Source organism: Streptomyces sp. NPDC005374, from assembly GCF_042872225.1.
Lineage (GTDB): Bacteria > Actinomycetota > Actinomycetes > Streptomycetales > Streptomycetaceae > Streptomyces.
Genome location: NZ_JBIAKA010000010.1, coordinates 279,968 through 336,402 on the forward strand (window position 1 = coordinate 279,968; position 56,435 = coordinate 336,402).

The 56,435-nt window shown below is 70.9% G+C and carries 53 protein-coding genes and 1 pseudogene (2 of these 54 running past the window's edge); 25 read left to right on the forward strand and 29 right to left on the reverse strand.

Annotated features, from left to right (window positions below):
* Positions 1–396 carry the 5' portion of a hypothetical protein gene (locus ACFYRX_RS26455; protein ID WP_389104377.1) on the reverse strand. The gene continues 324 nt to the left of window position 1, outside the view, so 396 of the gene's 720 nt are visible here — the first part of the coding sequence; the start codon lies at positions 394–396; its stop codon lies beyond the left edge, outside the window.
* Between the two features lie 1,070 nt (positions 397–1,466).
* Here ACFYRX_RS26455 and ACFYRX_RS26460 point away from each other — a divergent pair.
* Complete coding sequence (locus ACFYRX_RS26460; RefSeq protein WP_389104380.1) at positions 1,467–1,745, forward strand: type II toxin-antitoxin system Phd/YefM family antitoxin; 279 nt, start codon at positions 1,467–1,469, stop codon at positions 1,743–1,745.
* 50 nt (positions 1,746–1,795) lie between these two features.
* Here the strand turns inward: ACFYRX_RS26460 and ACFYRX_RS26465 are convergent, their stop codons facing one another.
* Positions 1,796–2,782: an ABC transporter permease gene (locus ACFYRX_RS26465; RefSeq protein WP_389104383.1), complete on the reverse strand. Its 987-nt coding sequence runs from the start codon at positions 2,780–2,782 to the stop codon at positions 1,796–1,798.
* 99 nt (positions 2,783–2,881) lie between these two features.
* On the opposite strand from ACFYRX_RS26465, the gene ACFYRX_RS26470 reads away from it, so the two are divergent.
* From ACFYRX_RS26470 to ACFYRX_RS26505, 8 genes are all read left to right on the forward strand, one after another.
* The gene (locus ACFYRX_RS26470) at positions 2,882–3,532 is read left to right on the forward strand and encodes a TetR/AcrR family transcriptional regulator (RefSeq protein ID WP_389104386.1); all 651 of its coding nucleotides are present in this window, start codon (positions 2,882–2,884) and stop codon (positions 3,530–3,532) included.
* 88 nt (positions 3,533–3,620) lie between these two features.
* Positions 3,621–3,923, forward strand: coding sequence for an urease subunit gamma (locus ACFYRX_RS26475; protein ID WP_389104389.1), 303 nt, complete (start codon positions 3,621–3,623; stop codon positions 3,921–3,923).
* A gap of 11 nt (positions 3,924–3,934) precedes the next feature.
* A complete protein-coding gene (locus tag ACFYRX_RS26480; protein ID WP_389104392.1) occupies positions 3,935–4,246 on the forward strand; it encodes an urease subunit beta in 312 nt (103 codons plus the stop codon).
* On the forward strand, positions 4,239–5,960 hold the full coding sequence (locus ACFYRX_RS26485) for an urease subunit alpha (protein WP_389104395.1): 1,722 nt from the start codon (positions 4,239–4,241) through the stop codon (positions 5,958–5,960). The genes ACFYRX_RS26480 and ACFYRX_RS26485 overlap by 8 nt, the downstream gene beginning before the upstream one ends.
* On the forward strand, positions 5,960–6,637 hold the full coding sequence (locus tag ACFYRX_RS26490) for an urease accessory protein UreF (RefSeq protein ID WP_389104397.1): 678 nt from the start codon (positions 5,960–5,962) through the stop codon (positions 6,635–6,637). The genes ACFYRX_RS26485 and ACFYRX_RS26490 overlap by 1 nt, the downstream gene beginning before the upstream one ends.
* 286 nt (positions 6,638–6,923) lie before the next feature.
* Positions 6,924–7,601 (forward strand): urease accessory protein UreG, encoded by a 678-nt coding sequence (gene ureG / locus ACFYRX_RS26495; protein ID WP_389104399.1) that lies wholly within the window; start codon positions 6,924–6,926, stop codon positions 7,599–7,601.
* Positions 7,589–8,365 carry an urease accessory protein UreD gene (locus ACFYRX_RS26500; protein ID WP_389104402.1) on the forward strand — a complete coding sequence of 259 codons (777 nt, stop codon included), beginning with the start codon at positions 7,589–7,591 and terminating at the stop codon, positions 8,363–8,365. Before ureG ends, ACFYRX_RS26500 begins: the two co-directional genes overlap by 13 nt.
* A gap of 127 nt (positions 8,366–8,492) precedes the next feature.
* The gene (locus tag ACFYRX_RS26505) at positions 8,493–10,106 is read left to right on the forward strand and encodes an alpha/beta hydrolase (protein WP_389104405.1); all 1,614 of its coding nucleotides are present in this window, start codon (positions 8,493–8,495) and stop codon (positions 10,104–10,106) included.
* Positions 10,107–10,169: 63 nt separating this feature from the next.
* On the opposite strand, the gene ACFYRX_RS26510 is transcribed toward ACFYRX_RS26505, so the two are convergent.
* From ACFYRX_RS26510 to ACFYRX_RS26540, 7 genes are all read right to left on the reverse strand, one after another.
* A complete protein-coding gene (locus ACFYRX_RS26510) occupies positions 10,170–11,195 on the reverse strand; it encodes an NAD-dependent epimerase/dehydratase family protein (protein WP_389104408.1) in 1,026 nt (341 codons plus the stop codon).
* 69 nt (positions 11,196–11,264) lie between these two features.
* On the reverse strand, positions 11,265–11,999 hold the full coding sequence (locus tag ACFYRX_RS26515; protein WP_389104410.1) for a lysophospholipid acyltransferase family protein: 735 nt from the start codon (positions 11,997–11,999) through the stop codon (positions 11,265–11,267).
* 173 nt (positions 12,000–12,172) lie between these two features.
* The gene (locus ACFYRX_RS26520) at positions 12,173–13,405 is read right to left on the reverse strand and encodes a PP2C family protein-serine/threonine phosphatase (RefSeq protein WP_389104413.1); all 1,233 of its coding nucleotides are present in this window, start codon (positions 13,403–13,405) and stop codon (positions 12,173–12,175) included.
* A gap of 91 nt (positions 13,406–13,496) precedes the next feature.
* Positions 13,497–15,929 carry a SpoIIE family protein phosphatase gene (locus ACFYRX_RS26525; RefSeq protein WP_389104415.1) on the reverse strand — a complete coding sequence of 811 codons (2,433 nt, stop codon included), beginning with the start codon at positions 15,927–15,929 and terminating at the stop codon, positions 13,497–13,499.
* A 156-nt stretch (positions 15,930–16,085) separates the two neighbouring features.
* Positions 16,086–17,306, reverse strand: coding sequence for an ornithine--oxo-acid transaminase (gene rocD, locus ACFYRX_RS26530; protein WP_389104417.1), 1,221 nt, complete (start codon positions 17,304–17,306; stop codon positions 16,086–16,088).
* Positions 17,303–18,127 carry a dimethylargininase gene (gene ddaH / locus ACFYRX_RS26535; RefSeq protein WP_389104420.1) on the reverse strand — a complete coding sequence of 275 codons (825 nt, stop codon included), beginning with the start codon at positions 18,125–18,127 and terminating at the stop codon, positions 17,303–17,305. The genes rocD and ddaH overlap by 4 nt, the downstream gene beginning before the upstream one ends.
* 151 nt (positions 18,128–18,278) lie before the next feature.
* Positions 18,279–18,767 (reverse strand): Lrp/AsnC family transcriptional regulator, encoded by a 489-nt coding sequence (locus ACFYRX_RS26540; RefSeq protein ID WP_389104422.1) that lies wholly within the window; start codon positions 18,765–18,767, stop codon positions 18,279–18,281.
* A gap of 78 nt (positions 18,768–18,845) precedes the next feature.
* Here ACFYRX_RS26540 and ACFYRX_RS26545 point away from each other — a divergent pair, with 78 nt between their 5' ends.
* From ACFYRX_RS26545 to ACFYRX_RS26560, 4 genes are read left to right on the forward strand one after another with little or no spacing between them, the layout of a single operon-like run.
* Positions 18,846–19,595, forward strand: coding sequence for a LytR/AlgR family response regulator transcription factor (locus tag ACFYRX_RS26545; RefSeq protein ID WP_389104424.1), 750 nt, complete (start codon positions 18,846–18,848; stop codon positions 19,593–19,595).
* Between the two features lie 2 nt (positions 19,596–19,597).
* On the forward strand, positions 19,598–19,960 hold the full coding sequence (locus tag ACFYRX_RS26550) for a hypothetical protein (protein ID WP_389104426.1): 363 nt from the start codon (positions 19,598–19,600) through the stop codon (positions 19,958–19,960).
* Positions 19,961–19,973: 13 nt separating this feature from the next.
* Entirely contained in the window at positions 19,974–21,686 is a 1,713-nt protein-coding gene (locus ACFYRX_RS26555; protein WP_389104429.1) for a cation acetate symporter, read from the forward strand.
* Entirely contained in the window at positions 21,683–22,888 is a 1,206-nt protein-coding gene (locus ACFYRX_RS26560) for a sensor histidine kinase (RefSeq protein WP_389104431.1), read from the forward strand. Before ACFYRX_RS26555 ends, ACFYRX_RS26560 begins: the two co-directional genes overlap by 4 nt.
* Before the next feature lie 32 nt (positions 22,889–22,920).
* Here the strand turns inward: ACFYRX_RS26560 and ACFYRX_RS26565 are convergent, their stop codons facing one another.
* The 7 genes from ACFYRX_RS26565 to ACFYRX_RS26595 form a co-directional block, all read right to left on the reverse strand.
* The gene (locus ACFYRX_RS26565) at positions 22,921–23,097 is read right to left on the reverse strand and encodes a hypothetical protein (protein WP_389104434.1); all 177 of its coding nucleotides are present in this window, start codon (positions 23,095–23,097) and stop codon (positions 22,921–22,923) included.
* Positions 23,098–23,110: 13 nt separating this feature from the next.
* Positions 23,111–24,979, reverse strand: coding sequence for a protein kinase (locus ACFYRX_RS26570; RefSeq protein WP_389104437.1), 1,869 nt, complete (start codon positions 24,977–24,979; stop codon positions 23,111–23,113).
* A 27-nt stretch (positions 24,980–25,006) separates the two neighbouring features.
* Positions 25,007–26,401, reverse strand: a complete 1,395-nt coding sequence (locus ACFYRX_RS26575; protein WP_389104440.1) for a DUF6777 domain-containing protein — start codon at positions 26,399–26,401, stop codon at positions 25,007–25,009.
* A gap of 86 nt (positions 26,402–26,487) precedes the next feature.
* Positions 26,488–27,438 (reverse strand): cytochrome c oxidase assembly protein, encoded by a 951-nt coding sequence (locus ACFYRX_RS26580; protein ID WP_389104442.1) that lies wholly within the window; start codon positions 27,436–27,438, stop codon positions 26,488–26,490.
* 127 nt (positions 27,439–27,565) lie between these two features.
* Complete coding sequence (locus ACFYRX_RS26585; RefSeq protein WP_389104445.1) at positions 27,566–28,591, reverse strand: 6-phosphofructokinase; 1,026 nt, start codon at positions 28,589–28,591, stop codon at positions 27,566–27,568.
* 197 nt (positions 28,592–28,788) lie between these two features.
* Entirely contained in the window at positions 28,789–29,517 is a 729-nt protein-coding gene (locus ACFYRX_RS26590; RefSeq protein WP_389104448.1) for a type 1 glutamine amidotransferase, read from the reverse strand.
* 16 nt (positions 29,518–29,533) lie between these two features.
* Positions 29,534–30,772, reverse strand: a complete 1,239-nt coding sequence (locus ACFYRX_RS26595) for a MurT ligase domain-containing protein (protein WP_389104450.1) — start codon at positions 30,770–30,772, stop codon at positions 29,534–29,536.
* A gap of 112 nt (positions 30,773–30,884) precedes the next feature.
* On the opposite strand from ACFYRX_RS26595, the gene def reads away from it, so the two are divergent.
* The gene (gene def, locus ACFYRX_RS26600; protein ID WP_389104452.1) at positions 30,885–31,430 is read left to right on the forward strand and encodes a peptide deformylase; all 546 of its coding nucleotides are present in this window, start codon (positions 30,885–30,887) and stop codon (positions 31,428–31,430) included.
* A gap of 64 nt (positions 31,431–31,494) precedes the next feature.
* Here the strand turns inward: def and ACFYRX_RS26605 are convergent, their stop codons facing one another.
* Positions 31,495–32,139: a TetR family transcriptional regulator gene (locus tag ACFYRX_RS26605; RefSeq protein ID WP_389104454.1), complete on the reverse strand. Its 645-nt coding sequence runs from the start codon at positions 32,137–32,139 to the stop codon at positions 31,495–31,497.
* 172 nt (positions 32,140–32,311) lie between these two features.
* Here ACFYRX_RS26605 and ACFYRX_RS26610 point away from each other — a divergent pair, with 172 nt between their 5' ends.
* Positions 32,312–33,541, forward strand: a complete 1,230-nt coding sequence (locus tag ACFYRX_RS26610; RefSeq protein ID WP_389104456.1) for an acyl-CoA dehydrogenase family protein — start codon at positions 32,312–32,314, stop codon at positions 33,539–33,541.
* A gap of 82 nt (positions 33,542–33,623) precedes the next feature.
* Here ACFYRX_RS26610 and ACFYRX_RS26615 read toward each other — a convergent pair whose 3' ends face one another.
* The 8 genes from ACFYRX_RS26615 to ACFYRX_RS26650 form a co-directional block, all read right to left on the reverse strand.
* On the reverse strand, positions 33,624–34,145 hold the full coding sequence (locus ACFYRX_RS26615) for a cupin domain-containing protein (RefSeq protein WP_389104459.1): 522 nt from the start codon (positions 34,143–34,145) through the stop codon (positions 33,624–33,626).
* Positions 34,142–35,356, reverse strand: coding sequence for a cytochrome P450 (locus ACFYRX_RS26620; protein ID WP_389104654.1), 1,215 nt, complete (start codon positions 35,354–35,356; stop codon positions 34,142–34,144). The genes ACFYRX_RS26615 and ACFYRX_RS26620 overlap by 4 nt, the downstream gene beginning before the upstream one ends.
* Before the next feature lie 2 nt (positions 35,357–35,358).
* Positions 35,359–36,420, reverse strand: a complete 1,062-nt coding sequence (locus tag ACFYRX_RS26625; protein ID WP_389104461.1) for a type III polyketide synthase — start codon at positions 36,418–36,420, stop codon at positions 35,359–35,361.
* Between the two features lie 187 nt (positions 36,421–36,607).
* Positions 36,608–36,844 (reverse strand): DUF6213 family protein, encoded by a 237-nt coding sequence (locus tag ACFYRX_RS26630; RefSeq protein WP_356104631.1) that lies wholly within the window; start codon positions 36,842–36,844, stop codon positions 36,608–36,610.
* Between the two features lie 25 nt (positions 36,845–36,869).
* Positions 36,870–38,255: an NADP-dependent succinic semialdehyde dehydrogenase gene (locus ACFYRX_RS26635; protein ID WP_389104464.1), complete on the reverse strand. Its 1,386-nt coding sequence runs from the start codon at positions 38,253–38,255 to the stop codon at positions 36,870–36,872.
* A 71-nt stretch (positions 38,256–38,326) separates the two neighbouring features.
* The gene (locus tag ACFYRX_RS26640) at positions 38,327–38,788 is read right to left on the reverse strand and encodes an NUDIX domain-containing protein (RefSeq protein WP_389104467.1); all 462 of its coding nucleotides are present in this window, start codon (positions 38,786–38,788) and stop codon (positions 38,327–38,329) included.
* On the reverse strand, positions 38,785–40,323 hold the full coding sequence (locus tag ACFYRX_RS26645) for an ATP-dependent DNA ligase (RefSeq protein WP_389104469.1): 1,539 nt from the start codon (positions 40,321–40,323) through the stop codon (positions 38,785–38,787). Before ACFYRX_RS26645 ends, ACFYRX_RS26640 begins: the two co-directional genes overlap by 4 nt.
* A 21-nt stretch (positions 40,324–40,344) precedes the next feature.
* Complete coding sequence (locus ACFYRX_RS26650) at positions 40,345–41,328, reverse strand: NAD(P)/FAD-dependent oxidoreductase (RefSeq protein ID WP_389104471.1); 984 nt, start codon at positions 41,326–41,328, stop codon at positions 40,345–40,347.
* 65 nt (positions 41,329–41,393) lie between these two features.
* Here ACFYRX_RS26650 and ACFYRX_RS26655 point away from each other — a divergent pair, with 65 nt between their 5' ends.
* The 6 genes from ACFYRX_RS26655 (at position 41,394) to ACFYRX_RS26680 (ending at position 46,699) form a co-directional block, all read left to right on the forward strand.
* Positions 41,394–41,966 (forward strand): helix-turn-helix domain-containing protein, encoded by a 573-nt coding sequence (locus ACFYRX_RS26655; RefSeq protein ID WP_389104474.1) that lies wholly within the window; start codon positions 41,394–41,396, stop codon positions 41,964–41,966.
* Positions 41,967–42,100: 134 nt separating this feature from the next.
* Positions 42,101–43,078 carry an NADPH:quinone oxidoreductase family protein gene (locus tag ACFYRX_RS26660; RefSeq protein WP_389104476.1) on the forward strand — a complete coding sequence of 326 codons (978 nt, stop codon included), beginning with the start codon at positions 42,101–42,103 and terminating at the stop codon, positions 43,076–43,078.
* Positions 43,075–44,256 (forward strand): acyl-CoA dehydrogenase family protein, encoded by a 1,182-nt coding sequence (locus ACFYRX_RS26665; protein ID WP_389104478.1) that lies wholly within the window; start codon positions 43,075–43,077, stop codon positions 44,254–44,256. The genes ACFYRX_RS26660 and ACFYRX_RS26665 overlap by 4 nt, the downstream gene beginning before the upstream one ends.
* Complete coding sequence (locus ACFYRX_RS26670) at positions 44,253–45,335, forward strand: acyl-CoA dehydrogenase family protein (protein ID WP_389104481.1); 1,083 nt, start codon at positions 44,253–44,255, stop codon at positions 45,333–45,335. Before ACFYRX_RS26665 ends, ACFYRX_RS26670 begins: the two co-directional genes overlap by 4 nt.
* A 180-nt stretch (positions 45,336–45,515) precedes the next feature.
* Positions 45,516–46,373 carry a phosphatidylinositol-specific phospholipase C/glycerophosphodiester phosphodiesterase family protein gene (locus ACFYRX_RS26675; RefSeq protein WP_389104484.1) on the forward strand — a complete coding sequence of 286 codons (858 nt, stop codon included), beginning with the start codon at positions 45,516–45,518 and terminating at the stop codon, positions 46,371–46,373.
* Between the two features lie 131 nt (positions 46,374–46,504).
* Positions 46,505–46,699 (forward strand): hypothetical protein, encoded by a 195-nt coding sequence (locus tag ACFYRX_RS26680; RefSeq protein ID WP_389104487.1) that lies wholly within the window; start codon positions 46,505–46,507, stop codon positions 46,697–46,699.
* A gap of 38 nt (positions 46,700–46,737) precedes the next feature.
* Here the strand turns inward: ACFYRX_RS26680 and ACFYRX_RS26685 are convergent, their stop codons facing one another.
* From ACFYRX_RS26685 to ACFYRX_RS26700, 4 genes and pseudogenes are all read right to left on the reverse strand, one after another.
* Positions 46,738–47,976 (reverse strand): phosphodiester glycosidase family protein, encoded by a 1,239-nt coding sequence (locus ACFYRX_RS26685; protein ID WP_389104490.1) that lies wholly within the window; start codon positions 47,974–47,976, stop codon positions 46,738–46,740.
* A gap of 75 nt (positions 47,977–48,051) precedes the next feature.
* Positions 48,052–48,435, reverse strand: a complete 384-nt coding sequence (locus ACFYRX_RS26690) for a DUF779 domain-containing protein (RefSeq protein ID WP_389104492.1) — start codon at positions 48,433–48,435, stop codon at positions 48,052–48,054.
* A 45-nt stretch (positions 48,436–48,480) separates the two neighbouring features.
* Positions 48,481–49,146, reverse strand: a pseudogene (locus tag ACFYRX_RS26695) (nitroreductase).
* Between the two features lie 37 nt (positions 49,147–49,183).
* On the reverse strand, positions 49,184–50,368 hold the full coding sequence (locus tag ACFYRX_RS26700; RefSeq protein WP_389104495.1) for an NUDIX domain-containing protein: 1,185 nt from the start codon (positions 50,366–50,368) through the stop codon (positions 49,184–49,186).
* A gap of 216 nt (positions 50,369–50,584) precedes the next feature.
* Here ACFYRX_RS26700 and ACFYRX_RS26705 point away from each other — a divergent pair, with 216 nt between their 5' ends.
* From ACFYRX_RS26705 to ACFYRX_RS26720, 4 genes are all read left to right on the forward strand, one after another.
* Positions 50,585–52,168: a cellulase family glycosylhydrolase gene (locus ACFYRX_RS26705; protein WP_389104498.1), complete on the forward strand. Its 1,584-nt coding sequence runs from the start codon at positions 50,585–50,587 to the stop codon at positions 52,166–52,168.
* A gap of 157 nt (positions 52,169–52,325) precedes the next feature.
* Positions 52,326–54,377 carry a discoidin domain-containing protein gene (locus ACFYRX_RS26710; protein ID WP_389104500.1) on the forward strand — a complete coding sequence of 684 codons (2,052 nt, stop codon included), beginning with the start codon at positions 52,326–52,328 and terminating at the stop codon, positions 54,375–54,377.
* A 22-nt stretch (positions 54,378–54,399) separates the two neighbouring features.
* Positions 54,400–55,002 (forward strand): TetR/AcrR family transcriptional regulator, encoded by a 603-nt coding sequence (locus ACFYRX_RS26715; protein WP_389104503.1) that lies wholly within the window; start codon positions 54,400–54,402, stop codon positions 55,000–55,002.
* Positions 55,003–55,207: 205 nt separating this feature from the next.
* On the forward strand, positions 55,208–56,435 hold the 5' portion of the coding sequence (locus ACFYRX_RS26720; RefSeq protein ID WP_389104506.1) for an ATP-binding cassette domain-containing protein. It continues 1,151 nt past the right edge of the window; 1,228 of the gene's 2,379 nt are visible here — the first part of the coding sequence; the start codon lies at positions 55,208–55,210; the stop codon falls past the right edge of the window.

Here is a 56,435-nt window from a genome sequence, read left to right on the forward strand (position 1 = left end):
CACGTACCAGCCGGCACGGACAGTGGGCAGCGCCAGGTAGTCACCGAACAGGGACGCCTCGCGCGCCCCCCGCACCTGGGCGAAGACGATGAGCCCGGCCGTGCCGGACAACAACAACGCGACGGCAAGGCGCAGGTAGACCCGCTGATCCCGCCGGGCCAGCCAGAGCAGGCTCAGCACCGCAAGGGGCAGCGGGGCGAGGGCAAGGATCCAGGTCAGTACCTGTGCCACATCGTGGACGAAGGACGCTCCTCTCTCCGCTGCGACGGTCCCATAAGGGCGGAGATGTTCGGCGGCGGACGACGTCCAGCCGGCCTCGACCAAGGACTCCTCTTCACGGACGGACGCGGCGAGGAGGGCGGCGTACACGAGCAGGGTCACAGCGAGGCCTGCCATCGCGCGCCGTAGGTTCCGCCGGACGGGGGCCTCCATCGGCTGGGTCCGACCGAGAAGTGGCACCCGCCGGGTACCGCGGGTGCGGAGGCCGCCGGCGGCCATGCAACTCACCGGGTCCCTCCGGCATCGTGCGCCAAGCTGCTCAGACGCCGCGTCCTGGCCGCTTCCCACAGCGGCATGACACGTGCGGTCTTCTGCCTGGTCCTGTGCGGTGACGGGGATGCGCCGTTCCGCGGCGATACGGGCTGGATCACGGCAGCCTCCTGATCAGTCACGGGCACGTCATCCGGAGGCGCGCCGACTGGCCCTTCTTATTGACCTAAATAAGTGGTCCGACCGGTCCACTTATTTCTCGCACTGAACGTGACGTGCGTCACACGCTGGGGCGAGCGGGCGTGCCTTGACGCTGTCGATGATCAACCTGTCGGCGCGGGCGGCCGGAAGCGGCTCTCGGCCACCCTGAAGTGGGCTCGACGAGCGCTTTCGCTGTGCGCGGGTTCGCCTCGGAGCAAGACTCGACCGATGCGAGCCGGCCGCGCCATGCGCGCTTGCTCAATCCTTAGGGGAAAGGCCGGCTCCCCGACTTGGATGGGCTTGTCCTTGTCGGCGAAGCAACGGACGGGGTCGGCCGCGAAATCGCGGGAGCGGCGCATGTGTTCCATCAAGGTCCGGCTGCTCGCCATGGTGGCCGGCGTGGGTCCGTCAAGGGTGCGACATGGCAGGCGGACACGCCGACCGGACTTTCGGCAAGTGCCGGTCGCGTAGGTCTACGCCTTCGCGATGCAGTTCGAGCTCGGTGATCGGCCGGCCGGTGGTATTGGTCGCGAAGCACGTGATCCGCTTGCGGTCCCGGACCCTGGGACGATGGGCGAGCCACACGACCGAGATCACAATGCCGCGCATGAAGCCCACCACGGCCTGCCGATGTGGAGGCTGGGTGGATCTCCCTCCTCGTCTCACATTTTTCTCACATACGAGAGCGCACGGGAGCACGCGAGAGCCTCTGACCTGGACATTTGATGTTGCCGCAGACCACGGTGGACCAGGTGGAGGCCCCGTAAGCTAGGGGTATGGCCTACGAGATTCCGGTGACGCAAGCCAGGGCTGAACTCGCCGACCTGATCAACCGGGTGGTGTACGGCGGCGAGCGTGTCGTCGTCACACGGCACGGAAAGCCGCTGGTCGCCCTCGTCTCCGCCGCCGACCTCGAACGGCTGGAGAAGCTGCAGGACTCCGCCGAGGACCAGGTGATCACCTCGGTCTCGACCGTGCGCGAGGCCGCGTCCGCTTCCCGCGAACAGCAGCGCTTCGGTATCGCGGCGCACCACCGGGGGACCGGCGCCTCGTAGGAACGCGGACGCCCCGGCCGTTGCTGCCGGGGCGTACGAGAGGGGTTCGGTCAGCGGGCGGGGGCGAGTTCGCGCTCGGCGGAGACGGGTGCGGTGTTGCGCGCCCGGGTCTTCAGCGCGTTGCCCAGCAGCACGGCTCCCAGGCCCAGCGCGGCCCACCAGGCGAGCGTCAGGGCGGGGCCGGTCGCCGCCGCGCCGTCGAAGAAGGACACCGAGCGCAGCAGGGTCGCGCTCGCGCCCGGCGGCAGCCACTGACCGATCGCGCCGACCGGCTCCGGCAGCAACTGCGGGGCCGTGGCGGCGCCCGAGAACGGGTTGCCGAGGAACATCACCAGGAACGCGACGACGGCGATCCCCGCGTGCCCGATGAGGGCGGCGAGTCCAGCGACGGCCGCGCTCACCGCCAGTGTCGACAGTGCGAGCGTCCCCGCCTCGGCCCACCAGTCGCCGGTGAGGACGCCGAGCCAGCTGTGCGCCAGGGCGGCCGCGACGACCCCCACCAGGGCGGCGCCGGCGGTGAGCGCGGTCGCGGCGCGGAAGCCGCGCAGTCCGAGCACGGTCACGACCGCGCCCGCGACGATGCCGGCCAGGGCGAGTGGCAGCACGGACGAGCTCAGGGCCGCGCCCCTCGGGTCTGATGTGGGAGTGGGGACCACGTCCACGGTCTTCGGTACGGCACCGCTCGGCGCGGCCTGCTGGGCCACGGCCTGTTGCAGGAGCTGGGCGACGACCGGGCTCGCGGCCGAGGCGGTCAGCAGTTCGGGCCCCTGTGCGGTGACCACGACCGCTCCGTATACGGTCCGGTCCTCGATCGCGGCCCGGGCGGCTGCCTCGTCGGCGTAACGGTGGATCTCGAAGGCGCCCTCGTGCCGCTGGAGCTGCTTCTCCACCTGTGCGGTCGCGGCGGCCGGCCCGGCCACGCCGAGTGGGAGGTCGCGGGGTGCGGTGCGGGCGGCGGGCCAGGCGAAGGCCCACAGTGCCAGGGCGGCGAGCAGCGGCACGAGGACGACGACCGCGATCAGGCGGCGGGTGGTCATGTGGGACTCCAAAGAGAAGGATCGTTCGTTTTGGTCTTCATCACCGTCCCGCTGTCGACTCCACTTGTCAAGAAGGAATGTTCGTTTTACTTTGGGGGCATGGCCCGCGTATCCCAGGCACACCTCGACGCCCGCCGCCGTCAGATCCTCGACGGCGCCGCGATCTGCTTCGCCCGCAACGGTTTCCACGCCACGTCGATGCAGGACGTCCTGAAGGAGGTCGACCTGTCGGCCGGCGCGGTGTACCGCTACTTCAGCGGCAAGGAGGAGCTGATCGGCGCGATCGTGGAGGAGGTGCTCGGCCAGGTCCGTGACGGCTTCGAGGAGGCGGCCCGCAGCCGTCCGCTGCCGCCCCTGGACCTCCTGGTGGTGTCGGTGCTCGCCCGCGTCCTCGCCACGAAGGAGTCCCTGACCGTGGACGGCCGACCGGCGTTCCCGCGGCTGATCCTCCAGGTGTGGAGCGAGACCCTGCGCAACGACGAGCTCGCGACCGTCCTGCGCGAGGGCTACGGCGCCGTACGCGAGACCTGGACGCGCATCGTCCGGGCGTACCAGGACACCGGGGCGATGCGGGCGGACGTACCCCCGGAGCACGTGGCCCGCACGATGATGGCGGCCGCGATGGGCTTCCTCGCGCAGCAGGCCCTGTTCGGGCCGGCGCCCGCCGAGGTCCTGGGGGACGGTCTACGGGCGTTGATGAGCGTGCGGGATCACAGCTTGGTTAACTTGCCTGAAACCGGATCCAACTAGCCTGCGGATCCACGCCACCAGGGAGTTTGCCCCGGGGCAGCGGCAACCGGACCCCGCACGGTCCGTAGCGAGGACTGTGAGGTGGGACGTGCAACTGACCCCGCACGAGCAAGAGAGGCTGCTCATCCATGTGGCGGCCGACGTGGCCGAGAAGCGCCGGGCCCGGGGGCTGAAGCTCAACCACCCCGAGGCGGTCGCCCTCATCACGTCGCACATCCTCGAGGGCGCTCGTGACGGCCGTACCGTCGCCGAGCTCATGGCCTCCGGGCGGGGAATCCTGGCCCGCGACGACGTCATGGAGGGCATCCCCGAGATGATCCACGACGTCCAGGTCGAGGCGACCTTCCCGGACGGCACCAAGCTCGTCACCGTCCACGACCCGATCGTCTGAGGGGGCCGCCGATGATTCCCGGAGAGATCCTCTTCGCCGACGGGCCGATCACCTACAACGAGGGCCGTGAGGTCACCCGGCTGACCGTCCTCAACGCCGCCGACCGGCCCGTCCAGGTCGGCTCCCACTACCACTTCGCCGAGACCAACCCCGGCCTGGACTTCGACCGCGCCGCGGCGCACGGCAAGCGGCTGAACGTCGCCGCCGGCACCGCCGTGCGCTTCGAGCCGGGCATCCCGGTCGAGGTGGAACTCGTCCCGCTCACCGGCGCCCGCGTGGTGCCGGGTCTGCGCGGGGAGACCGGAGGTGCCCTCGATGCCTGAGATCTCTCGCGCCGCCTACGCCGACCTGTTCGGCCCCACCACCGGCGACCGCATCAGGCTCGCCGACACGGACCTGATCGTCGAGGTCGAGGAGGACCGTTCCGGCGGTCCCGGTCTCGCCGGTGACGAGGCCGTCTTCGGCGGGGGCAAGGTCATCCGCGAGTCCATGGGCCAGTCGCGCGCCACGCGCGCGGAAGGCACTCCGGACACCGTCATCACGGGCGCGGTCATCGTCGACCACTGGGGCATCGTCAAGGCCGACGTCGGCATCCGCGACGGCCGGATCACCGGCATCGGCAAGGCGGGCAACCCCGACACCATGGACGGGATCCACCCCGACCTGGTGATCGGCCCCGAGACCGAGATCATCGCGGGCAACGGGCGCATCCTGACCGCCGGAGCCGTCGACGCGCACGTCCACTTCATCTGCCCGCAGATCGCCGACGAGGCGCTGGCGTCCGGCGTGACCACGCTGGTCGGCGGCGGCACCGGACCGGCGGAGGGCTCCAAGGCCACCACCGTCACGCCCGGCCCCTGGCACCTCGCCCGGATGATGGAGGCGATGGAGCAGTACCCGCTCAACATCGGCTTCCTCGGCAAGGGCAACACCGTCTCCCACGAGGCGATGCTCTCGCAGATCCGCGGCGGCGCGCTCGGCCTGAAGCTGCACGAGGACTGGGGCTCGACGCCCGCCGTCATCGACGCCTCGCTGACCGTCGCCGAGCGGACCGGCATCCAGGTCGCCATCCATACGGACACCCTCAACGAGGCCGGATTCGTCGGCGACACCCTCGCCGCGATCGCCGGCCGGGGCATCCACGCCTACCACACCGAGGGTGCGGGCGGCGGGCACGCGCCGGACATCATGACGGTGGTCTCCCAACCGCACGTACTGCCTAGTTCGACCAACCCGACCCGCCCCTTCACCGTCAACACCGCCGAGGAACACCTCGACATGCTGATGGTGTGCCACCACCTCAACGCGGCGGTGCCGGAGGACCTGGCCTTCGCCGAGTCCCGCATCCGCCCGACCACGATCGGCGCCGAGGACATCCTCCACGACCTGGGCGCGATCTCGATCATCTCCTCCGACGCCCAGGCGATGGGGCGGGTCGGCGAGGTCATCATGCGGACCTGGCAGACCGCCCACGTCATGAAGCGGCGCCGGGGTGCGCTGCCGGGTGACGGGCAGGCGGACAACCATCGGGTACGGCGTTATGTCGCCAAGTACACGATCAACCCCGCCGTCGCCCAGGGCCTCTCTCACGAGGTCGGTTCCGTCGAGACCGGCAAGCTCGCCGACCTCGTGCTGTGGCAGCCCGCGTTCTTCGGGGTGAAGCCGCATCTCGTGATCAAGGGCGGGCAGATCGCGTACGCGCAGATGGGCGACGCCAACGCGTCCATCCCGACGCCGCAGCCGATCCTGCCCCGGCCGATGTACGGGGCGATCGGACGGGCCCCCGCCTCGAACTCCTTCAACTTCGTCGCACCCCTCGCCATCGACGACGGGCTGCCGGAGCGGCTGCAGTTGGGCAAGCGGTTCGTGGCGATCGAGTCGACGCGCCAGGTCACCAAGGCCGACATGCGGGAGAACGACGCGCGGCCCGACGTACGGGTCGACCCCGACAGCTTCGCCGTGCACATCGACGGTGAGCTGGTGGAGGCCACCCCGGCGGCCGAACTGCCCCTGGCCCAGCGTTACTTCCTCTTCTGATGTCCAGGGCTGCGCTTCTCGTCCTGGCCGACGGCCGCTTTCCCGCCGGGGGGCACGCGCACTCCGGCGGGGCGGAGGCGGCCGTGAAGGCGGGGCGGATCACCGGGGCGGAGAGCCTGGAGTCCTTCTGCCGGGGGCGGCTGCACACCGCTGGGCTGGTGTCGGCGGCGCTGGCCGCGGCGGCCGTACTCGGCATGGATCCACGGCAGTTGGACGAGGCCGCGGACGCTCGCACGCCGTCCCCCGCCCTGCGCACGGCCGCCCGCAAGCTGGGCCGTCAGCTGATGAGGGCGGCGCGGGCGACCTGGCCTTCGTCCGAACTCGACGCGCTGGCAGGGGCGTTTCCCAAGGGAGCGCATCAGCCGGTGGTGTTGGGCCTGGCGGCGCGGGCAGCGGGCCTGGGTGCCCTGGACGCGGCGCACTGTGCGGCGTACGAGAGCGTGAGCGGGCCCGCGTCGGCGACGGTGCGGTTGCTGAGCCTCGACCCTTTCGATGCGACGGGGGTGTTGGCGCGCCTGGCGCCGGAGCTGGACCTTGTCGCCGACCGGGCGGTGGAGGCGGCCCGGCGGGTCGTCGCCGGCGAGGGTGTCGACGCGCTGCCGTCGGCGTCCGCGCCCCTGCTGGAGATCGGGGCTGAGGCGCATGCGGCCTGGCCGGTACGGCTGTTCGCGTCATGACGTCCTTTCGCCCCCGCCGCCCCTACCCGTCCCGCCCCGGGGCTCCGCCCCGAACCCCGCTCCTCAAACGCCGGAGAGGCTGAATGACCAGGAGCACCTGATTCAGCCAGGCGGCCCCACCGACCCAGGGGCGCGGGGAACTGCGCGACCGGCCCCCGCGCACCCGCACCCGACCACGACCTCACCCCCCAGGGGCGCGGGGAACTGCGCGACCAGCCCCCACGCACCCGCACCCGACCACGCACCCGCACCCGACCACCACCCCCCCTCGGCCGAGGAGCCGTACATGCACCTGGATCATCATCACGACGGCCCCGCCGCAGTGAGCGCCGACGCGCATCGGCCCGACGGTACGCACCGAGCCCTGCGTATCGGCCTGGGCGGCCCCGTCGGCTCCGGTAAGACCGCCACCGTCGCCGCCCTCTGCCGGGCCCTGCGCGACGAGCTGTCCCTCGCCGTCGTCACCAACGACATCTACACCCGCGAGGACGCCGAGTTCCTGCTCAGGGAGGCCGTGCTGGCGCCCGAGCGGATCACCGCCGTGGAGACGGGGGCCTGTCCGCACACCGCGATCCGGGACGACATCTCCGCCAACCTCGAAGCCGTCGAGGACCTGGAGGACGAGGTCGGCCCCCTGGATCTCATCCTCGTCGAGAGCGGCGGCGACAACCTCACCGCCACCTTCTCCAAGGGACTCGTGGACGCGCAGATCTTCGTGATCGACGTGGCCGGAGGAGACGACATCCCGAGGAAGGGCGGTCCCGGCGTCACCACCGCCGACCTCCTCATCGTCAACAAGACCGACCTGGCCCCCTACGTCGGCTCCGACCTCGCGCGGATGGCCGCTGACGCCAAGGCGCAGCGCGCCGAACTGCCGGTCGTCTTCCAGTCGCTCAGGGGCGAGACCGGCGTCGCGGACGTCGCCGCCTGGGTGCGGACGCAGCTCGCCGCGTGGACGGCGTGACCGCGACCGTGGCCGGGGTGCGGGCCACCGCGCGGATGCTCGCGCGGGACGACGGACGCGGTGGTACGGCCCTGCCCGTGCTGGAGAGCGACGGGCCGCTGGCACTGCGGCGGACCCGGGGGAGCGGGCCCGAGGCGCGGGTCGTGCTGGTCGGTGCGATGAGCGGACCCCTCGGCGGCGACCACTTCACCGTGGAGGCCGGTGTCGAGCCCGGTGCCCGACTGCGGGTCGGCTCGGCCGCCGCCACCATCGCCCTGCCGGGACAGGTGAAGCGCGAGGCCCGCTACGACGTTCGGCTCACGGTCGCCGACGGGGCCGAACTGCACTGGCTGCCCGAACAGTTGATCTCCGCGGGCGGCAGTGACCTGTCCGTCACCACCCGCGTCGAGGTCGGTACGACAAGCCGGTTCGTGCTGCGCGAGGAGCAGGTGCTCGGGCGCGTGGGAGAGGAGCCCGGACGGCTGACCAGCCGGCTCGTCCTGCGCGTGGCGGGGCGGACCGTGCTCGACCAGGAGCTGGCCTGCGGACCCGGCGCGCCGGGCGGCTGGGACGGGCCGGCGGTGCTCGCGGGACATCGAGCCGTCGGCCAACTCCTTCTCGTACGCCCCGAGTTCGCCGGAGAGCCGGCGGCGGCACAGGTGCTCGGCGAGGGCGCCGCCGTCGTACCGTTGGCAGGGCCCGCCGCACTCGTCACCGCCGTCGCCCCGGACGCCCTGCGGTTGCGCCGGGTGCTGGACGAGGCACTGGCGGCCCTGAGCGCATAGTCCGCCCAGCGAACTACCCCTTCCGTTTATCGGATTGGCAAAGAAGCGGCGCATCCCCTGTTCACAAGGTCCGCACAGCCACGAGGATCCCCGTACGAAATCGAAACGACGTACGGGGAGGTCCCTCTTGAGGGAGACGAGACCGAAGTGGCGGACGACCGCGCTCGGTTCGGCCGGAGTGCTCATCACGGCCACACTCATATCCGGTGCCGTCGCGGCACCCGCGGCCGGTGCCAACACGCATGCCGATGTCGCCCGGCACGGGAAGGACCGCGAGACCGTCGGCGCCGAGATCGCCGCCGCCCGGGCCGTGAAGGCCGGGATCGACTGGGCGGACTGCCCCGCCGACTGGGGGATCGCGAAGCCGGTCCAGTGCGGCTGGGTCAGCGTGCCGCTGGACTACGCCAAGCCGAACGGCAAGCAGATCAAGCTCGCCGTCGACCACATCGGCAACACCGGCACCGCGGCGGAGCGCCAGGGCGCCCTCGTGTACAACCCGGGCGGTCCCGGCGGCTCGGGCATGCGCTTCCCGCTCCGCGTCACCACCAAGAACCCGATCTGGGCGAACGTGGCGAAGGCGTACGACTTCGTGGGCTTCGACCCGCGCGGCGTCGGCCACTCCGCGCCCATCTCCTGCGTCGACCCGCAGGAGTTCGTGAAGGCGCCCAAGGCCGACCCGGTGCCGGACTCCGAGGCCGACAAGCGTGCCCAGCGCAAGCTGGCCCGTGAGTACGCCGAGGGCTGCGCCGAGCGCACCGGCAAGGCGATGCTCTCGCAGATGACCACGCCCAACACCGTGCGCGACCTGGACGTCATCCGTGCCGCGCTCGGCGAGAAGAAGCTCAACTTCCTGGGCGTCTCCTACGGCACCTACATCGGCGCCGTCTACGGCACGATGTACCCCTCGCACGTCCGCCGCATGGTCGTCGACAGCGTCGTCAACCCGTCCCGGGAGAACATCTGGTACGAGGCCAACCTCGGCCAGGACATCGCCTTCGAGGGCCGCTGGAAGGACTGGGAGGACTGGGTCGCCGCCAACGACGCCGCCTTCCACCTCGGCACCACCCGCGCCGCGGTCCAGGCGAAGTGGCTCGAACTGCGCGCCACCGCCAAGAAGAACCCCATCGGCGGGGTCGTCGGCCCGGCCGAGCTGATCGGCTTCTTCCAGAGCGCCCCGTACTACGACTCCTCGTGGGTCCCGGTCGCGACGGTGTTCAGCAAGTACTTCGCCGGTGACACCCAGGCGCTCGTCGACGCGGCCGCCCCGGACCTCACGGACACCGCGGGCAACATCACCTCGGAGAACGGCAACGCCGTCTACACGGCCGTCGAGTGCACCGACGCCAAGTGGCCCACCAGTTGGAAGAAGTGGGACAAGGACAACACCGCGCTCAACAAGAAGTACCCGTTCATGACGTGGGCCAACGCCTGGCTGAACCTGCCCTGCGCCACCTGGCCGGTCAAGCAGCAGACCCCGGTCGAGGTCCGCACCGGCAAGGGTCTGCCCGGCGTGCTGATCGTGCAGTCCGAGCGTGACGCGGCCACCCCGTACGAGGGCGGCGTCGAACTGCACAAGCGCTTCAAGGGCTCCCGCCTGATCACGGAGAAGGACGCGGGCTCCCACGGCGTGACCGGCCTGGTCAACCCGTGCATCAACCCGCGGGTGGACGCCTACCTGCTCACCGGCAAGCTGGACAAGGCCGACGTGACGTGCGCCCCGCACGCCACACCGAAGCCGTAGGTCGTACTGAAGCGAAGGGGGCGGCCCGAGCCACGGGCCGCCCCCTTCCTCACCCCCCCTTCCTCACGTCCCGAGGAACGCGTCCTCCGCCGCGTAGTCGAAGAGGTCGCCGTACGTCTGGAACATCTTCGGGTACGCCTCCCGCCAGTCCCGCCCGTCCAGTTGCCGCTCGATCCAGGCGACGGTCTCCGGGAGCCGGTCCGCGTACCGCACCACCGGGCGGTAGCCCAACTCCCGTTCCGCGGCGGACATGTCGCAGACGACCGGCGCGGGCGTGGACCACGGGGTGTCGCCCACGGCCGGTGACGGCGGCGGCCCGTCCAGCAGGACCGTCTCGGTCGTGGCGCCCATGACGGCGTCGATCGCACCGGCGATCTCCGCGACCGTCGGGGCGTCCGGGTCCACGGCGTTGAGGGCCCGGCTGCCGGGCCGTGCCGCCGCGAGCCGGATCAACTCCGCGATGTTGTGGACGCTCGCGGGGTGGAAGCGGCTCCTCCCGCCGAACGGGAGCACCCGCCGAGGGCGGGCGTCGAGATTGCGCTTGACGAAGTAGAGCTCGCGCGGTGTCCGGCAGTGCGGCCCGTGGATCGCGCCCGCCCGCAGAAGCGTCGTGGGCAACCGGTCGCCCGCGGCGAGGAGTTCACGCTCCAGCCCCGCCTTGCGGGTGCTGTACGAGCTCTCGCCCGGCGCAATGGTCCGCTGCGCCTCGCTCAGCGGCACCGGATACTCCGGGAAGCCGTCCGGCTCGCCCTGCGTGTCGAAGGTGCGGCCCTTGTCGTCCTCGTACACCGAGATGCTGGAGATCACCACGGCCGAGCCCACGCGGTCGGCCAGCGACACCAACTGCCGTGCGTGCTCGGGCCCGTAGGCGACCGTGTCCACCAGGACCTCGCAGCCGTCGCCCACCGCGGCGGCCAGAGCGGCGTCGTCCGCGCGGTCGGCCCGCGCCGTGCCCACCCCGGCGGGCCAGCTCTCGTCCCGTCCGCCGCCCCGGGAGACGGCGCTCACCTCCCAGCCGTCCCCGGCCAGCGCCGCCACGGCCACTCGTCCGATCTGTCCGGTCGCCCCGATCACCACAGCACGTCTCATACGGCGACGCTACGGCCGTGAAGGCACCCGGCAACAGGCCGCTCTGCCGACAGCAGAGGTCAGCAGACGTCAACTGAGCGGCAGCCGCGGGAACTTGCGTTCCCTCTCCTTCGCCGAGCGCGCGGCCGCGGCCTCCTCCGCCTTCACCACGGCCGCGTACTGGTCGACGTACTCCTGGTCGGACAGCTTCAGGATGGCGTACATGATCTCGTCGGTGATGGCCCGCAGGATCGCCTTCTCGTTCTCCATGCCCTCGTAGCGGGAGAAGTCGAGGGGCTTGCCGAAGCGGATCACGACGGGGTGGACGTTCGGGATGACCTTGCCGGGCGGCTGTGCCTCGAAGGTGCCGATCATCGCGCAGGGGATCACCGGGACCCTGGCCCTGAGCGCCATCACCGCGACGCCGACCTTGCCCTTGTAGAGGCGGCCGTCGTGGGAGCGGGTGCCCTCCGGGTAGATGCCGAGCAGTTCGTCCTTGCGCAGCACGCCGAGGCCCTCGCGGATGGCGGCCTGACCTGCCTCCTTGCCGGAGCGGTCGACCGGGATCTGCCCGGCGCTGCGGAAGAAGAAGGCGGTCAGCCGGCCCTTGACGCCGGGGCCGGTGAAGTACTCGGCCTTCGCCAGGAAGGTGATGCGCCGCTTGAGCACGGCGGGCATCAGGAAGTGGTCGGAGAAGGACAGGTGATTGCCGGCCACGATGGCCGCGCCCGAGTCCGGAATGTGCTCCAGACCTTCTATTCGAGGCCGGAAGGCCACTCTCAGCAACGGCCCCAACAGCACGTATTTGAGCAGATAGTAGAACAAGAGGGGGCGCTCCTCGGTCGGGCGGACGGCTCAACGCCGCGTTCTGGCTGGTCAACCGGCTCGAGATGGGGTTGTCAGTGTAGGCGTAGGGGGCAGGGGCCGGAACAGCGCCGACCGCGCCACCGGGCTGGTCACCGCGGGCAGCTCCTGATCCGCCGCGGGTCCCGTCGCGTTCACAGCCGCACGATGACCAGCGCCGTGTCGTCGGTGGCGCCGCCGGGCGGGAGAAGCTCCAGCAGGACCGCGTCGGCGAGGGTCTCGGGGTCGTCCCCGCGATGCCGGGCGAGGGAGTCGGCGAGCCGGGTGAGGCCCGTGTCGATGTCCTCATGGCGCCGCTCCACCAGACCGTCGGTGTACAGCGCGAGAGTGGCGCCGCTGCTGAAGGTGGTCGATGCCTGCGGTCGGCCGACCGGGTCGGGGCGGGCGTCGAGCGGCGGGTCGGTCGCCCCGTCCAGGCACTCCACCCGGCCGTCGGGGTGCACCAGCATCGGCGGCGGGTGCCCGGCGCTGCTGTAGGTGATGGTGTGGTCGTCGAGGTCGATGAAAGTGGTGACCGCGGTCGCCGACTCGGCTCCGTCGACCACATGGGCGTAGCGGCCCAGCACGTCCAGGGCCTGCGCCGGGCCCTCGGCCACCCGGGAGGCGGCGCTCAGGGCGCTGCGCAGCTGACCCATCACCCCGGCGGCCGCGAGCCCGTGACCGACCACGTCGCCGACCGAGACACCGACGCGGTGGCCGCCGACCAGGTCGACCAGGTCGTACCAGTCCCCGCACACGTTGAGCGCGCCGACCGCGGGCCGGTAGCGCACGGCGGCCCGGTGCGTGGTCTGCCGGGACGCGGGCAGCATGGCCTCCTGGAGGGTCAGCGCGACCTCGCGGTCGCGGGCGTGGGCCCGGCGCAACCGCTCGTTGAGCTCCTGGAGCTCGCGGGCGCGGGTGTACAGCTCGGCCTCCAGGACCTGGGACCGGTCGCCGTCCGGCCCGCCGCGTGCCCGGATCAGCTCGGTGACCTCCTCGACCCGGTGCACCACCAGCTGGACCTTGCCGTCCGCGCCGAGCACCGGCGCGTTGCACGGACTCCAGTAGCGCTCCTGCCACTCCCCGGGGCGTGCCGGGTTCTCGATGTCGTACCGCTGCAGGGCCATGGAGTCGCGCTCGCCGGTCTCCAGGACCCGGCGCAGGGAGGCGGCCAGATTGCGCATGCCGGACGCGGCGGGGTCGTTGGGGTTGTCCGGGAAGACGTCGAAGAGATAGCGGCCCACGACCTCTTCGCGCCGGCGCCCGGCCATGCGCAGGAACTCCTCGTTGGCGTCCGCGTAGACCAGGTCGGGCGTGAGCAGCGCGACCATGCCGGGCAGTGCCTGGAACACAGCCGCATAGTCGGTGTCGCTGGGTCTGTCGGACATGGCTGCCGCCTCACCGCCGGGATCACACCATTTTCCCACGGTATGAGGGGGTTGCAGGGGTGATTCACGCGTACTCCCGCGGGTCCGGTCGTCAGTCGGTAGGCTCCTGGAGCGACTGCTCGGCCCAGATGACCTTTCCCTCGGGTACGAACCGGGTGCCCCAGCGCTGCGCGAACTGCGAGACCAGCAGCAGACCCCGGCCGCCCTCGTCGGTGGTGCGCGGGTGCCGCAGATGGGGAGCGGTGGCGCCGCTGTCGAACACCTCGCAGACCAGGGACCGCTCCCGGATCAGCCGCAGCCGGATCGGGCCGACGGCGTGCCGGATGGCGTTGGTGACCAGTTCGCTGACGACCAGCTCCGTGGTGAACGCGAACTCCTCAAGACCCCACTCCGTCAGCTGCCGCGACGCCGTCTTGCGGGCCTCGGCGACCCGGGCCGGGTCCATGGGCACGTCCCAGTCCGCGACCTGTTCGGGCCCCAGCAGCCGGGTGCGGGCCATCAGCAGGGCCACGTCGTCGTGCGGCCGGTCCGGGGACAGCGCGTCGACGACCGCCCGGCAGCGCAGGTCGAGCGAGGGCGCGGGACGCTCCAGGGCCTGACGCAGCCGGTCCCGGCCCGAGTCCACGGCCCCCTCCTCGCCACGGGCGAGCAGACCGTCGGTGTGCAGCGCGAGCGTGCTGCCCGCCGCCAGGGCGAGCTCGACGGACTCGAACGGCAGGCCGCCCACGCCCAGCGCCGGCCCCTGCGGGAGGTCCACGAAGGCGACCGTGCCGTCGGGCAGGATCACGGCGGGCGCGGGGTGCCCGGCGGCGGCCATCGCGCACTGTCCGTCGACCGGGTCGTAGACGACGTACAGACAGCCGGAGCCCTGGGCGCTGTCGGTGTCCTCCGTCCCCGGCCCCACACCCTCCTCACGCGCCGCCCGGGCGACCAGGTCGTCGAGATGCCCCAGCACCTCCTCGGGCGGCAGCTCGAGGGCCGCCAGCGTCCGTACGGCGGTCCGCAGCCGGCCCATGGCGGCGGCGGCGCCGATGCCGTGTCCGGGCACCTCGCCCACCACCAGGGCGACCCGTGCCCCGGAGAGCGGAATCAGGTCGTACCAGTCCCCGCCGAGGCCGGTCAGCTCGTCGGCGGGCCGGTAGCAGGCGGTCACCTCCACGGCGTTCTGCTCGGGCAGCCGGTGGGGGAGCAGACTGCGCTGCAGGACGAGCGCGGCCTCCCGCTCACGGGTGTAGCGCCGGGCGTTGTCCACACAGACGGCCGCCCGCGAGACGAGGTCCTCGGCGAGGTTCAGGTCGTCCTCGTCGAAGGGTTCCTGACGGTGGCGCCGGAAGAACGTCGTGACGCCGAGCGTGACGCCCCGGGCGCGCAGCGGCACGACCATCACGCTGTGCAGGCCCAGCTCCAGGAAGGTGGCCTGCCGCCCGCCGGGAATGTCGGTGGCCCACTCCGCGGCCAGCGGATCCAGGCGCCCCTCCCGCCAGGGGGTGCCCGAGGCCAGACAGCGCAGCGGGGGCGAGCCGGGCCGGTAGGCGGCGACCTCGCCGACCTCCACGACGGCCTCCGGGACACCCTCGTTCACCGACTGCTGCCCGGCCCGCAGCAGCGGCACCTGCGCGGTGGGCTCCGCTCCCCGCAGCACCGACTCCAGCAGGTCGACCGTGACGTAGTCGGCCAGCGCCGGTACGGCCACGTCGGCCAGCTCCTGCGCGGTCCGCCGGATGTCCAGGCTGCGGCCGATCTGCTCCCCGGCCCGGTCCAGGAGGGCCAGGCGCTGCCGGGCCCGGTGCCGCTCGGTGATGTCGACGACGGTGTAGTACACGCCCATCGGATGGCCCCGGTCGTCGTCGATCCGGGTGAACGACATCGTGTGCGCGGTCTCCCGGTGCGGGGCGGAGCGGACCCGGCCGACATGCTCGTACTCCACGATCGGCTCACCGGTCTCCAGCACGCGCCGCATCTGCGCCTCGATCGCCTCGGCGTCCAGACCCGGCTGGATCTCGGCGAACCGCAGCCCCAGCCGCTGCGGGGCCGGGGCGCTGCCGAACTGCTCCAGCGCCGGGTTGGACCACACACAGCGCAGATCCGTGTCCACGATGGCGATGCCGATCGGCGAGCGGCTGACCATCTGCTCCAGCACGGGGCGGCTCATGTCCCAGCCGGGAGCCTGCGCCATCTCCGAGAGCAGCACCAGCCAGCGGGCGGAGCCGTCGGTGTCGTCGGCCACCGTGATCCGCACCATGACCCGGACCGGCCGGCCGTGTCTGTGCAGGGCGGTCAGCAGCCCCGCCCAGCTGCCGTCGGTCCGGCACCGTGCGGTGATCTCCGGCAGCCGGCGGGCGTCCTCGGGGGTGAGCAGGTCCGCGACGCTTCGCCCTACGGCCTCCGAGGCGGGGTAGTCCAGCAGCCGCTCGGCGTCCCTGGTCCACCCCGTCACCGTCCCGTGGGCGTCGAGCAGCAGGGGTGCGGCATCGGCCACGTCGAACCGGTGCCGGGCGGTGTCGTGCTCTTCCTGTGCGCCCACGGACGACCTCTCTGTCGCTGAGAGTGGTCTATCACCTCTTCGCATCATCTTCACCCGGTACGTCGGGAGTGCGCCTACGGGGAGGGGCGGAACGGTGGTGTGGCGGGCGCGGGTGCGTGGGGGTTGATCGCGCAGTTCCCCGCGCCCCAGAGGTGGCTATCGGCGCAGTACCTCTGCCAGCACTCCCAGCGCCGATCCCAGTTCCTCCGCCGTGATCGTCAGCGGCGGTGCCAGGCGGATCGTCGAACCGTGGGTGTCCTTGACCAGGATTCCCTCGCGCATCAACAGCTTGCTCACCTCCCGGCCCGTGCCGATCGCCGGGTCGATGTCGACACCCGCCCACAGACCCCGGGCGCGGAAGCCGACGACGCCCTTGCCCACCAGGTCGGCCAGGCCGTCCCGCAGGACCGACCCCAGCTCGGCCGCCCTGCGCTGGAACTCGCCCGTCTCCAGCAGTTCCACGACCGCCGTGCCCACCGCGGCGGCCAGCGGGTTGCCGCCGAACGTCGAGCCGTGCTCGCCCGGGCGCAGCACGCCGAGGACGTCACGGCGGGCGACCACCGCGGAGACCGGGACGATGCCGCCGCCCAGCGCCTTGCCCAGGAGCAGGACGTCGGGGACGACCGCCTCGTGCTCGACGGCCAGCGTGCGGCCCGTGCGGCCGAGACCCGACTGGATCTCGTCCGCGATGAACAGGCAGCCCTTGCGGCGGGTCAGCTCGCGCACGCCGGTCAGGTAGCCGTCGTCGGGGATGACCACGCCCGCCTCGCCCTGGATGGGCTCCAGGAGCACCGCGGCCGTCGTCTCGTCGACCGCCGCCTCCAGCGCCGCGAGATCGTTGTACGGGACCACCCGGAAGCCCGGTGTGAAGGGGCCGAAGCCCGCCCTCGCCGTCTCGTCCGTCGAGAACGACACGATCGTCGTCGTACGGCCGTGGAAGTTCTCCGCCGCCACCACGATCGTGGCCCGGTCGGCGGGGACGCCCTTCACCTCGTACGCCCATTTGCGGGCCACCTTGATGCCGCTCTCCACCGCCTCGGCGCCGGTGTTCATCGGCAGCACCATGTCCAGGCCCGTCAGCCGGGCCAGGCGCTCCGCGAACTCGGCGAGCCGGTCGTTGTGGAAGGCACGGGAGGTCAGCGTCAGGCGGTCCAGCTGCTGGTGGGCCGCCTCGATCAGGGCCGGGTGGCGGTGGCCGAAGTTGAGGGCGGAGTACCCGGCCAGCATGTCGAGGTAGCGACGGCCCTCCACGTCCTCGACCCAGGTGCCCTCGGCACGGGCGACGACCACGGGCAGCGGGTGGTAGTTGTGCGCGAGGACCGGCTCCTCGGCGCTGATGAGATCGGCGGAGGAACGCGTGCTTACGGGTGCGGTCATGAGCGGATCTCCTGGGTGCAGCATTTGATGCCGCCGCCGGCCTTGTGGAACTCGGAGAGGTCGACGGGGACGGGGACATAGCCGTGGTCGTCGAGGCGCACGGCGAGGGCCTCGGCCTGCGGGGCGATGAAGACGTGCCGGCCATCGGACACGGAGTTCAGACCGAACGCCATCGCGTCGTCCCGGGTCGCGAGCACCGCGTCCGGGTACAGACGTGCGAGTACCGCGCGACTGCCCGCCGAAAAGGCCTCCGGGTAGTACACGATGTTGTTGTTGCCCTCGGAGTCGTCGAGGACGAACAGCGCGGTGTCCAGGTGGTAGAAGTGCGGGTCCACCAACGTCAGGCTGATCACCGGGTGACCGAAGAACTCCTGCACCTCGCGGTGCGCCTCCCGGGTCGTCCGGAACCCGGTCCCGGCCAGCACGTACCGGCCCGTCCAGACGAGGTCCCCCTCGCCCTCGCAGACCGCGGCGGGGCGGTGGACGTCGTAGCCCGCGGTCGTGAACCACAGGTCGTAGTGCGTGGACTCGGGGCGCCGCTCGGGCGCGTGGAAGAGGGAACCGAAGACGCGGCCGCCGACGACGACCGCCGAGTTCGCGGCGAAGACCATGTCCGGAAGACCGGGGACCGGCTCCACGGCGTCGATGGTGTGACCGTGCGTCTCGTAGGCCCGGATCAGTGTCTGCCACTGGTCGTGGGCGAGATCCACGTCGACGTGGGTGTCGGGATGCATCCAGGGATTGATCGCGTACTGCACGGCGAAGTGTCTGGGTTCGCAGACGAGGAAACGCCGTCGGCGCTGCACACGGGAGTCGGACACAGAGGGGTTCCTCCGCTTCCTGCGGTGTCTACTGAGGGTTGACACCAAGGTAGGAAGTGACCGGCATGCCCGACAAGCAACATGGCTTGCGTGTCTGCGCAGGAACGCTGCGTGTTCGGCGGGGAAAACGCAGGTCTGCTGCGTTTACCGACTACGCGTCAGGTGCGGGCTGACTCGCGCCCGCCTCGGGGCTTTCCGGGAGCAGGTGGGACAGCACCATCACGCTGATCGTCTTCCGGATGAAGGGCTCCACCCGGATGCGTTCCAGCACCTCCTCGAAGTGCTCCACGTCCCGCGCCCGCACATGCAGCAGCGCGTCCGCGGCCCCGGTCACCGTCATCGCCGCGGTGATCTCCGGATGGTTGCGCACCACCTCCGCGAGCCGCCGCGGCGGGGCCGCGCCCTCGCAGTACACCTCGACGTACGCCTCGGTGCGCCAGCCGAGCGCCCACGGCTCCACCGTGGCCGTGAACCCGGTGATCACCCCGGTGTCCCGCATCCGGTCCACCCGCCGCTTCACCGCCGTGGCGGACAGCCCGATCACGGCGCCGATCTCGGCGAAACTGGTCCTGGCGTTCGCCATCAGCGCGGTGACGATCTTCCGGTCGAGCTCGTCGAACGCGGCGGTCCTGCTGTTCATGCCGGCACTGTATCCAGCGGGGACGTCCGCACCTCGGCACATGTCCAGTCGTATGAATTACTCCTAGACTCCGGGGTCATGCTGCGCGCCCTGGCTGTCGACGACGAACGCCCCTCGCTGGAGGAACTGCTCTACCTCCTGAACGCCGACCCCCGGATCGGCAGTGTGGAGGGCGCCGGTGACGCCACCGAGGCACTGCGCCGCATCAACCGCGCCCTGGAGTCGGGGCCGCACGGGCCCGAGGCGATCGACGTCGTCTTCCTCGACATCAACATGCCGGGTCTCGACGGCCTCGACCTCGCCCGGCTGCTGACCGGCTTCGCCAAGCCGCCGCTCGTCGTGTTCGTCACCGCCCACGAGGACTTCGCGGTACAGGCCTTCGACCTCAAGGCCGTCGACTACGTCCTCAAACCGGTCCGCAAGGAACGCCTCGCGGAGGCCGTCCGCCGCGCCGCCGAACGCCTCGACAGCGCCCCCCGCATCCCCGTGCACGAACCCGACCCCGACCACATACCCGTGGAACTCGGTGGGGTGACCCGGTTCGTCGCCGTCGACGACATCACCCATGTCGAGGCCCAGGGCGACTACGCCCGCCTCCACACCGACAAGGGCAGCCACCTCGTACGGATCCCGCTGTCCACCCTGGAGGACCGCTGGCGCTCCCGCGGCTTCGTCCGCATCCACCGCCGTCATCTCGTCGCCCTGCGCCACGTCGGTGAACTCCGCCTGGACGCGGGCACTGTGAGCGTCCTGGTCGGCGGCGAGGAGCTCCAGGTCAGCCGCAGACACGCGCGCGAGCTGCGGGACCTGCTGATGAGGAGGCCCTGACCGTGCCGCACCAGGACCCCGTCGAGCGGCGTGTCGTCGTCACCGGACCGCCCCGCCGCAGCCGCCCCGCCTCCGGCTACTACCGGCCGCGCACCGAGATCGACGAACAGACCACCCTCGGCCACACCTACGTCCGCTCCCTGATGCGCACCCAACTGCGCGCCGGCCTCGCCGTGTTCGCCTTCCTGGGACTGCTCATCGGCCCGCTGCCGCTGCTCTTCGCGGCGATGCCGGACGCCCGCCGCCTCGAATGGGCCGTCCTCGGCTTCGGTCTCTACGTCCCCCTCGTCCTGCTGGCCCGCTGGTACGTGCGCCGTGCCGAACGCAACGAACGGGACTTCGTGCGCCTGGTCGAAGACCGATGAACGTTGAGGACCGATGAACTCCAGCTACTCGGTGCCCGCCGTCGCCCTGGTGGTCGTGGCCACGGTCCTTGTCGGCGCCTTCGGCCTGCGCATCTCCCGCACCACCTCCGACTTCTACGTCGCCTCCCGCACCGTCGGCCCCCGCCTCAACGCGGCCGCCATCAGCGGCGAGTACCTCTCCGCCGCCTCCTTCCTGGGCATCGCGGGCCTGGTCCTCGTCCAGGGCCCGGACATGCTCTGGTACCCGGTCGGCTACACCGCCGGCTACCTCGTCCTGCTCTTGTTCGTCGCCGCCCCGCTGCGCCGCTCCGGCGCCTACACCCTGCCCGACTTCGCCGAGGCCCGGCTCGCCTCGCAGGCCGTGCGCCGGCTCGCGGGCGCCTTCGTCGTCGGCGTCGGCTGGCTCTATCTGCTGCCCCAACTCCAGGGCGCCGGACTGACGTTGACCGTGCTGACCGCGGCGCCCCAGTGGCTCGGCGGAGTGATCGTCGCGGCCGTCGTGGTCGCCACCGTCGCCGCGGGCGGCATGCGCAGCATCACCTTCGTGCAGGCCTTCCAGTACTGGCTCAAACTCACCGCCCTCCTCGTCCCCGCCCTCTTCCTGATCCTCGCCTGGCAGGGCGACGGCGCCCCCAGTCACGCCTTCGAGGAACCGGCCACCTTCCGCGAACAGCGCGTCGTGCGCGTCGACTCCAGTCTCGACCTCAAGCTGGAGAGCCCCCTGGCCGTCACGGTCAGCGGCACGGTCGACGGCCGCCCGCACGAGGACCAGAAGCTCCAACTCCCCGCCGGTACCCACCACATCGCCAAGGGCACCCGCCTCACATTCGCCGCGGGCACCACCGTCCCCGCAGCCGACCGCGGCACCAGCGACGGCATGTCGACGTCCCTCGCCGCAGGCCGCGAGGAACGGCCCCTGTACGCCACGTACGGCCTGATCCTCGCCACCTTCCTCGGCACCATGGGCCTGCCGCACGTCGTCGTCCGCTTCTACACCAGCCCGCACGGAGTCGCCGCCCGCCGCACCACCGTCGCCGTTCTCGGCCTGATCGGCTGCTTCTACCTCCTGCCACCCGTCTACGGCGCCCTCGGCCGCCTCTACACCCCCGAACTCACCCTCACCGGCGACGCCGACGCCGCCGTCCTGCTGCTCCCCGAGCGGATGATCGGCGGCCTCGGCGGCGACCTGCTGGGCGCGCTGGTGGCGGGCGGCGCCTTCGCCGCGTTCCTGTCCACGGCCTCCGGGCTCACCCTGGCCGTGGCGGGAGTACTCACCCAGGACGTCCTGCCGACGCGCGGCGTACGGCACTTCAGACTCGGCACCGCCCTCGCGATGTGCGTGCCGCTCGCCGCGAGCGTCCTGGTCGGCGGTCTCCCGGTCGCCGACGCCGTGGGCCTCGCCTTCGCGGTGTCGGCCTCCTCCTTCTGCCCGCTGCTCGTGCTCGGCATCTGGTGGTGGCGGCTGACCCCGCCCGGCGCCGCCGCGGGCATGCTCGTCGGCGGCGGCTCCGCGTTCGTCGCCGTGGCCGCGACCATGGCCGGGTTCCCGGCCACCGGCCCCCTGCACGCCCTGCTCGCCTGGCCCGCGCTCTGGTCGGTACCGCTCGGCTTCCTCACCATGGTGCTGGTGTCCCTTGCCACCGCGAGCCGGGTACCGGCGGGCACGGCCGCGATCCTGGCCCGCTTCCATCTGCCGGAGGAACTGCGGACGGAGGTGAAGGCGTGAGCGGATTCCTCGCGGGCCTGTGCGTGGCGATCCTCCCGCTGCTGGCCACCGGCTTCTGGCTCGGCCGGCGCACGGCCCGCCCGCAGAACCTGGGCGGCCTCGGCACCCCCGTCGAACACGCCACCTTCGAGACCCTGCACACCGCCTCCCTGGCCGCACCCCCGCTGCGGGCCGGGCTGACGGAGGAGACCGCCCGCAGGTCGGCCCGCCGGCTGCGCTCCCTGCTCGGCACCGACGCGCTCTGCCTCACCGACCAGAAACAGGTCCTGGTCTGGGACGGCGTGGGCGGCCACCACCGCACCGAGATCATGGAACGCCTCGCCGGACCGCTGGAGACCGGCCGCGGCGAGGCCTTCCCGCTCACCTGCGACACCCCGGACTGCCCGGTCCGCTGGGCCGTCGTGGCCCCGCTCACCGTCGACGAACGCGTCCACGGCGCCCTGGTCGTCTGCGCGCCCCGTGAGTCGGCCGTCCTGGTCCGCGCGGCCGGGGAGGTCGCCCGCTGGGTGAGCGTCCAGCTGGAGTTGGCGGATCTGGACCAGTCCCGAACCCGGCTGATCGAGGCCGAGATCAAGGCACTTCGGGCCCAGATCTCCCCGCACTTCATCTTCAACTCGCTCGCGGTGATCGCCTCGTTCGTCCGCACCGACCCCGAGCGGGCCCGCGAACTGCTGCTGGAGTTCGCCGACTTCACCCGCTACTCGTTCCGCAGGCACGGCGACTTCACCACCCTCGCCGACGAACTGCACGCCATCGACCACTACTTGGCGCTGGTGCGGGCACGCTTCGGCGACCGCCTCGCCGTCACCCTCCAGATCGCCCCCGAGGTGCTGCCGGTGGCGCTGCCGTTCCTGTGTCTGCAGCCGCTGGTCGAGAACGCCATCAAGCACGGCCTGGAGGGCAAGGCAGACAAGTGCCACCTCCAGATCACCGCCCAGGACGCCGGTGCCGAGGCCCTCGTCGTCATCGAGGACGACGGCGCCGGAATGGACCCGGTCCTGCTCCGCCGTATCCTCGCCGGCGAGGTCAGCCCCTCCGGCGGCATCGGACTTTCCAACGTCGACGACCGGCTCCGCCAGGTGTACGGGGACTCCTACGGCCTCGTCATCGAGACCGCCGTGGGCGCGGGCATGAAAATCACCGCCCGGGTGCCCAAGTACCAGCCGGGCGTGCACTCGGCGGGGCGTCTCGGCGACGGCTGAGTCCGAGGTGCTGCAGGGTCAGGTGCTGCGGGTCAGGTATTGCGCGTGGCGACCATCCCGAGGGTGATCAGGCCCAGCACGACCCAGCCGAACCACAGCCAGCCGTTGCTGCCGAGCGCCACCGTGTAGGCCGTCACCGCGACGAGTCCGCCGACGGTGAGCACCCCCATCGTCCTGGTCGAGCCGTCCGTCGAACCGGTACCGGGCATCGCGACACCCTCCTCAGGATTCGTCTCCCTCCATGGTGCCCCCGTTCTGCCTGCGGACGGTGCACACGACGAAATGAGTGCCGTTCTTCCAGGGGCCCTCACTGGTCCAGGAGCCCGCCGTGTAGAGCGACGGATCGAAGCCGTAGTCGCCCGGCGGCACGTCACGCGCGCACGCGGTGTCCGACTCGGTGCGCGCCTCGGGCAGCGTGACGTCGGGGGCCAGACGGGTGAATCCGAGCACCTGCTCGTCGTAGGAGCCCGCGCACGACACCAGCCGGGCGTCCCGGTTGGTGCGCACGTCCAGACAGTCGCGCCGCTGCATGGTCGCCGTGTCCGCGAACGCCGAGCCCAGCGCGCGATGCGTGCCGATCGGCCCGTAAAGCGGCCCGCTCGCGCCCAGCACCAGACACGCGGTACGCCGCCCCGCGGTCTCGAAGCCCCCGTCGGTCGGTACGACGGCCTGGCTGCGGACGTCCGCGAGCCGCTCCCGGATCTCCCGCGTCCGCTCCTCGCACCTCACCGCCCCCGTCCGCCGCGCCTCCTCCGCCGAGGCCGCCGTCACGAACCCCGTCACCTGGCCGTCGGGGGCCGTGCCGCAGGTCGGGTCCGGCTTCAGCCGAGGTGTCCCGCGGAAACGGTCCGAGCCCGGCCAGTCGGCGATGACACAGTCGCCGTCCCGCAGCGGCTTCGACAGCCCCACGGCCTTGCCGTACGGCTGCCGGGCACCTCCGCCGCCGCCTCCGTTGTCCGGTGACCTGTCGGCCATGGCATACCAGACACCGCCCAGGGCCAGCAGGAGTCCGAGACCGCAGGCGAGCACGGCCCGCAGGGCGTGCGAGCGTTCCCGCCGCCGTCGCCCGCCCCGGGGCGGCGCAGAAGGGGGCACGAAGGGCGGCCGGGCCTCGGTGGGGGGCCGGTGCCCGTTCGGCGGTGGCCCGGGTGGCGGCACCTGCACCCCCGCCCAGGGCGGCTGGGAACCGAGGTCGGTCTGCGTCCGGACGTACGGCTCGGCCTGTGGCGTCACGATCCTCGACAGCGCGGCCTCCGCCTCCGCCGCCGACAGCCGTTCCTGCGGGTCCTTCGCGAGCAGCCCCTGGAGCACCGGCCCCAGCGCACCGGCGCGCACGGCCGGCCGCGGCTCCTCCATGACGACCGCGGTGACTTCGGCGAGGTGCGACTCGCGCTCGAAGGGGCCCATGCCCTCCACCGCCTGGTAGAGCGTGCAGCCCAGCGAGAACAGGTCCGCGGCCGGGGTGGGCGCCCCGCCCGTGGCACGCTCCGGCGCCAGAAAGCCGGCCGTGCCCACCAGCACCGACGCCAGGGTGTACCGCGTCTCCCCGGCGTCCGGCTGCACGGAGATGCCGTAGTCGGCGAGCAGGACGCGCCCGTACGGCGATCCCGAGCGGTCCGGCGCGAGCAGGATGTTCGCCGGCTTCACGTCCCGGTGCATCACGCCCCGCCGGTGCCCCGCGGTCAGCGCGTCCAGCACGGCCAGTCCGATGCGGGCGCACTCGGCCGGGGCCAGCGGCCCGTGCGCGTCGACCAGGTCGCGCAGGTCCAAGGCGTCGGCCACGTACTCCATGACGATCCACGGCAGCCCGTCGTGCTCCAGCACGTCGTGCACGGTCACCACATGCGGGTGGCCGCGCAGCCCGGCCGCGTGCCGGGCCTCCGCCCGGGCCCGGGCCACCCGGGCCTCCCGCTCGTCGGCGGCCTCCACCGGGTCACGGAACACGATCTCCTTGAGCGCGACCTCACAGGCGAGTCTCTGGTCGTGGGCGAGCCACACATGGCCCATGCCGCCACTGCCGAGCGGGTTCAGCAGCAGATACCGGCCGGCGATGACCCGGCCCACTCCCGACGTCGGTGATCCTGAAGGCATCCGGTGACTCTCCGGTTCTGCGGGGCGCTACGTGGCGACGGTCGTGCTCGGCCCGTCCGTGGCGGGCGCACCGGTGGCCGTGGGATCGCTGGTCGCCGGTTCGCTGGTGACTGGGGCGCTGCTCGTCGACGGCGGTGGCGGTGGCGCCGTCGAGGGAGGTGGCGGCGGTGGCGGTGGCGGCGGTGCGCTGCTGGTGTGCGGACCGCCGGCCGGAGACGTGCTGGTGGTGGCCGGCGGACTCGGCGGGCTGCTGGACTTCCCGGCCGACGGCGAGCCAGGGACCGTACTCGACGCCGGCGGGGACGAGGCCTTCCCGGGCTTGCCGCTCGACGAGGACGGAGGAGCCGAAGAGGACTTCCCGGGCTTGCCACTGGACCCCGACGGCCCTGACGACCCCGACGAGCCCGACGGCGGCGGCGTGACGGTGGGCGGTGTCCTCGTCCCCGAGGACGGCGGCGGGGGAGTGGCCGTCGGCTCGGACGCCCCGCCGGAGGTGCTCGCGCCGCCCTCGGCCACGGCCAGCATCACGTACTGCCCGAACGGCAGCTCCGTCCCCGCGGGCGGATCGGTCGCCGTGACCTTCGCGCTGTCGGACGGTGTCACTTGCCCGGCGTACCCGGCCGCCAGCCCGGCGTCGATCAGCTCCCGACGGGCATGGGCGAAGGTCGCTCCGGCGAGATCCGGCACCGCACGCGGCTTCTTCGTGTTGAAGGTGGTGTCCTTCTCGCCGGTCGTGCCGGTCGGCCGGCTGATACCGCGGGCGGGTTCCCGGACGTCGACGAGAGCGATCCTCTCCAGTTTCCGCGGAGCGGGCTTCACGGTCACCACGGCGTCCCGCTCGTATCCCGCCCACTTCTTGTTGCCGTCCTCGAACTGGACGGAAATACGGCTGGTGTCACCCTCGAAGGGGCGCAGCGGATTTCCGCACGAACACTTCACAGCCGGAAGCCCCTGTTCATCGACGAGAATCGCGATTCCCGCCTGGAGCAGGGAGTTGTACGGGACGGCCATTTCCTTCTTGTAGTCGTGGTTCTTGACGAGAGTGTCGTGACGCAGCAGAACCGGTGTGAGTCGGTCCAGATATTCCGGTATCTCGTCCGTGCCGATGTCCAGCACACCGGCCCACGCCTGTGCCTTTTTGTGATTCCTGGGATCGGTGAGGAATCGTTGGAGTGTGGCGACGTCACAGATGGTCGGCTGTTTGCTGCCGCCGTAGAGACCAGGCGTGTCCCCCTGCTGGAGGCTTCCCTGCACGGGTCGCGAGCGCACGGCGGTGTCCTTGCCCAGGCCGCTGCCCTCGTCGAAGAACGGCGCGAGCGACGGCATATGGGCGGCGACCGCCTTGACCGCCGTCAGTGGAGCGGCGTGGTCACAGCCGCTCACCAGTAACGTGAATATCGCCAGCAATGCGATCTTGTGCATAAATGCGCGAAGTGTCATCACCGCTCCCCCCGGCGGTTTACCCAACGCACTTCATGCTACTGAATGCTTCGGAAAGACGAAGCCTTTCAACGCCCCTGCGAGTTCAGTGAGGCCAAATATGCGTTGTACGCCTCGAGTTCCTTGTCGCCGTCCCGGTCGGCGGCCCGGTCCTTGCGCTTGGCCTGCCGCTGCTCGGAGCCGTACCACTGGAACAGCAGTGCGATCAGCACCAGTACGGAGGGGACCTCACTGAACGCCCAGGCGATACCGCCGGCGTAGTTCTGGTCGGAGAGCGCGTCGATGCCGAGCGAGGCGGGCGGGTTCTTGAAGGTCTCCACCATGGGCTCGGACGCCATCATCAGCGCGATGCCGAAGAACGCGTGGAACGGCATCCCGGCGAACAGCTCCAGCATCCGCATCAGATAGCCCGGTCGCTGCGGCCCGGGATCGACGCCGATGATCGGCCAGAAGAAGACGACGCCGACGGCGAGGAAGTGCACCATCATCGCGATGTGCCCGGTCCTCGACCCCATCAGGAAGTCGAAGATCGGCGTGAAGTACAGCGCGTACAGGCTCGCGATGAACAGCGGAATGGTGAACGCCGGATGCGTGACCATCCGCATGTAGCGGCTGTGCAGCAGCGCCAGCAGCAGCTCACGCGGCCCCTTGCGCCCCTTGCCCGCGACGGGCAGTGCCCGCAGCGCCAGCGTCATGGGGGCGCCGAGCAGGATCAGGATCGGCGACAGCATGCTGATCACCATGTGCTGCACCATGTGCACGCTGAACATGACCATGCCGTAGTCGTTCAGCCTGGTGCACATCATCAGTCCGATGGTCAGCACACCGGAGACGAAGGAGACGGTCCGCCCCACGGACCACGAGTCGCCCCGCCGCCGCAGCCGCAGAACCCCCCACACATACAGACCGAGCCCGAGCAGACAGGCGACGAGGAAGAACGGGTCAGCAGACCACTGAAGTCCGCGCCCCAGCGTGAACGGCGGCAGATCCATGGTCATGCCGTGCCCGCTGTGATCCATGCCGACGGCTCCTGATTCGTGGGGGTTGTGCACGTCTGTCCACGCCCAGACTAGAACCGCCCCCGGTCGCGTCTGCGACCGGGGGCGGCTTCTTCAGGTCCGTGCGAGCGATCCAGTGCGCGTCGATCTAGAGGACGCACTCGGCTTCCTCGTAGCGTTCCGCGGGCACCGTCTTCAGCGTCTCGACGGCCTCCGCGAGCGGCACCATCACGATGTCCGTCCCCTGGAGTGCGGTCATGTGCCCGAACTCCCCACGGTGCACGGCCTCCACCGCGTGCCATCCGAACCGGGTGGCGAGAACGCGGTCGTACGCGGTCGGCGTACCCCCGCGCTGCACATGCCCCAGGATGACGGGCCGCGCCTCCTTGCCCAGCCGCTGCTCCAGCTCGATGGACAGCTGGCGCGCGATCCCGGCGAACCGCTCGTGCCCGTAGATGTCCTTAGCGCCCTCGTCGAACTCCATGGACCCGGCCGCCGGCTTGGCACCCTCGGCCGCCACGACGATGGCGAACCGCTTGCCCGCCTCGAAGCGTTCCCCGACCCGCCGCGCCAACTCCTCGATGTCGAAGGGGCGTTCCGGTACGACGATGGCGTGCGCACCGGCCGCCATGCCGGAGTGCAGCGCTATCCACCCGGTGTGCCGCCCCATGACCTCGACGACGAGCACCCGCTGGTGGGACTCGGCGGTGGTCTTGAGCCGGTCGAGCGCCTCGGTGGCGACACCGACCGCGGTGTCGAAGCCGAAGGTGACGTCGGTGACCGCGATGTCGTTGTCGATGGTCTTGGGCACACCCACGATCGGCAGACCGGCGTCCGACATCAGCCGGGCCGCCTTCAGCGTGCCCTCACCGCCGATCGGGATGATCGCGTCGAGCCCGAGCTCCTCGACATGGCCCTTCGCCCGCTCCACACCGTCACGCAGATGCGAGGGCTGGACGCGTGAGGAGCCGAGGATCGTGCCGCCGCGGGCGAGGATGCCGCCGACGGCGTCAAGGTCGAGCTTGAGGTAGTCGCACTCCAGGAGGCCCTTCCAGCCGTCCCGGAAACCGATGACCTCGTCGCCGTGGTCGGCGACGGCACGGTGCACGACGGACCGGATGACGGCGTTCAGGCCGGGGCAGTCGCCGCCGGACGTGAGGACACCAATGCGCATAGCCCGAACAACCTTCTCACCGAGTCGACGTGGGTCGGATCCGGACCACGTCGTCCGGCTCGAACCCCGCCAGAGTAGCGGCAGGAGGGGGCGGGGCCGTAGCGTGCGTCCGCCTGCTGGACGGGTCCGCTCACCTGTGCGGACCCGTCGACAGACGGGCCGTTCACGCCGACCTGAACAGCCGGTGTCGTCGCAGGTCAGGCAGGCTGCTGGGCGGATGCGATGCGCTCGCTCCGCAGCGCCTCGTACCAGCGGTCGTCGGTCGGCGGCAGGGCGTTCACGTCGAGCGCCAGCTTCAGCAGCAGGTCGGCGATGAGCGGATTGCGCGCGAGCACCGGTCCGTGCATGTACGTGCCGAAGACGGTGTCGTTGTACGCGCCCTCCGTACCGTCCCCGGTGCCGTTGCCGTTGCCCAGGCGGACGTTGGCGAGCGGGCGGGCGGTGGGGCCGAGGTGGGTGACGCCCTGGTGGTTCTCGAACCCGGTCAGCGGGGGCAGGCCGAGGCGCGGGTCGACGTCGCCGAGCACGTCACCGACGCACCGGGCGCCCTCGCCGCGCACGGAGACCACGTCGAGCAGGCCGAGGCCGGGTTCGCGCTGGCCGAGGTCGTTGATGAACTCGTGGCCGAGGATCTGGTAGCCGGCGCACACCGAGAAGACGATCGCGCCGTTGCCGACGGCCCGCTCCAGTCCGCCGTCCCGGCGCAGCCGCTCGGCAGCGAGCCGCTGGGGGCGGTCCTCGCCGCCGCCGATCAGGTAGATGTCGCCGGAGGTCGGGATCGGCTGGTCGCTGCGCACGTCCAGGCGGGCCACGTCGAGGCGGCGCTGACGGGCCCGGCGCTCGACGACGAGGACGTTGCCCTGGTCGCCGTAGGTGCTGAGCAGGTCGGGGTAGATCCAGACGATCCGCAGTTGGTTGTCGCTCACAAAAGTCCCCTGTGTCTCAGTTGCCGACGCGGCGGCGCAGGTCCTGGAAGGCGGTGTAGTTCGCGATGACCTCGATGCGGCCGTGCGGGCTCATCGACACGGCCTGGTCGAGGTTGTCGCAGACCTGGAAGTTCTGGTTCGCGACCTCCAGACGCACCGCGAGGTCCAGCTTGCGGTCGCCGATCACGCAGATCGGGTGGCCGGTCAGCCGGGTGTAGTCGACGTCCCACAGCCAGGAGGTGTCGGTGCCGTCGGCGCCGCGGGCGTTGACGGAGAGGATCACCGGGGTCGGCGGCGGATCGATCAGGCTGAACGTTTCGAGCCAGCCCGCCGGGTTCTTCGCGAGCAGCAGGCGCAGGTCGCGCTGCTGGAACTGGACGACGTCGTAGCGCCCGGCCACGGCCTGCACCTGGTACATGCGTTCCAGGGCGACCTGCGGCGGCACGCCGAAGACGGCGGCGACGGCGGCGGAGGAGGCGGCGTTGGCCTTGTTGGCCCGGCCGGGCAGCTGGAGGTGGATGGGCCAGGCGGACCCGTGCGGGTCGAGGACGTGGTCACCGGAGAGCGCCCAGCTCGGCGTGGGACGCCGGAACCCGCACTCACCGCAGAACCAGTCGTCGCCCGGCCGCTGCATCACGCCGCCACAGGACGGGCAGGACCAGGCGTCGTCCTTCCACATCTGTCCGGCGGCGACCCAGATGACGTTGGGGGAGGAGGAGGCGGCCCACACCACGAGCGGGTCGTCGGCGTTGGCGACCACGACGGCCTTGCTGCCCGCAAGCCCCTCACGCCAGTTCTCCGCGAGCATGCGGGTCTCGGCGGCGCGGTCGAGCTGGTCGCGGGAGAGGTTCAGCAGGGCGATGCACTTGGGGTCGGTGTCCCGGGCCACGCCCGCGAGGTACTTCTCGTCGACCTCGATGACGCCGTACCGGGAGTCGGAGCCGCCCGCGAGGGCGGAGGTGATGCCGGCGGGCATGTTGGCGCCGAGCGCGTTGGAGACGACGGGTCCGGCGGCGCCCAGCGCTTCCGCGATGAGCCGGGTGGTCGTGGTCTTGCCGTTGGTCGCCGAGACGAGGACGACGTCCAGGTGCTGGGCGAGCCGCGCGAGGAGGTCGGGGTCGAGTTTGAGCGCCACCTTGCCGCCGATGACCGAACCGCTGCCGCGACCCGCGGCTCGGGATGCCGCCGCGACGGCCTTGCCCGCCGTCACGGCGAGCTTGGCCCGCGGCGAGAGCGGGTCCGAGTTGGCTGTCATCAGATCTCGATCCTCCTTGCGTACGCGCCGCGACTCTGCCTCCGGCCACGTGGTGTGGAGCTCAGCCTATCGAGATCCGTTGGCACTCCCGAATCGCCGTACCCTTGCGGCCATGCGAAACGGCTCCATTCCGGGCACCCATGGCCGAGTCCGGCCCCTCACCCTGCTCGGCGGCCCCGGGCTGCACGAACCCTGCGGGGTCGTCTCCGACTTCGGCCCGGAACTGGCGGCGCTCGTGGAGGACTTGTTCGCCACGATGTACGCGGCCGAGGGCGTGGGCCTCGCGGCGAACCAGATCGGCGTGCCGCTGCGCGTGTTCGTCTACGACTGCCCGGACGACGAGGAGGTCCGCCACGTCGGCCATGTGGTCAACCCCCGCCTGGTGGAGACGGACGGGATCGTCCTGCGAGGCCCGGAGGGCTGTCTGTCCCTGCCGGGCCTGGAGGCCGGAACGGAACGCCACGACCACGCGGTGGTGGAGGGGGTCACGGCAACGGGAGAGCCCGTGACGATCCACGGCACGGGCTTCTTCGCGAGATGTCTGCAACACGAGATGGATCACCTGGAGGGCAAGGTCTACGCCGACCACTTGAGAGGTTGGCGCAAGCGCAAACTCATGAGAGAAGTGACCAGATCCTCTTGGCGCAGGCCCAGCTGACCCACCCAGGGGCGCGGGGAACGGCGCGACAAGCCCCCACCGGGCCGCACCCGACATGCAACCGTCAGAACCCCGGACCCCCCACCTTGTCCCCCGCGGCAGCCAGCCGCCCCCACAGCAGATCCGCCATGTTCCGCACCAACTCGGCCCGGGAGCACGGCCGTTCCCCGAGCCACCAGTCACCGGCGGCGTACATCATCCCGACGATCCCGTGGCCCCACACCCGGGCCAGCAACTGACTCCCGGGCCCGAGGTCCAGCCGCTCCTCGATGACCTGCCCCAACTCTTCACCCATCCTGCGCAACAACGGCGCGGAATGCTTACCGACGTCGAACCCCTGGTCGCCGACCTGGCTTCCCTCCGAGGGGTGCATCAGGAACCGGTACACCTGAGGGCGGGCCTCGATCGCGGCCAGATAGGTGTCCAAGGTCGCCTCGACCCGCTCACGCCGTTCCGCGGGGGCGTCCAACGCCGCCCGGAGCGAGGCCAGAAGGGCGTCGGTGTGCCGCATGGCGAGCGCGGCGTAGAGTCCCCCCTTGTCACCGAAGTGCCGGTACAGAATCGGCTTGGTGATGCCGGCTTCGGCGGCGATCGCGTTCATGGAGGCCTGCGGCCCGTCGCGCAGCACCACCCTGTCCGCGGCCTCCAGCAGTTCGCGCCGGCGGCGGTCGGCGGACCGCTGCTGATCGGTCCGCTGTGTGGTGTCCATGAGCTCTCCCCACCCGTACTGAATCGGTAACGCCTGCGCAAACTAACACCCGACAGGCGATTGGCATCGAACAGGCTGCTGATCGGGCATCGGCAGTTGACTTTTCCTACCCGTGGGTAACAGACTCGTGTTACCGCTAGTAACACGTATATGCACCGCCGCTGGAGGGGACATGGCCGAGTTCACCATGGAGCTCAACGACGAACAGAAGGAGGTCCGGGACTGGCTGCACGGCTTCGCCGCCGACGTCATCCGCCCCGCGGCCGCCGAATGGGACGAGCGCGAGGAGACTCCCTGGCCGGTCATCCAGGAGGCCGCGAAGGTCGGCATCTACTCCCTCGACTTCTACGCCCAGCAGTACTTCGACCCCACCGGGCTCGGTATCCCGATGGCGATGGAGGAGCTGTTCTGGGGCGACGCGGGCATCGCCCTGTCGATCGTAGGCACCGGTCTCGCCGCTGTCGGCGTTCTCGCCAACGGAACCGAGGAGCAGATCGGCACCTGGATCCCGCAGATGTACGGCGACGCCAACGATGTCAAGGTCGCCGCCTTCTGCTCCTCCGAGCCGGACGCCGGTTCCGACGTGGCCTCCATGCGCACGCGTGCCGTGTACGACGAGGCCAAGGACGAGTGGGTGCTCAACGGCACCAAGACCTGGGCGACCAACGGCGGTATCGCCAACGTCCACGTCGTCGTCGCGGTCGTCGACCCGGAGATCGGCTCCAAGGGCCACGCGTCCTTCATCGTGCCGCCGAACACGCCGGGCCTGTCCCAGGGACAGAAGTTCAAGAAGCACGGCATCCGCGCCTCGCACACCGCCGAGGTCGTGCTGGAGGACGTGCGCGTCCCCGGCCACTGCCTGCTCGGCGGCAAGGAGAAGCTGGACCAGCGCCTGGCGCGGGCCCGGGAGCGCGCCAAGGCCGGCAACGGCGAGCGCGTGAAGAACGCGGCGATGGCCACGTTCGAGGCGTCGCGGCCGGCGGTCGGCGCGATGGCCGTGGGCACCGCTCGTGCCGCCTACGAGGTGGCCCTGGACTACGCGAAGACGCGTGAGCAGTTCGGGCGCCCGATCATCGACAACCAGGGGGTGGCCTTCCAGCTCGCCGACATGCGGACGTCCATCGACGCGGCCCGGCTCCTGGTCTGGCGTGCCTCCTGGATGGCGATCAACGGCAAGCAGTTCACTGCCGCCGAGGGCTCGATGTCGAAGCTGTTCGCGAGCGAGACCGCGAAGCAGGTCACGGCCCAGGCCGTACAGATCCTGGGCGGCAACGGCTACACGCGGGAGTACCCGGTGGAGCGGATGCACCGGGACGCGGCGATCTACACGATCTTCGAGGGCACGAGCGAGATCCAGCGGCTGGTGATCGCCCGGACGCTTTCGGGGATGTCCATTCGGTAGTCGGGCGGCTGCGGGGGTGTGAGGGCTTGTCGCGCCCACGCGGCGGAGCCGCACATCGACACAGCCCCGCGCCCCTGAGTACTCACCTGTGCCTCAGTGGAGTGAGCTGTTGGATGTCGTATCTGGCTCGGAGCTGCTCGATCGCCTCGTGATCCGGCGGGCCGCCGGCCCCCAGAATCTCCAGCAACTCCTCGAAGTACCGCTCGTGATCCGGTGGCGGGCTGGCCTGGAAGAACAGCTTCGCCGGCGTGTCCGTCGGGTTGGCGAAGGCGTGCGGGCAGCCCGGGGGGACGACGATCACCGTCCCCGGTGTCGCCCGCACCACCCGGTTGCCCGAACCCGACTCCCAGCGCTGCCAGTTGTCGGGGGTCCGCACCCGCGGCTCGAAGGCCAGGACGTCCAGTTCGCCTTCGAGGACGTAGAACAACTCCTCGCTGCGGGTGTGCACATGGGCGCCCACGTCGAAGCCGGGCGGGACGATCACCTCGAACGTGGACGCCGTGCGGGAGTGTGAACCGGTCACCTTGAAGGTCACATGCTGGGCGGGTGTCTGCACGACCCTGCCGTGCCCCGGAGGGACCAGGAGCCCTTCGGGAGCCGTCACCACGTCACCGGGAGGGCCTCGGGCCCGCGGATCAACGCACCCTTCCTGAACGGAACTTGCTTCGGCTCCACCGCCAGCCTCAGGCCCGGCAGCCGGTCGAGCAGCGCGTCGACCAGCAGCTCGGACTCCAGCCGGGCCAGCATCGCGCCGGGGCAGTAGTGCGGCCCGAAGCCGAAGGACACGTGCGGGTTGGGGCTGCGGGCGAAGTCGATCGTCTCCGGATACGGGAAGACGTCGGGGTCCCGGTTCGCGGAGAGATACGACACGTAGACGGGGTCGCCCGCCCGGATCCGTACGCCCGCGATCCCCACGTCCTCCAGGGCGATCCGGGACAGGCCGACCGCGTTGCGGTGCGGGATGTAGCGCAGCAGCTCGTCGATGGCCCGAGGGCGGATCTCCGGCTCGACGCGCAGGCGTTCGGCCAGGTCGGGGCGGGTCAGCAGCAGGTAGAACATCTGGCCGCTGTTGTTCGTCACCGCCTCGCCGCCGATCTGCAGCAGCACCGCGAGTCCGACGGCCTCGTCGAGCGTCACCTCGTCGCGGCCCACGGCGGCACCCAGCAGGGAGGCCACGTCCTCGCCGGAGCCGCCCTCCCTGAGGCCGATGAGGTCGGCGAAGTAGGCGCCCATCTCGCTCTTGGCCCGCTCGCTGGCCCTCGCGCCGTGCGAGGACGACAGGATCAGCTGGGTCCAGGTGTGCATGCCCTGCCGGTCGGCGGCCGGGACCCCCATCAGCTCGCAGATCACCGCGATGGGGAAGGGGCTCAGGACGGTGGCGGTGAGGTCCGCCGGCGGCCCGTCCTGCACCAGTTCGTCGACCAGTTCGTCCAGCATCCGCCGGGACCTCTCCCGGACCCGCTCCACGCCCTTCGCGGTGAACGCGGCGGCCACCGAGCGGCGCAGCCGGGTGTGGTCCGGCGGGTCGAGGAAGCCGACCGCGCCGCGCTGCGGGATGAAGTGCGGGGCGAGCCGGGTGACCGGCTGGTCCATGACGGCCTCACGGCTGAAGCGGGGGTCGTTGGTCACCGTCCGCACGTCCTCGTACCGGGTGACCAGCCAGGCCCAGCCCTCGCCGTTGGGCAGCTGGATCCGGGTGACGGGGCCCTCACGCATCAGCTCGGTCAGCACCGGGTCGAAGTCGACGCCGTTCAGTTCGAGCGCCGGCCAGTGCCGGATCGGGGGCAGGAACTCGGTGATCGTCTCGTCGGTCATCTTCACGCCGTCTCGTCGGGGCGATGCCAGCGGCCCAGGGACATTTCCGCGGTGATGCCGGGTCCGAACCCGGCCAGCAGCCCACGCGCACGATCGCGTGGCCCGCCCTCGTCGAACAGCCGCCGCAGCGCGTCCAGTACGACGGCGCTGGCGATGTTCCCGTACTCGGTGAGCGTGGCCCGGCTGAACCGGAAGGCGTGCGGGTCGACCTGCAGGAACCTGCTGAGGTCGTCGAGTATGCGGGGGCCGCCCGCGTGGATGATGTAGAAGTCCAGGTCGGCCGCGTCCCAGCCGTGCAGACCCGCGAGATCCTGGAGCGCCGGGGCCAGGGGCTCCATGGTGGTCGGCACCCGCTTGTCCAGCTGGAAGTGGAAGCCGGTCGCCCGGACGTCGTACATGATCCACTCCTCGGTCTTGGGGATCAGGTACGAGCCGTTGCGCTCCAGTTCGATGCCCGCGCCGCCCCGGCCGCGCACCACGGCGGCGGCGATACCGTCGCCGAACAGGCCGTTGGACAGCAGGTTGCCGATGCCGAGGTCGCCCGGCTGGTAGCACAGGGAGCAGAACTCGCAGGCCACCACCAGGGCGTTGGCCCCGGGGTAGGCAGTGCAGAAGTCGTGCGCCCGGTTGATCGCGGCACCGCCGGCGGCGCAGCCCAGCTGGGCTATGGGCAGCTGACGGGTGGTGCTCTCGAAGTCCATCTCGTTGATCAGCCACGCCGTCAGCGAGGGCATCATGAAGCCGGTGCACGACACGTAGACGATGACATCGATGTCGGAGGTCAGGAGCTCGGCGTCGTCCAGGGCCCGCTGTACGACCGCGGGCACCCGCGCCTTCGCCTCCGTCACGTAGACCTTGTTGCGCTCCTCGAACCCGGGATGCCTCAGCGTCTCCTCGATGGGCTGCACGATGTGCCGGGTACGCACCCCGGTGTTCTCGATCAGCCGCAGCGCCAGCGGCAGTTGAGGGTGATCGGTGTGCAGGGAACGCGCCAGCTCCAGCGTGTCCTCCATCGTGATCACGTACTCCGGGACGGACACCGAGGGTCTGCACAAAGTCGCCATGAACCGCCTGCCTTCACCTCAGAGACTGGTCCAGACCACAATCACGTGAGGAGGCGGCGAGTTCGCGCGGAATTACTCCAAACGGGGTAAGCGCCCGAAGGGGCGCGGGGCTGTATCGATGTGCGGCTCCGCCGTGTGGGCGCGACAAGCCACGACGCACCCGCAGTCGGCAACGAACGAGCAACCCCTACGGCGCCCCACCGCTACTGTGCGCAATGCACGCCACATCAATGCGGTCGGCCAGCTTCGCCAGCTCGATCGTCAGCGCGGCAACCGTATCCTCGTCCAACCCCTCCGCCCCGGCCTCGACCAGGTGCAGCCAGCGTCCGCCGAGACTGCGCAGCAGCTTGCTCACATCGGCGGCAGCCACCTGCAGGGTCCCGCGGTCGTCGACGATCAGAGGGAGAGTCACTTCGCGGTTCACACCCGGGATCGTAGCCGCGCAAGCGTCACGCTCCGTGCCAAACCGTCGTGATGTTGCAGAACTCCCTGATTCCGTGCCCGGACAGCTCACGCCCGTACCCGGACCGCTTGACCCCGCCGAACGGGAACGCCGGATGAGAGGCCGTCATCCCGTTGACGAACACCCCGCCGGCCTCCAGATCCCGTACGAACCGGTCGACCTCGGCCTCGTCCCGCGTCCACACGTTGGAACTCAGCCCGAACGGCGAGTCGTTGGCGATCAGCACGGCCTCGTCGAGGTCGGCCGCCCGGTACAGGGTGGCCACCGGCCCGAAGGTCTCCTCACGGTGCACGCGCATCTCACGCGTGACGTCGGCGATGACCGTCGGCGGGTAGAACCAGCCGGGACCGTCGGGCCGCTCGCCCCCGCACAGCACGCTCGCCCCGCTGCGCCTGGCGTCGTCGACCAGTTCCTCAAGGTCGTCCCGCCCCTGCTCGCTGGCGAGCGGCCCGACCTCGGTCTCCTCCTCCAGTGGGTCGCCGACCCTGAGGGCCTTCATGCCCTCGACGAACCGTTCGGCGAAGCGGTCGTAGACGTCGGTGTGCACGATGAACCGCTTGGCGGCGATGCAGGACTGCCCGTTGTTCTGCACACGCGCGGTCACCGCGATCCGCGCGGCCCGGTCGATGTCCGCGGACGGCATCACGATGTACGGGTCGCTGCCGCCGAGTTCGAGGACCGTCTTCTTCACCATGTCCCCGGCGGTGGAGGCGACCGCCCGCCCCGCGGGTTCACTCCCGGTGAGCGTGGCCGCCTTGACGCGCTCGTCGCGCAGGATGTCGTCGATGGCGCCGGATCCGACGAGCAGGGTCTGGAAACAGCCCTCGGAGTAGCCGGCCCGGCGGAAGAGGTCCTCCAGGAACAGGGCGGTCTGCGGCACGTTGGAGGCGTGCTTGAGGAGACCGACATTGCCCGCCATGAGGGCGGGCGCGGCGAAGCGGACCACCTGCCACAGAGGGAAGTTCCACGGCATCACCGCGAGCACCGGGCCCAGCGGCCGGTAGCGGACCAGGGCGCGGGACGCACCGGAGTCCTTGACGTCGGTCTCCGAGGGCTCCTCGTCGGCGAGCAGCGACTCGGCGTGCTCGGCGTACCAGCGCATCGCCTTGGCGCACTTGGCGGCCTCGGCGCGGGCCTGCTTGACCGGCTTGCCCATCTCCGTGGTCATGACCCGGGCGATGTCCTGCCCGTCGTCGTCGAGGAGTTCGGCGGCCCGGTTCAGGAGACGGGCGCGCTCGGCGAACGGCGTCGCCCGGTAGGTGCGGAACGTGGCCTGGGCGAGTTGGAGCCTGCGCTCGATCTCCTCCTCGTCCATGGCCTGGTACGTCTTGAGCGTCTCGCCGTTCGCCGGGTTCACCGTCGCGATGGGCATGACCGACCTCCTGAAGAGCTGACTGTGCTTCGACCTTCCCGCGCGCCGCGGGCGACCGCAACGCGTGGACGTCAGGCCGAGTGCTCAGCCAGCCGGTCGAGAAACGCGGCCTGCGCCGTGACGATCACGGCCCGGGCCCGGTCCAGGCCGAACCACTCGACGCGGTCCAGCTCCGGGAACTCCCGTGTCTGTCCCGACTTCGGCGGCCACTCCATGGCGAACGTCCCCGGAACCACCGTCGCCGGGTCGAGGTCCGCCTCGATCGCCCACGCCGTGACGACCTTGCCGTTCGTCTGCCGCACCTCGCCCAGCGGTACGGCCTCCCCGTCGGGCGGCGCCAGCCCGAGCTCCTCCTGGAACTCCCGGCGGGCCGCGTCCCAGGCCGACTCCGAGCCGGACTCGTACTCGCCCTTCGGCACGCTCCACGCCCCGGCGTCCCGGCGCGCGAAGAACGGACCTCCCATATGGCCCAGCAACACCTCCAGGCCATGGTCGGTGTGCCGGAACAACAGCAGTCCCGCGCTCGTCTTCACGGCTTCACCTCGGGATGCGCGGCCAGCAGCGTCTCCACCGTGTCGGCCTCCTCCGGCCGCTTGTCCTCCCGGTAGCGGACCACGCGCGCGAACCGGAGCGTGACGCCGGCCGGATAGCGGGTCGACCTCTGGAGGCCGTCGTAGGCGATCTCGACGACGAGCTCGGGCCGTACGGTCACCACATAGCCGCTGCTGTCGACGGCCAGCTCCTGGAGCCGTTCGGTCTGCCAGGTGAGCAGGGCGTCGGTCATGCCCTTGAAGGTCTTGCCGAGCATGGCGAAACCGCCGTCGGCGGTGCGGGCGCCGAGGTGGAGGTTGGAGAGCTTGCCGGTACGGCGGCCGTGGCCCCACTCGGCGGCCAGTACGACCAGGTCGAGAGTGTGCACGGGCTTGACCTTCAGCCAGGAGGCGCCGCGGCGGCCCGCGCTGTAGGGGGCGTCGAGGGACTTCACCACGGCCCCTTCATGGCCGCGCTCCAGTGTCTCGGCCAGGAAGCTCTCCGCCTTCTGCACGTCCTCCGGGCCCGACACCAGCGCCCGCCGCACCCGCATCGGCTCGGGCACCAACCGGGCGAGCTCCGCGTGCCGTTCGGCGAAGGGCAGGTCGAGGAGATCGCGGTCGTCGACGGAGAGGACGTCGAAGAAGACGGGGGAGACGGGCACCGCCTCGGCGGCCGTCGTCACGTCCACACGGGAGCCGACCCGGCCGGCCGTCTCCTGGAAGGAGCGGGGCCGCCCCTCCTCGTCGAAGGCGATGACCTCCCCGTCCAGGATGAACCGGTCGCCTCTCAACTCCCGTGCGGCAGCCGTCAGTTCGGGCAGCCGGTCGGTGATGTCGTCGAGGGTTCGGGTGTACAGCCGTACGGCGTCGCCGTCGCGGTGGACCTGGACGCGGATACCGTCCAGTTTCTCCTCGACCACGCAGGTGCCGAGCTTCTCGACCGCCTCGGCCACCGAGGAGGCGCTGTGCGCCAGCATCGGCAGGACCGGACGGCCCACAGTGAGGCGGAAGCGGTCCAGGGCGGCCGGGCCGTCGGTGAGCAGGGCCTCGGCCACCGTCTGGAGGGACCCCGCGAGCATCACGGCACGGCGTACGTCCGCGGGAGGCGCGCCGGTGGCCTGGGCCAGCCCCTCGGTGGCGACCGCGTCCAGCGCGCCCTGCCGCACCTCGCCGCTGATCAGCCCCAGCAGGAACCGCTGCTCGCCCTCCGTGGCCGCGCCCATCAACTCCCCGACCAGCCGGGACCGTTCGGCCTGCGAGCCTGCGCCCGCGACCTTGCCGAGCGCTGCGAGGCGGCTGTTCACCTCACATACGGTCAGCGTCGGCTCCACGGCCGGGGCGACCGGACGGCTCAGCACCTTCCAGCCGACGCCGAGGCGGCCCTGCGGGAGGCGTCCCGCGAGGTACGGGATGACGATCGGTACGTCGTCCGGGTCGGCCTCGCGGAACAGTTCGGCGAGCAGGGCGGTCTTCTTCGAGCGCGCCGAGGTCGCGGCGACTTCCTGGGACACCTGTGCCAGTCTCGCGAGCAGCATGTAGTCATCGTGACATGGTGGCTACGGGGTTGCGTGTTGGCTGCGGGTGCTTCGTGGCTGGTCGCGCAGTTCCCCGCGCCCCTGGTGGGGGGCGTCGAGGTCGGTCATCAGGAGCTCTCCGTTGATCGTCGCCCCGGCCCGGTAGCCGCCTGCCGCCGCGTTGATCACCTGCTCGCCGAAGCCCATCGCGTTGCCCACGGCCCACACACCCGGCACGGAGGTGAGCCCGGTCGGGTCGACCGCGGGGTAGGAGCCGAACGGGGTCTCCGTGAGCTCGGCACCCAGCTGCTCCAGGAGCCCGGTCTGCGGTACCGCGCGGGGCGCGACGAACAGCACCTCGCGTGTGTGTACGGTGCCGTCGGCCAGGCGTACGCCGGTCAACCGGCCGCCCTCGATCGCCAGTCCGGCCACCGCGCCCGGCACCACCTCGACGCCCGCCGCCGCCAGCCTCCGCAAGTCGTCGTCCGAGAGGTCGGACTCGGGGACGGTGTGCAGGAAGAGGCTCACGTCCTTCGACCACTGGGAGACCATCAGCGCCTGGTGCACGCTGAGCGGGGTCGTCGCGAGCACCCCGAAGGCCTGGTCGCGGACCTCCCAGCCGTGGCAGTACGGGCAGTGCAGGACGTCCTTGCCGAAGCGCTCGGCGACGCCGGGCACGTCGGGGAGCTCGTCCTTGAGGCCGGTCGCGACGACAAGGCGCCGGGCCCGGAGCACGCGTCCGCTCGCCAGGGTCGCGGCGAAGCCCTGGGTGACCTCGACCACCCGGTCCTCGACCAGCTCGACGCCGTACGCCTTGATCTCCTCGCGGCCGAGCGCCAGGAACTCGGCGGGCGGCATGCCGTCACGGGTGAGGAAGCCCTGCATGTGCGCGGCGGGTGCGTTGCGCGGCTCGCCCGCGTCGACGACCAGGGTTCGGCGCCGGGCGCGGCCCAGGACCAGTGCGGCGGACAGTCCGGCGGCTCCGCCACCGATGACGATCACTTCGTGTTCGTATGTCTCGGTCATGCCGACACGGTTGCTCCGCTGGTGCGGGATTGACAAACTTCTTTGCCGATTCTGCAATACCTGTCATGACTACCGATGACGTTCTCGCCGAAGTGGGACCGAGGCTCAGGCGGCTGCGCAAGGACCGGGAGGTGACGCTCGCGGCGCTCTCCGAGACGACCGGCATCTCCGTGAGCACCTTGTCGCGTCTGGAGTCCGGCCTGCGCAAGCCCAGCCTGGAGCTGCTGCTGCCCATCGCCCAGGCCCATCAGGTGCCGCTGGACGAACTGGTCGGCGCCCCGCCGGTCGGCGATCCCCGGGTGCGGACCGCCCCGCTCGAACGGCACGGCCGCACCTTCTGGCCGTTGACGCGGCAACCCGGTGGGCTCCAGGCCTTCAAGGTGCTGGTGCCGCAGCGCGAGGAGGAGCCGGAGCTGCGCACACATGAGGGCTACGAGTGGCTGTACGTGCTGGCGGGGCGGCTGCGGGTGGTGCTGGGGGAGCACGACGTGGTGATGGCTGCGGGGGAGGCAGCGGAGTTCGACACCCGGGTGCCGCACTGGTTCGGATCGACCGGGGAGGGACCGGCGGAGTTTCTGAGCCTCTTCGGGCCACAGGGCGAGCGGATGCATGTGCGGGCGCGGCCCCGGACGGCGTGACGTGGGAGTGCGGAAGACGTGACGAGGGCGACTGTTCACCCGAGGGCTGTTCCCTGATCGGCAAGCGACCGCTTAGTATGCGGAGGATCCCGGTCAGACCCCGGCATGACGACGCAGTCCTGTGGAGGCCCCCCATGCAGGCATGGCAAGTGCACGAGAACGGCGAGCCGAGCGAGGCGATGCGCCTCGATGACGTGGCGCAGCCCGTGCCCGGCGAGGGCCAGGTCCTGCTGAAGGTGCGGGCCGCGAACATCAACTTCCCGGACGTGCTGATGTGCCGCGGCCACTACCAGGTCCGGCCGCCGCTGCCGTTCACGCCGGGCGTGGAGATCTGCGGCGAGACCGAGGACGGGCGGCGTGTGATCGCCAACCCCGCGCTGCCGTACGGCGGTTTCGCCGAGTACGCCGTCGCGGACGCCGCCGCCCTGCTGCCCGCACCCGACTCGCTGGACGACGCCGAGGCCGCGGCGCTGCACATCGGCTACCAGACGGGCTGGTTCGGTCTGCACCGGCGGGCCCACCTGGAGGCCGGCGAGACGCTGCTCGTCCACGCTGCCGCCGGAGGGGTCGGCAGCGCGGCCGTGCAGCTCGGGAAGGCGGCCGGGGCCACCGTCATCGGTGTCGTCGGCGGCGCCGAAAAGGCCGCCGTCGCCCGGGAGCTGGGCTGTGACGTGGTGGTCGACCGGCGGAGCGAGGACGTCGTCGCCGCCGTGAAGGAGGCCACCGGGGGCCGGGGCGCGGATGTCGTCTACGACCCCGTCGGCGGCGAGGCCTACACACAGTCGACCAAGGTCGTCGCCTTCGAGGGACGGATCGTGATCGTCGGCTTCGCGAGCGGGAACATCCCCAGCCCCGGCCTCAACCACGCCCTGGTGAAGAACTACGCGATCCTCGGACTGCACTGGGGCCTGTACAACACCAAGAACCCGAAGCTGGTCCAGCACTGCCACGAGCAGCTGACCGAACTGGCCGCCCGGGGCGCGATCAGGCCGCTGGTGAGCGAGCGGGTGCCGCTCGCCGGGGCCGCGGACGCCGCGCAGCGCCTCGGCGACGGCGTGACCACGGGCCGGGTCGTCGTCGTCCCGTCCCTCGGCAAGGGAGCCGCAGTATGACCGACGCAGCCGAACTCAAGCGCCGCACAGCCGAGTTGCTGGCCGCGCACCCGCCGGAGACCACGGACCGGCAGACCTTCCTGAAGGCCCGCTTCGACGCCGGGCTCGCCTGGGTGCACTACCCCGAGGGTCTCGGTGGACTCGGTGCCCCCCGTGCCCTCCAGGCCGTCGTGGACGCGGAGTTGGAGGCCGCGGGCGCCCCCGACAACGACCCGCGGCGCAACGGCATCGGCCTCGGCATGGCCGCGCCGACGATCCTCAAGTACGGCACCGACGAGCAGAAGCAGCGCTTCCTGCGCCCCCTGTGGGTGGGGGAGGAGATCTGGTGCCAGCTGTTCAGCGAGCCCGGCGCCGGATCCGACCTCGCCGCGCTCGGTACCCGGGCCGTGCGAGAGGGCGACACCTGGGTGGTCAACGGGCAGAAGGTGTGGACGTCCGGCGCCCACAACTCCCGCTGGGCCATCCTCATCGCCCGCACCGACCCGGACGTGCCCAAGCATCGCGGCATCACCTACTTCCTCTGCGACATGACCGACCCGGGCGTCGACGTGCGGCCGCTGCGCCAGATCACCGGCGAGGCCGAGTTCAACGAGGTCTTCCTCACCGACGTCCGCATCCCCGACAGCTGTCGGCTCGGCGAGGTCGGCGACGGCTGGAAGGTCGCGCAGACCACCCTGAACAATGAGCGCGTGGCGATCGGCGGCATGCGGCTGCCCCGCGAGGGCGGCATGATCGGCCCGATCTCCAGGACCTGGCGCGAGCGTCCCGAACTGCGCACCCAGGACCTGCACCAGAGCCTGCTGAAGCTCTGGGTCGACTCCGAGGTCGCCCGTCTCACCGCCGAACGCCTGCGCCAGCAGCTCGTCGCCGGACAACCCGGCCCCGAGGGCGCCGGCATGAAGCTCGCCTTCGCCCGCCTCAACCAGGAGATCAGCGGCCTGGAGGTCGAACTCCGCGGCGAGGAAGGTCTGTTGTACGACGACTGGACCATGCGGCGGCCCGAACTCGTGGACTTCACCGGCCGCGACGCCGGGTACCGCTACCTCCGCTCCAAGGGCAACAGCATCGAGGGCGGGACCACCGAGGTCCTGCTGAACATCGTCGCCGAGCGCGTCCTGGGCCTGCCGTCCGAGCCGCGCACCGACAAGGACCTCGCCTGGAAGGACCTGTCCCGATGAGTGCACAGTCCGATCTCCTCTACTCCGAGGAGGAAGAGGCGCTGCGGGCCGCCGTACGGGACCTGCTCGCCGACCACTGCGACGCGCCGGGCGTGATCGCCCGCACCGAGTCGGACACCCCGCACGACCTCGCCGCCTGGAAGGCCCTCGCCGACGGCATGGGCCTCGCCGGACTCCTGGTGCCCGAGGCGAAGGGCGGCCAGGGCGCCACGCACCGCGAAGTCGCCGTCGTCCTGGAGGAGTTGGGCCGTGCGGTCGCGCCCGTGCCCTACCTCACCAGTGCCGTCGTCGCCACCGAGGCGCTGCTCGCCTGCGACGCCGACGACCTGCTCGCCGAGCTCGCGTCCGGACGGCGGATCGGCGCCCTCGCCGTCGCGCTGAACGTCGCACCGGGCGGCGCCTACAAGGTCGTACGCCATGAAGACGGTTCCCTGCACGGGGAGTTGACCGCCGTCGCGGACGCCGTCGCGGCCGATGTACTGCTGATCCCCGCGGACGACGGCGGGCTGTACGCGGTGGAGGCCTCCGCAGCGACCGTCACCCCGCAGGTCTCCTTCGATCTGACCCGGCCGCTCGCGACCGTCACCCTCGACGCGGCACCGGGCCGCCTCCTCGGCGACGCCGAACCCGCCGTACGCCGGGCCCTGACGGCCGGTGCCGGACTGCTCGCCTCCGAGCAACTCGGGCTCGCGGACTGGACGTTGACCGAAACCGTGCGCTACCTCAAGGAGCGCAAGCAGTTCAACCGTCCCGTGGGCGGATTCCAGGCGCTCAAGCACCGCCTCGCCCAGCTGTGGCTGGAGGTCGTCAACCTCCGCGCCGCTGCCCGCAACGCCGCCGACGCGCTCACGACGGGTGCGGACACCGACGTGTCGGTCACCGTCGCCCAGGCCTACGCGGCGTCCGTCGCCGTGCACGCCGCCGAGGAGGCGCTCCAGATGCACGCCGGGATCGGCATGACGTGGGAGCACCCGGTCCATCTGTATCTGAAGCGGGCCAAGGCCGACTCGATCGCGTACGGCACGGCGGGCGCCCACCGTGCCCGGTTGGCCGAACTCGTCGACCTCCAGGCTCCCTGAGCGTCATCCCGTCCAGCCCGTGAAGCCCGCCCCACCTGGGGCGGGCTTCTTCGTGTGGCTGCGCGGAAGGAGTGAACAAGCGACGGCAGTCCGGCCAACTCCTGGCACGTACAGGTCCATTGAGTGCCGAACAGCCCCATACTCCCTGTGGTTCCGACCCGCCCCACAGGGAGGCAGAACATGGCCCGCATCACTCGTCGCAGAGCCCTCACCACCCTCGGCGCCACGGCCGCGGCGGTCCTCGCCCCGCCCGCCGGCAGCGCGTGGGCCGACGGCCACAAGCATCGGCCCCGCCCGCTGTGGCGCGCCCATGCCCACAACGACTACGACCATCCGCGCCCCCTCTTCGACGCCCTCGACCACCGCTTCGGCAGCGTCGAGGCCGACATCTTCCTGGTGGGCGACCAGCTGCTCATCGCCCACGACGCGACCGACCTCGACCCGACGCGCACCCTGGAATCCCTCTACCTCGACCCGCTGGCCGCCCGCGTCAAGGCCAACCACGGTTCCGTTTACCGGGGTTACCGCAGCCCGCTCCAGCTGCTCATCGACATCAAGACCGAGGGCTCCTCGACCTACCTCGAACTCGACCGCCATCTCCGCCGCTACAAGCACCTGTTCACGACCTGTGTGAACGGCCGCGTCCACCCGGGGCCGGTCACCGCCGTCATCTCCGGGGACCGCGCCGCCCGCATCCCGATGGAGGCCCAGACCGTACGCCGGGCCTTCTACGACGGCCGCCTGGCCGACCTCGGCAGCTCGGCGCCCGCCTCCTTCATCCCGCTGATCAGCGACAACTGGACGCTCAACTTCACCTGGCTCGGCGCGGGAGCCTTCCCCGACGCCGAGCGGCAGAAGCTGCGGAGCATCATCCGGCAGGCCCGTGCGCACGGGCAGAAAGTGCGGTTCTGGGCCACCCCGGACCTCGCGGGCCCCGCCCGGGACGCCCTGTGGACCGAGCTCCTCGCCGCCGGTGTCGACTACTTCAACACCGACGACCTGGCGGGCCTTGAGGCCTTCCTGGACGCCCATCGGTAAGAGTCCTCGAACGGGTGTGGACATCACTCGTTCGGAGGACGGGTCAGCCACCCGGACGAACCCTCCGCTACGCCACACTTGCGGCCGAACGCCGCGAAACGCACTGGGCGGTGTGGCGGAGGAGGCTGTCCATGGCGATTTCCATTTCTGTGCTGGTGCTGCTGCTTATCCTGGCGGTGGTCTTCCTGCGCAGCGGCGGGCTCAAGGCCTCCCACGCGCTGGTGTGCGCGCTGCTCGGCTTCTTCCTCGCCGGCACGAGCATCGCGCCCACCATCCACAGCGGCATCACGGCGACGGCGGACATCGTCAGCAGCCTGCGACCCTGAGGCCCGCCGGGGTCGTTCAGGGGCCGTACAGGGGCTGTTCAGGACGCCGAGAAGACCCCGATGCCGTTCGGTACGGGCCGCTCGGCGCCGCCCGAGGGGTGGTTGAGTGCGACGACGGAGGGCGTCCCCGGTGTGCGGGCGGCCATGGTCGTGGAGCCGCCGCCGTCCAGGCTGAAGGCGTCGGCCGACCCCAACGTCCGCATGGTGTCCGCCACTTCGGCGATGGTGAGCCCGCCGCGGTAGGCGGGTGCCCCGTCCAGCGCCAGGAGATACAGTCGTCGCCCGCCGTCCGCGATGCCCACGGCCGTTCGCACGGCCGACACCGTGTCGTCGAGCCCGGGCAGCGAGCGCCCCTCCTCGAGAACCGGGTAACCGCCGAGAGCGAAGCGGTAGGGGACCGCCGACGAAGCCGCGACCAGCCGGTGCCGGACCGTCACCGCCGCACCCACGGCAAGCTTCCGCAGCTGTTGTGCGCCCGCCTCCCGGCCCACGAGCACGGTGGTGCCGTCGGCGATCGGTCCGCTGCCCGGGGTGTCGGCGGTGGCGACGACATGCCCGGCGCGGACCGTCACCTCATGGGTGTCGGAACTGCACGGCGCGGCCCGGTCCGTGTCGGTCCCGCAGGTGGCCCGCACCCGGGACACACCTCCCCAGTCCGAGGTGAACGCCCCGACCGACCCGACGGGCAACGCGTACTGGTTCAGCCCGCCGAGCGGCAACCGTCCCTCGGGCGTCCCGACCGAGCCGGCGAGCTCGAGGTCGTCCAGCCGGGCCCTGCGGTCGACGCCCACGCCGAACACCTCCCTGGTGCTCGTGCCGGGCGGCAGCGCGGGACCGAAACGCTGGCCGTCCGGCACCGCCGCCTTGAGCACGTGGCCCTGTGCGATCGCCGGGCCCACACTCGCGCCGGTGGCCTCGACGCCCGGGTGCTGGGTCTCCGTGATGTTGAAGAAGTCGCCGTTCACCCCCGCGAGGGCGCCCTGCGCGGTGGCGAGCCGCGACACCGTGGACCGCGCGGCCACCGCGCCCGGATACAGCAGCTGCACCCGCACCCGCGGATCTCGCAGGTCCACCCGGAGCACATGGGCGTGTGCCACCCCCGCGGTCGCGGAGATGTCGAACTGCTCGTACTGCACGCCCGCCGCGAACCGCGTCCACTGCGGCGCGGCACCGGCCGGTGCCGCCCCCGTCAGGGCCGCACCGGCCAGTGTGCCGAGTGCCGCGAGAAACGTCAGTACCGATCTGCCTGCGCCGAAACGACTTTGACGGTGCGTCACAGCTCTCCCTGATGTCTCGTCAACTGTCCCAGGACTCAGGGGAAGTGCATCAGACGGCGATGGCGCAGGGGAGGTCTAAGCGCCGACCACACGCGAACGGATGAGGAAACGCACTCCCTCGGGTGCCTCGAGCGAGAATCCGCTGCCCCGGCCCTCGACGACGTCGACGATCAGCCGCGTGTGACTCCACACCTCGTACTGGCTCCTCGACATCCAGAACCTCACCGGTTCCGCGACCCCCGGCACGTCCAGCTCGGCGAGCAGCACGTCGGAGCCGCCGGTGCGGAACTCGCCCGCCGGGTAGCACATCGGCGCGCTGCCGTCGCAGCAGCCGCCCGACTGGTGGAACATCAACGGCCCGTGCGCCTCGTACAGACGGCGCAGCAGCTCGGCGGCCGCGGGCATCAGCTCGACGCGCGGCGCCTCGTCGTACCCGGCACGTGCGGAATCCTCGTCCATGGTCACCGAGTCCAGCACGGCGAAGGTTGCGAGGGGGTTGCACAGTCACATGCCGACGAAACTCACGGTCTCCGACACGCCTGCCCGCCCGGTACGCGGCTGTGCCGTCCCTTCCCTCTCGTAACCCACGGCGACACCGCAGAACAGGACGAGCCCGTCATCCGCCCCGACCGTCTCGCCGACGGTCCTGCGGTACATCGTCCACATCACCTAGGGGCAGCTGTGCAGCCCCTCCGCTCTCAGCAACAGCATGACCGTCTGCAGGTACATCCCCGCGTCCGCCCACTGCCCGCGCCCCATCGCCCGGTCGAGGTAGCAGAACAGCACGACCGGTGCCCCGAACGCCTCCGAGTTCAGGGCGGCGATCTTCCGGGGCCTGTCGGGGTCGTCGCGCCCGATTCCCAGCGCGGCGTACCGCTGGGCGGCCGCGGCGGCGAGACGGTCCAGATACGGCGAGGCCAGAGGGGCCGGGTACATCGGATACTCCCGCTCGTCGCCCGGATCTCCGGCCAGGGCCCTGGCGGTGGCTCGCCCTTTCAGCTCGGCCAGGGGCTCGCCGGTCACGACGTACAGGTGCCACGGCTGGAGGTTCCCGCTCGACGGGGCGCGCGTCGCCGCGGTCAGGACTCGTTCGAGTACATCCCTGGACACCGGCCGATCGCTGAACGCCCGTACGGCCCGGCGGCTGGTCACGGCTTCGTAGACGTCCACGTCTTCTCGTCCCTCTCGTCCAACGACCCACATTTTCCTACCGCGTTGGGAGATCGAACGTGGCGTACGGCGTGAAATGCGCCGGAGTGTGGTCGATCGGCAGGCCCGGGCGCCAGGCGGTCAGGCCCTGGGCGCTGCACACGAACAGGTTCTCCGGAAGGCGGTCGAGGGCGAACCAGCGCCAGTCGCCGACGCGTTCGTCGGGCTGGTCGGACGGCTCGCCACGCCAGGCGGTGACCTGGGCGGCCACGGTCATCCGCACCACGCCGTCGACGTCGTCGAGGAGCGTGCCCAGGAGCCGGACGTCGGCCGGGCGGGCCTCGATGCCGGTCTCCTCGCGGAGTTCGCGCACCACCGTCCCCACCAGCGGCTCCCCGGGCTCCACCGTGCCGCCGGGCAGCTCCCAGGTGCCGCGCCGGTGCCGGCCGAGAAGCAGTCCGCGGGGGCCGTAGAGGATGGCGCCGACACCGATGGCCGCGTGCGGCACCGGGCCGCGGTTCGAGCGGGGGCGTGAGGAGACCCGGACCGGCCGGGTCGCCCGGAAGAGGCGGTACGAGGCGTGGTTGCCCTCCTCCGGTGCGTCGAGGACGTCGATCCCCTCGACCCGCAGCCCGTGCTCGCCGAGCAGGTCCGTCCAGAGCTCCGGAGCGAGCACCCACATCCGGACGGTGGTCTCCCCGCCCCCGGCGAGCCGCAGGATCTCGGACCGTGACTCGACCTGCGACGAGGGGCCGTCTCCGCGCGAGTTGGTGTGCAGCACGGTGAAGCACAGCGTTCCGCCGGGCCGCAGCGCCCCGGCGAGGGCCGGCAGCAGCCGGCGGGGATCGATGTACGGCACCGCGTTGACGGAGTAGACGACGTCGTACGGTTCCGCCGTGCCGAGGTGTTCGACGGCGTCGGCCCTGATCAGGCGCAGCCCGGGCAGGGAGTCGTAGCGGGCGAGGGCCCGTGCGTGCTGTGTCGGCGAGGAGTCGACCGCGTCCACCGAGGCGCCGTACGCGCGGACGAGATGCGCCGCGTGCCGGGCCGGGCCGCACCCGAGGTCCAGCACGCGCCGCCCGGCGAGCTCGCCGAGGATCTCGGCGCCGGGACCGGTGTTCCCGGGGCCCCAGTCGAACCGTTCCAGCTCCGGCAGCACCGTGCCACGCCGTAGATGGTGGTCGCCGTAGGCGTGCCAGGCCTCGGCGTTGACCGAGTGGGGGTCGAGTGGTCGTGGGGTCAACGTGCCTCCCGGGTGCGGTGGTCGAGCTCGGAACCCTATGCGGGGCGGTCGCCCTTTGCCGTCGCGCATCTTGACGTGTACTTGACGGAGTGGCTCTATGGGAGCGCTCCCATACCCCTTCCGACTGCACGACTCACCCCTGGAGCCGCAGTGAGAAGAACGAGAAAGAGCCCATTAACCACCCTCTTCGCCAAACTGGCGGCCCTCGTAGGGCTGGTGCTGCTCGGCGCCCTGTGTCCCGGCACGGCCCAGGCCGCCGGGGAACCCGCCGCCCAGGCCACCGGCCTGCACATCAGCAACGGCCGCCTGGTGGAGGGCAACGGCAACGACTTCGTCATGCGGGGCGTCAATCACGCCCACACCTGGTACCCGAACGAGTTGGGATCGCTGGCAGACATCAAGGCGCAGGGCGCCAACACCGTCCGGGTGGTCCTCGCCGACGGTCACCGCTGGACCGCCAACAGCGCCGCCGACGTGACCAATGTGATCGCGCAGTGCAAGGCCAACCGGCTCATCTGCGTCCTGGAGGTGCACGACACCACCGGCTACGGCGAGGACAGCGCCGCCGGCACCCTCGACCAGGCCGCCGACTACTGGATCGGCCTGAAGAGCGTCCTGGCCGGCCAGGAGGACTACATCGTCATCAACATCGGCAACGAGCCCTGGGGCAACACCGACCCCGCCGGCTGGACCGCCCCGACGATCGCCGCGATCCAGAAGCTGCGCAACGCCGGCTTCCAGCACACGATCATGGTGGACGCGCCCAACTGGGGCCAGGACTGGCAGCAGGTCATGCGGACCAATGCCCAGTCCGTGTACGCCGCCGACACCACCGGCAACCTGATCTTCTCGATCCACATGTACAGCGTCTTCGACACCGCGGCGGAGGTCACCGACTATCTGAACGCCTTCGTCACGGCCAAACTGCCCATCCTGATAGGGGAGTTCGGCGGCCCCGCCGACCAGTGGGGCGATCCGGACGAGGACACCATGATGGCCACCGCCGAGCAGCTCCACCTCGGCTATCTGGCCTGGTCCTGGAGCGGCAACACCGACCCGATCCTCGACCTGGTGCTCAACTTCGACCCGGCGCAGATGACTTCCTGGGGCAAGCGGATCTTCAACGGCGCCAACGGCATCGCGCAGACCGCCAAGGAGGCCACGGTCTTCGGCGGCGGCACGGGCGACACCCAGGCCCCGACCGCTCCCGGCACCCCGACCGCCTCCGCGGTGACGGCCGCCTCCGCCAACCTGACCTGGGCGGCGTCCACTGACAACGTTGGCGTAGCGGGCTACGACGTCGTCCGCGTCAGCGGCGGCACCGAGACCAAGGTCGCGGCCTCGACGGCGAACTCGGTGACCGTGACCGGCCTGACCGCCGACACGGCGTACTCCTTCGCCGTCTACGCCCGTGACGCCGCCGGGAACCGGTCCGCCCGCTCGGCCACCGTGAGCGTGACGACCCCTGCCGTGCCCGCGGGGACCTGCTCCGTCGGCTACCGCGTGGTCGGCGAGTGGCAGGGCGGCTTCCAGGGCGAGATCGCCGTTCGCAACACCGGCACCGCCCCGGTGACCGGCTGGAAGCTCGGCTTCACCTTCGCGGACGGGCAGACCGTCTCCAACATGTGGGGCGGGACCGCCGTGCAGAGCGGCGCGGCGGTGACCGTCACCCCCGCTTCTTACACCAACACCATCCCCGCCGGGGGCTCGGTGACCGTCGGATTCATCGGCGGCAAGGGTGCGAAGAACACCGCGCCCACCGCCTTCACCCTCAACGGAGGTTCCTGCGCCAACGGTTGATGCCTCCCGGTCATCAGGTCAACTGTCCCGGACTCTTGACTCGGAACATACTCAGTCGCGATCCTGACGCACATATTGCGCCGGTCATGACAATCCCAAGGGCAGTCAAAACTCCCTCGGTCGACGGCGCCCTCCCGCCGACCGAGGGACGTGGGCCATGACCGGAAGCTCCGGCCGCAAACGCAAGAACATCACCGTGGTCTCCGTGCTCTTCCTGGTGCTGGCCACGATCCTCGGCCCCACGCCGAGTTCGGCGGCCACCGACTGGTGGACACCGACGGCCAGGCCCACCCCCGACGCCCAGGTCAACATCACCGGAGCACCCTTCACCGGCACCAACTCGGCCGGTGAGGTGCGGGGGTTCATCGACGCGCACAACCACCTGTTCTCCAACGAGGCCTTCGGCGGGCGGCTGATCTGCGGCAAGGTCTTCTCCGAGTCCGGCGTCGCCGACGCCCTCAAGGACTGTCCCGAGCACTACCCGGACGGCTCCCTCGCGCTCTTCGACTACATCACCCACGGCGGCGACGGCAAGCACGACCCGACCGGCTGGCCCACCTTCAAGGACTGGCCGGCGTACGACTCGATGACCCACCAGGCCGACTACTACGCCTGGGTGGAGCGGGCCTGGCGCGGTGGCCAGCGGGTCCTCGTCAACGACCTCGTCACCAACGGCATGATCTGCTCCATCTACCCGTTCAAGGACCGCAGTTGTGACGAGATGACCTCGATCCGCCTGCAGGCCAAGCTGACCTACGACCTCCAGGCCTTCATCGACAAGATGTACGGCGGCACGGGCAAGGGCTGGTTCCGGATCGTCACCGACAGCGCGCAGGCCCGACAGGTCGTCCAGCAGGGCAAGTTGGCCGTCGTCCTCGGCGTCGAGACCTCCGAGCCGTTCGGCTGCAAGCAGATCCTCGACATCGGTCAGTGCAGCAAGGCGGACATCGACAAGGGACTCGACGAGCTGTACGCGCTGGGCGTGCGCTCCATGTTCCTGTGCCACAAGTTCGACAACGCCCTGTGCGGTGTCCGCTTCGACGAGGGGGGTCTCGGAACCGCCATCAACGTCGGGCAGTTCCTGTCCACCGGCACCTTCTGGAAGACCGAGAAGTGCACGACCGCGATGCACGACAACCCCATCGGTACGGCGGCCAGCGAGGCGGAGAGCGACCTGCCGGCCGGCACCGAGGTCCCGGCGTACGACGAGAACGCGCAGTGCAACGTCCGCGGGCTCACCGACCTCGGCGAGTACGCCGCGCGCGGCATGATGAAACGCAAGATGATGCTCGAGATCGACCACATGAGCGTCAAGGCCACCGGCCAGGTCCTCGACATCTTCGAGGCCGCGAACTACCCCGGCGTGATCTCCTCGCACAGCTGGATGGACCTCAACTGGACGGAGCGCGTGTACTCGTTGGGCGGTTTCGTCGCCCAGTACATGCACGGCTCGCAGGGCTTCGCCGCCGAGGCCAAGCGCACCGACGCGCTGCGCGACAAGTACAACGTCGGCTACGGCTACGGCACCGACTTCAACGGCATCGGCGACCACCCCGCACCGCGCGGGGCGAACGCCGCGAACAAGGTGACGTACCCCTTCAAGAGCGTCGACGGCGGTTCCGTGATCGACAGGCAGACGAGCGGGCAGCGCGTCTTCGACTTCAACACCGACGGGGCCGCCCATGTCGGCATGATCCCGGACTGGATCGAGGACATCCGGCTCGTCGGCGGGCAGGGCGTGGTCGACGACCTGTTCCGCGGTGCCGAGTCCTACCTCGACACGTGGGGTGCCTCCGAGCGGCACCAGGCGTCGGTGAACCTCGCTGCCGGGCGCCCGGCGACGGCCGGTTCGTCCGAGTCCAACCCGTTCACCAGCTACCAGCCCGGCCGGGCCGTGGACGGCGACGACTCCAGCCGCTGGGCCAGCGACTGGAGCGACGACCAGTGGTGGCAGGTCGACCTGGGCTCCACCAACCTGGTCTCCAAGGTCACGCTCGACTGGGAGCAGGCGTACGGGAAGTCGTACCGCGTCGAACTCTCCACGGACGGCACGACCTGGACGACGGCCTGGTCCACCACCTCCGGTGACGGCGGCCTCGACACGGCCAAGTTCACCGGTACCCCGGCCCGTTACGTCCGGGTCCACGGTCTCGACCGCGGCACCGACTGGGGATACTCGCTCTACGAGGTGGGCGTCCACAGCGGCTGATTCTCGACAGCGGGGGACACACATGGCACGCATGCCGTCGGCCGAAAGGCGCAGACAGCTGACGGAAGCGGCGATCAGGGCGATGGCCCGGGACGGCGTCGCGAAGACGACGACCCGGTCCATCGCCGCCGAGGCAGGCGTGTCCCTGAGCGTCTTCCACTACTGCTTCGACTCCAAGCAGGCCCTCGTCGAGGCCGTCATCACCACCCTCACCGACCACTCCGTCACCGTGGTCAAAGAGGCGCTGCGCCCCAGGGACACCCTGGAGGGGACCGTCGCCGCCGGTTTCCGGGCGTACTGGGAACACGTCCGCGCCCACCCCGAGGCGCACATGCTCACCTACGAGCTGACCCAGTACGCCCTGCGCGAGCCAGGCTTCGAGCACCTGGCCAGGCGCCAGTACGAGCTGTACGGCGAGGCGTACGCGGTGCTCATCGAGCAGCTGCGCAGCGACATGGAGCTGCGGCTGGGGGTGCCCGTCTCCGTGCTGGCCCGTTATCTCGCGGCCATGACCGACGGGCTCACCCTGAACTACCTCGTCCTCGGCGACGCGGCCGCGTGGAACGACATCCTCGACACGGTCACCGCCCACATCGCGGGGCTGGTCCAGGACGAGGGGCCCTGAGGCCGGTCGGTCGGTCAGTCGGTCGGTCAGTCGGTCGGTCAGGATTCGAGAAGCGCGGACCGGGGGCGGTGGCTAGCGTGAGTCCAGGAGCTGCGCCGAAGCGCCGCGGTCGACGTAATCTTCGAAGCTGTCGAAACCGGTCGGACCGAGCCGGGGGACGCCGTCGAGGACGCGAGGGCGGCCCGGCCCCACAGATGGAGACACGATGAGCAAGGCCACCACGACGGGCGCGCCGCACCCTGCTGACAGCCACGACCTGATCCGCGTGCACGGGGCGCGCGAGAACAATCTCAAGGACGTCAGCATCGAGATCCCCAAGCGCCGGCTCACGGTGTTCACCGGGGTCTCCGGCTCCGGCAAGAGCTCGCTGGTGTTCGACACCATCGCCGCCGAGTCGCAGCGGATGATCAACGAGACCTACAGCGCCTTCGTACAGGGCTTCATGCCGACCCTGGGCCGCCCCGAGGTCGACGTCCTGGACGGCCTCACCACCGCGATCACCGTCGACCAGCAGCGCCTCGGCGGCGACCCGCGCTCCACCGTCGGCACCGTCACCGACACCAACGCGATGCTCCGCATCCTGTTCAGCAGACTCGGCACCCCGCACATCGGCTCACCGAAGGCGTTCTCCTTCAACGTCGCCTCGATCAGCGGGGCGGGCGCGGTGACCATGGAGCGCGGCGGGCAGACGGTGAAGGAGCGGCGCAGCTTCAGCATCGTCGGCGGCATGTGCCCGCGCTGCGAGGGCCGGGGCACGGTCAACGACATCGACCTCACCCAGCTCTACGACGACTCCAAGTCGCTCGCCGACGGCGCGATGACCATCCCCGGCTACAAGGCCGGCGGCTGGAACTACCGGCTCTACAGCGAGTCCGGCTTCTTCGACGCGGACAAGCCGATCCGGAAGTTCACCAAGAAGGAACTCCAGGACTTCCTGTACCGCGAGCCGACCAGGATGAAGATCGCGGGCATCAACATGACCTACGAGGGTCTGGTCCCGCGGATCCAGAAGTCGATGCTCGCCAAGGACCGCGAGTCGATGCAGCCGCACATCCGCGAGTTCGTGGACCGCGCGATCACCTTCATGGTGTGCCCCGAGTGCGACGGAACCCGGCTCAGCGACGGTGCCCGGTCCTCGAAGATCAAGGGGATCAGCATCGCCGACGCCTGCGCGATGCAGATCAGCGACCTCGCCGAGTGGGTGCGGGCCCTGGACGAGCCGTCGGTCGGGCCGCTGCTGACGGCGCTCGGGGAGACCCTCGACTCGTTCGTGGAGATCGGCCTCGGCTATCTCTCCCTCGACCGCCCCTCGGGCACCCTGTCCGGCGGCGAGGCGCAGCGCACCAAGATGATCCGCCACCTCGGCTCCTCGCTCACCGATGTCACCTACGTCTTCGACGAGCCGACCATCGGGCTGCACCCCCATGACATCC

Excerpts from the sequence above, each read along its gene's own strand:
- ACFYRX_RS26460 (WP_389104380.1), top strand. The coding sequence starts at position 1,467 with ATGGCCTACGAGATTCCGGTGACGCAAGCCAGGGCTGAACTCGCCGAC.
- ACFYRX_RS26465 (WP_389104383.1), bottom strand. The coding sequence starts at position 2,782 with ATGACCACCCGCCGCCTGATCGCGGTCGTCGTCCTCGTGCCGCTGCTC.
- ACFYRX_RS26470 (WP_389104386.1), top strand. The coding sequence starts at position 2,882 with ATGGCCCGCGTATCCCAGGCACACCTCGACGCCCGCCGCCGTCAGATC.
- ACFYRX_RS26480 (WP_389104392.1), top strand. The coding sequence starts at position 3,935 with ATGATTCCCGGAGAGATCCTCTTCGCCGACGGGCCGATCACCTACAAC.
- ACFYRX_RS26485 (WP_389104395.1), top strand. The coding sequence starts at position 4,239 with ATGCCTGAGATCTCTCGCGCCGCCTACGCCGACCTGTTCGGCCCCACC.
- ACFYRX_RS26490 (WP_389104397.1), top strand. The coding sequence starts at position 5,960 with ATGTCCAGGGCTGCGCTTCTCGTCCTGGCCGACGGCCGCTTTCCCGCC.
- ureG (WP_389104399.1), top strand. The coding sequence starts at position 6,924 with ATGCACCTGGATCATCATCACGACGGCCCCGCCGCAGTGAGCGCCGAC.
- ACFYRX_RS26510 (WP_389104408.1), bottom strand. The coding sequence starts at position 11,195 with ATGAGACGTGCTGTGGTGATCGGGGCGACCGGACAGATCGGACGAGTG.
- ACFYRX_RS26520 (WP_389104413.1), bottom strand. The coding sequence starts at position 13,405 with ATGTCCGACAGACCCAGCGACACCGACTATGCGGCTGTGTTCCAGGCA.
- rocD (WP_389104417.1), bottom strand. The coding sequence starts at position 17,306 with ATGACCGCACCCGTAAGCACGCGTTCCTCCGCCGATCTCATCAGCGCC.
- ACFYRX_RS26540 (WP_389104422.1), bottom strand. The coding sequence starts at position 18,767 with ATGAACAGCAGGACCGCCGCGTTCGACGAGCTCGACCGGAAGATCGTC.
- ACFYRX_RS26545 (WP_389104424.1), top strand. The coding sequence starts at position 18,846 with ATGCTGCGCGCCCTGGCTGTCGACGACGAACGCCCCTCGCTGGAGGAA.
- ACFYRX_RS26555 (WP_389104429.1), top strand. The coding sequence starts at position 19,974 with ATGAACTCCAGCTACTCGGTGCCCGCCGTCGCCCTGGTGGTCGTGGCC.
- ACFYRX_RS26565 (WP_389104434.1), bottom strand. The coding sequence starts at position 23,097 with ATGCCCGGTACCGGTTCGACGGACGGCTCGACCAGGACGATGGGGGTG.
- ACFYRX_RS26570 (WP_389104437.1), bottom strand. The coding sequence starts at position 24,979 with ATGCCTTCAGGATCACCGACGTCGGGAGTGGGCCGGGTCATCGCCGGC.
- ACFYRX_RS26575 (WP_389104440.1), bottom strand. The coding sequence starts at position 26,401 with ATGCACAAGATCGCATTGCTGGCGATATTCACGTTACTGGTGAGCGGC.
- ACFYRX_RS26580 (WP_389104442.1), bottom strand. The coding sequence starts at position 27,438 with ATGGATCACAGCGGGCACGGCATGACCATGGATCTGCCGCCGTTCACG.
- ACFYRX_RS26585 (WP_389104445.1), bottom strand. The coding sequence starts at position 28,591 with ATGCGCATTGGTGTCCTCACGTCCGGCGGCGACTGCCCCGGCCTGAAC.
- ACFYRX_RS26595 (WP_389104450.1), bottom strand. The coding sequence starts at position 30,772 with ATGACAGCCAACTCGGACCCGCTCTCGCCGCGGGCCAAGCTCGCCGTG.
- def (WP_389104452.1), top strand. The coding sequence starts at position 30,885 with ATGCGAAACGGCTCCATTCCGGGCACCCATGGCCGAGTCCGGCCCCTC.
- ACFYRX_RS26605 (WP_389104454.1), bottom strand. The coding sequence starts at position 32,139 with ATGGACACCACACAGCGGACCGATCAGCAGCGGTCCGCCGACCGCCGC.
- ACFYRX_RS26610 (WP_389104456.1), top strand. The coding sequence starts at position 32,312 with ATGGCCGAGTTCACCATGGAGCTCAACGACGAACAGAAGGAGGTCCGG.
- ACFYRX_RS26620 (WP_389104654.1), bottom strand. The coding sequence starts at position 35,356 with ATGACCGACGAGACGATCACCGAGTTCCTGCCCCCGATCCGGCACTGG.
- ACFYRX_RS26625 (WP_389104461.1), bottom strand. The coding sequence starts at position 36,420 with ATGGCGACTTTGTGCAGACCCTCGGTGTCCGTCCCGGAGTACGTGATC.
- ACFYRX_RS26635 (WP_389104464.1), bottom strand. The coding sequence starts at position 38,255 with ATGCCCATCGCGACGGTGAACCCGGCGAACGGCGAGACGCTCAAGACG.
- ACFYRX_RS26645 (WP_389104469.1), bottom strand. The coding sequence starts at position 40,323 with ATGCTGCTCGCGAGACTGGCACAGGTGTCCCAGGAAGTCGCCGCGACC.
- ACFYRX_RS26650 (WP_389104471.1), bottom strand. The coding sequence starts at position 41,328 with ATGACCGAGACATACGAACACGAAGTGATCGTCATCGGTGGCGGAGCC.
- ACFYRX_RS26655 (WP_389104474.1), top strand. The coding sequence starts at position 41,394 with ATGACTACCGATGACGTTCTCGCCGAAGTGGGACCGAGGCTCAGGCGG.
- ACFYRX_RS26660 (WP_389104476.1), top strand. The coding sequence starts at position 42,101 with ATGCAGGCATGGCAAGTGCACGAGAACGGCGAGCCGAGCGAGGCGATG.
- ACFYRX_RS26665 (WP_389104478.1), top strand. The coding sequence starts at position 43,075 with ATGACCGACGCAGCCGAACTCAAGCGCCGCACAGCCGAGTTGCTGGCC.
- ACFYRX_RS26670 (WP_389104481.1), top strand. The coding sequence starts at position 44,253 with ATGAGTGCACAGTCCGATCTCCTCTACTCCGAGGAGGAAGAGGCGCTG.
- ACFYRX_RS26675 (WP_389104484.1), top strand. The coding sequence starts at position 45,516 with ATGGCCCGCATCACTCGTCGCAGAGCCCTCACCACCCTCGGCGCCACG.
- ACFYRX_RS26680 (WP_389104487.1), top strand. The coding sequence starts at position 46,505 with ATGGCGATTTCCATTTCTGTGCTGGTGCTGCTGCTTATCCTGGCGGTG.
- ACFYRX_RS26690 (WP_389104492.1), bottom strand. The coding sequence starts at position 48,435 with ATGGACGAGGATTCCGCACGTGCCGGGTACGACGAGGCGCCGCGCGTC.
- ACFYRX_RS26710 (WP_389104500.1), top strand. The coding sequence starts at position 52,326 with ATGACCGGAAGCTCCGGCCGCAAACGCAAGAACATCACCGTGGTCTCC.
- ACFYRX_RS26715 (WP_389104503.1), top strand. The coding sequence starts at position 54,400 with ATGGCACGCATGCCGTCGGCCGAAAGGCGCAGACAGCTGACGGAAGCG.